This window comes from Myxococcus faecalis, from assembly GCF_050039385.1.
Classification (GTDB): Bacteria; Myxococcota; Myxococcia; order Myxococcales; family Myxococcaceae; genus Myxococcus; species Myxococcus fulvus.
Map to the genome: position 1 here is coordinate 2,984,967 of NZ_CP144336.1, position 57,671 is coordinate 3,042,637.

Annotated in this window: 36 protein-coding genes (2 of these 36 cut by a window edge); 18 read left to right on the plus strand and 18 right to left on the minus strand. The window is 70.1% G+C overall.

All coding sequences use genetic code 11. The features are described from left to right. The 5 genes from VZQ01_RS11765 to glmU form a co-directional block, all read right to left on the minus strand. Window positions 1–1,791 carry the 5' portion of an alkaline phosphatase D family protein gene (locus VZQ01_RS11765; RefSeq protein WP_267697724.1) on the minus strand. Its footprint begins 372 nt before the window's first position, so 1,791 of the gene's 2,163 nt are visible here — the first part of the coding sequence; it begins with the start codon at window positions 1,789–1,791; its stop codon lies beyond the left edge, outside the window. 229 nt (window positions 1,792–2,020) lie between these two features. After that, the gene (recA, locus tag VZQ01_RS11770) at window positions 2,021–3,109 is read right to left on the minus strand and encodes a recombinase RecA (protein WP_141325914.1); all 1,089 of its coding nucleotides are present in this window, start codon (window positions 3,107–3,109) and stop codon (window positions 2,021–2,023) included. Window positions 3,110–3,221: 112 nt separating this feature from the next. Next, window positions 3,222–4,049 (minus strand): hypothetical protein, encoded by an 828-nt coding sequence (locus VZQ01_RS11775; RefSeq protein WP_267697725.1) that lies wholly within the window; start codon window positions 4,047–4,049, stop codon window positions 3,222–3,224. Between the two features lie 173 nt (window positions 4,050–4,222). Then, a complete protein-coding gene (gene glmS, locus VZQ01_RS11780) occupies window positions 4,223–6,058 on the minus strand; it encodes a glutamine--fructose-6-phosphate transaminase (isomerizing) (protein ID WP_223784849.1) in 1,836 nt (611 codons plus the stop codon). A 109-nt stretch (window positions 6,059–6,167) separates the two neighbouring features. Next, a complete protein-coding gene (gene glmU / locus VZQ01_RS11785) occupies window positions 6,168–7,577 on the minus strand; it encodes a bifunctional UDP-N-acetylglucosamine diphosphorylase/glucosamine-1-phosphate N-acetyltransferase GlmU (RefSeq protein WP_426748954.1) in 1,410 nt (469 codons plus the stop codon). 458 nt (window positions 7,578–8,035) lie between these two features. On the opposite strand from glmU, the gene ggt reads away from it, so the two are divergent. The 3 genes from ggt to VZQ01_RS11800 all read left to right on the plus strand — a co-directional run bounded on the left by ggt (window position 8,036) and on the right by VZQ01_RS11800 (window position 12,836). Beyond that, window positions 8,036–9,832, plus strand: coding sequence for a gamma-glutamyltransferase (ggt, locus tag VZQ01_RS11790; RefSeq protein WP_426747855.1), 1,797 nt, complete (start codon window positions 8,036–8,038; stop codon window positions 9,830–9,832). 4 nt (window positions 9,833–9,836) lie between these two features. Then, window positions 9,837–10,619, plus strand: coding sequence for a TatD family hydrolase (locus VZQ01_RS11795; RefSeq protein ID WP_426747856.1), 783 nt, complete (start codon window positions 9,837–9,839; stop codon window positions 10,617–10,619). Window positions 10,620–10,940: 321 nt separating this feature from the next. After that, window positions 10,941–12,836 carry a M3 family metallopeptidase gene (locus VZQ01_RS11800; RefSeq protein WP_426748955.1) on the plus strand — a complete coding sequence of 632 codons (1,896 nt, stop codon included), beginning with the start codon at window positions 10,941–10,943 and terminating at the stop codon, window positions 12,834–12,836. Window positions 12,837–12,948: 112 nt separating this feature from the next. Here VZQ01_RS11800 and VZQ01_RS11805 read toward each other — a convergent pair whose 3' ends face one another. Beyond that, window positions 12,949–13,227, minus strand: a complete 279-nt coding sequence (locus VZQ01_RS11805) for a hypothetical protein (RefSeq protein WP_046711478.1) — start codon at window positions 13,225–13,227, stop codon at window positions 12,949–12,951. Between the two features lie 285 nt (window positions 13,228–13,512). Here VZQ01_RS11805 and VZQ01_RS11810 point away from each other — a divergent pair, with 285 nt between their 5' ends. The 4 genes from VZQ01_RS11810 to VZQ01_RS11825 all read left to right on the plus strand — a co-directional run bounded on the left by VZQ01_RS11810 (window position 13,513) and on the right by VZQ01_RS11825 (window position 16,817). After that, window positions 13,513–13,758, plus strand: a complete 246-nt coding sequence (locus tag VZQ01_RS11810; protein WP_141325909.1) for a hypothetical protein — start codon at window positions 13,513–13,515, stop codon at window positions 13,756–13,758. Window positions 13,759–13,905: 147 nt separating this feature from the next. Beyond that, window positions 13,906–14,283, plus strand: coding sequence for a response regulator (locus tag VZQ01_RS11815; protein ID WP_046711476.1), 378 nt, complete (start codon window positions 13,906–13,908; stop codon window positions 14,281–14,283). Between the two features lie 63 nt (window positions 14,284–14,346). Then, the gene (locus tag VZQ01_RS11820; RefSeq protein ID WP_046711475.1) at window positions 14,347–15,165 is read left to right on the plus strand and encodes an ABC transporter ATP-binding protein; all 819 of its coding nucleotides are present in this window, start codon (window positions 14,347–14,349) and stop codon (window positions 15,163–15,165) included. After that, the gene (locus tag VZQ01_RS11825; protein ID WP_426747857.1) at window positions 15,162–16,817 is read left to right on the plus strand and encodes a hypothetical protein; all 1,656 of its coding nucleotides are present in this window, start codon (window positions 15,162–15,164) and stop codon (window positions 16,815–16,817) included. The genes VZQ01_RS11820 and VZQ01_RS11825 overlap by 4 nt, the downstream gene beginning before the upstream one ends. A 309-nt stretch (window positions 16,818–17,126) precedes the next feature. On the opposite strand, the gene VZQ01_RS11830 is transcribed toward VZQ01_RS11825, so the two are convergent. Further along, complete coding sequence (locus tag VZQ01_RS11830; protein ID WP_426747858.1) at window positions 17,127–18,368, minus strand: vWA domain-containing protein; 1,242 nt, start codon at window positions 18,366–18,368, stop codon at window positions 17,127–17,129. A 253-nt stretch (window positions 18,369–18,621) separates the two neighbouring features. Between VZQ01_RS11830 and VZQ01_RS11835 the strand changes: the two genes are divergently transcribed. Continuing rightward, entirely contained in the window at window positions 18,622–19,326 is a 705-nt protein-coding gene (locus VZQ01_RS11835; protein WP_267697732.1) for a hypothetical protein, read from the plus strand. Between the two features lie 97 nt (window positions 19,327–19,423). Here VZQ01_RS11835 and VZQ01_RS11840 read toward each other — a convergent pair whose 3' ends face one another. Beyond that, window positions 19,424–20,119, minus strand: a complete 696-nt coding sequence (locus VZQ01_RS11840; protein WP_223784842.1) for a pirin family protein — start codon at window positions 20,117–20,119, stop codon at window positions 19,424–19,426. 161 nt (window positions 20,120–20,280) lie between these two features. Further along, window positions 20,281–20,829: a YceI family protein gene (locus VZQ01_RS11845; protein ID WP_223746399.1), complete on the minus strand. Its 549-nt coding sequence runs from the start codon at window positions 20,827–20,829 to the stop codon at window positions 20,281–20,283. A gap of 257 nt (window positions 20,830–21,086) precedes the next feature. On the opposite strand from VZQ01_RS11845, the gene VZQ01_RS11850 reads away from it, so the two are divergent. The 6 genes from VZQ01_RS11850 to VZQ01_RS11875 all read left to right on the plus strand — a co-directional run bounded on the left by VZQ01_RS11850 (window position 21,087) and on the right by VZQ01_RS11875 (window position 28,693). After that, window positions 21,087–21,467 carry a peptide chain release factor family protein gene (locus VZQ01_RS11850; RefSeq protein WP_223746398.1) on the plus strand — a complete coding sequence of 127 codons (381 nt, stop codon included), beginning with the start codon at window positions 21,087–21,089 and terminating at the stop codon, window positions 21,465–21,467. A gap of 208 nt (window positions 21,468–21,675) precedes the next feature. Beyond that, window positions 21,676–25,920, plus strand: a complete 4,245-nt coding sequence (locus VZQ01_RS11855; protein ID WP_426747859.1) for a pilus assembly protein — start codon at window positions 21,676–21,678, stop codon at window positions 25,918–25,920. Continuing rightward, complete coding sequence (locus tag VZQ01_RS11860; protein ID WP_426747860.1) at window positions 25,917–26,495, plus strand: type IV pilus modification PilV family protein; 579 nt, start codon at window positions 25,917–25,919, stop codon at window positions 26,493–26,495. The genes VZQ01_RS11855 and VZQ01_RS11860 overlap by 4 nt, the downstream gene beginning before the upstream one ends. After that, window positions 26,492–27,565 carry a PilW family protein gene (locus VZQ01_RS11865; protein WP_223746395.1) on the plus strand — a complete coding sequence of 358 codons (1,074 nt, stop codon included), beginning with the start codon at window positions 26,492–26,494 and terminating at the stop codon, window positions 27,563–27,565. The genes VZQ01_RS11860 and VZQ01_RS11865 overlap by 4 nt, the downstream gene beginning before the upstream one ends. 14 nt (window positions 27,566–27,579) lie before the next feature. Then, window positions 27,580–28,179: a hypothetical protein gene (locus tag VZQ01_RS11870; protein WP_223746394.1), complete on the plus strand. Its 600-nt coding sequence runs from the start codon at window positions 27,580–27,582 to the stop codon at window positions 28,177–28,179. A gap of 91 nt (window positions 28,180–28,270) precedes the next feature. Then, a complete protein-coding gene (locus VZQ01_RS11875; protein ID WP_141325897.1) occupies window positions 28,271–28,693 on the plus strand; it encodes an HD domain-containing protein in 423 nt (140 codons plus the stop codon). Window positions 28,694–28,798: 105 nt separating this feature from the next. Here VZQ01_RS11875 and acnA read toward each other — a convergent pair whose 3' ends face one another. From acnA to VZQ01_RS11900, 5 genes are all read right to left on the minus strand, one after another. Beyond that, entirely contained in the window at window positions 28,799–31,534 is a 2,736-nt protein-coding gene (gene acnA, locus VZQ01_RS11880; protein WP_426747861.1) for an aconitate hydratase AcnA, read from the minus strand. A gap of 214 nt (window positions 31,535–31,748) precedes the next feature. Then, window positions 31,749–32,996: a phospholipase D-like domain-containing protein gene (locus VZQ01_RS11885; RefSeq protein ID WP_370640318.1), complete on the minus strand. Its 1,248-nt coding sequence runs from the start codon at window positions 32,994–32,996 to the stop codon at window positions 31,749–31,751. Between the two features lie 138 nt (window positions 32,997–33,134). Then, a complete protein-coding gene (locus tag VZQ01_RS11890) occupies window positions 33,135–34,736 on the minus strand; it encodes an FHA domain-containing protein (RefSeq protein WP_223746391.1) in 1,602 nt (533 codons plus the stop codon). A gap of 6 nt (window positions 34,737–34,742) precedes the next feature. Beyond that, a complete protein-coding gene (locus VZQ01_RS11895; protein ID WP_141332140.1) occupies window positions 34,743–35,672 on the minus strand; it encodes a helix-turn-helix transcriptional regulator in 930 nt (309 codons plus the stop codon). Then, window positions 35,669–36,697, minus strand: a complete 1,029-nt coding sequence (locus tag VZQ01_RS11900; RefSeq protein WP_223746390.1) for a helix-turn-helix transcriptional regulator — start codon at window positions 36,695–36,697, stop codon at window positions 35,669–35,671. Before VZQ01_RS11900 ends, VZQ01_RS11895 begins: the two co-directional genes overlap by 4 nt. Window positions 36,698–36,943: 246 nt before the next feature. Here VZQ01_RS11900 and VZQ01_RS11905 point away from each other — a divergent pair, with 246 nt between their 5' ends. Further along, entirely contained in the window at window positions 36,944–37,408 is a 465-nt protein-coding gene (locus tag VZQ01_RS11905) for a hypothetical protein (protein WP_141332142.1), read from the plus strand. Between the two features lie 10 nt (window positions 37,409–37,418). Here VZQ01_RS11905 and proB read toward each other — a convergent pair whose 3' ends face one another. After that, window positions 37,419–38,546 carry a glutamate 5-kinase gene (gene proB / locus VZQ01_RS11910; RefSeq protein WP_223746389.1) on the minus strand — a complete coding sequence of 376 codons (1,128 nt, stop codon included), beginning with the start codon at window positions 38,544–38,546 and terminating at the stop codon, window positions 37,419–37,421. Window positions 38,547–38,709: 163 nt separating this feature from the next. Between proB and hflX the strand changes: the two genes are divergently transcribed. Then, window positions 38,710–40,362 carry a GTPase HflX gene (hflX, locus tag VZQ01_RS11915; protein ID WP_141332144.1) on the plus strand — a complete coding sequence of 551 codons (1,653 nt, stop codon included), beginning with the start codon at window positions 38,710–38,712 and terminating at the stop codon, window positions 40,360–40,362. A 51-nt stretch (window positions 40,363–40,413) separates the two neighbouring features. Next, complete coding sequence (locus tag VZQ01_RS11920) at window positions 40,414–40,854, plus strand: hypothetical protein (protein WP_046711455.1); 441 nt, start codon at window positions 40,414–40,416, stop codon at window positions 40,852–40,854. Window positions 40,855–41,011: 157 nt separating this feature from the next. On the opposite strand, the gene VZQ01_RS11925 is transcribed toward VZQ01_RS11920, so the two are convergent. Next, a complete protein-coding gene (locus VZQ01_RS11925; protein WP_426747863.1) occupies window positions 41,012–44,950 on the minus strand; it encodes a non-ribosomal peptide synthetase in 3,939 nt (1,312 codons plus the stop codon). Between the two features lie 121 nt (window positions 44,951–45,071). Beyond that, window positions 45,072–48,092: an amino acid adenylation domain-containing protein gene (locus VZQ01_RS11930; protein WP_408891686.1), complete on the minus strand. Its 3,021-nt coding sequence runs from the start codon at window positions 48,090–48,092 to the stop codon at window positions 45,072–45,074. A gap of 365 nt (window positions 48,093–48,457) precedes the next feature. On the opposite strand from VZQ01_RS11930, the gene VZQ01_RS11935 reads away from it, so the two are divergent. Continuing rightward, window positions 48,458–52,177 carry a type I polyketide synthase gene (locus tag VZQ01_RS11935; RefSeq protein WP_426747864.1) on the plus strand — a complete coding sequence of 1,240 codons (3,720 nt, stop codon included), beginning with the start codon at window positions 48,458–48,460 and terminating at the stop codon, window positions 52,175–52,177. Here VZQ01_RS11935 and VZQ01_RS11940 read toward each other — a convergent pair. Further along, window positions 52,174–57,671: the 3' end of a non-ribosomal peptide synthetase gene (locus VZQ01_RS11940; protein WP_426747865.1), read on the minus strand. 9,103 nt of this gene lie beyond the right edge of the window; 5,498 of the gene's 14,601 nt are visible here — the last part of the coding sequence; the start codon falls outside the window, past its right edge; the stop codon is at window positions 52,174–52,176. The two genes, VZQ01_RS11935 and VZQ01_RS11940, sit on opposite strands and share 4 nt — an antisense overlap.

A 57,671-nucleotide genomic window follows, 5' to 3' on the forward strand; every position in this document is an offset into this window, starting at 1 on the left:
CGCGTGGATGTCGCCGGAGATGAACATCGCGTTCTTCACCTGGTTCTGCGCGATGAACTCCAGCAGCTCCTTCTTCTTCGCGGGGAAGCCGTCCCACTGGTCCGCGTTGAAGTAGAAGACCTGGCGCAGCGTCGGGTCCGGGATGTCCGTCTTCGCCGACAGGTCGAACACCATGGACGTCATCGACACGGAGCTGACGACAATCTTCCAGGTGTTCGCCGCCTTCAGCTGGTTCTGCAGCCACGCCTGCTGCGTCGCGCCCAGCGCGTCCTCGCTCAGCCCGGCCGAGGTGGCGTAGCGCAGGGCGGAGAACAAGTCGTAGATGGGCTTCACCACGATGTAGCGCGAGCCCTGGATGTTGAAGAGCGAGCCCTTGCCCAGGTGCACGTACGCGAGCCCTCGCAGCGTGCCCGCCGTGGAGAGCAGCGGAATCGCGGGCTGCCCCGCAGCCTCGCGCGCCGCGTTCACCGCCGTCAGCACCTGGTTGGCGTAGAAGAGCGACACGTTCCCGGACACCCACGTCTGGGCCTTCACCGTGGCCGCGTCCTGGGTGAGGCCCGCCGCCACCGCCTGCTGCACGTACGCGCCCTGGAGCACCGCCTTCTGCGTCGCGTGCTCCGGCAGGTCCAGGCTCGTGTACGCGAACGTCTCCGACTGGAGCAGCGCCTGCACCGGCGCCGGCAGCGTCGGCAGCGCCAACCCCAGCACCGACGCCTCCACCGCCACCTTGCCCGGGTACGCGTCCTCGGGGATGAGGTGGTCCGGGCGGTAGGTGCGGTAGTCGGACACCGCCAGCTTCAGGTGCTTGCCGAAGTCGAAGTCCCGGTAGACGCGCGTGTTCGGGAACACCGGCGCGCTCGCCACGTCGATGGCGCCCTCCGCCGAGGCCGTGTTGTCCAGCGGGATGTACTCGAAGAAGGCGCGCTCCGAGTTGCGCTTGCGCTCAATCTGGTTCTCCGCCGCGCGCCCGTCCAGGTACGTCGCGTTGGAGCCCCAGCTGTCGTCGGAGAACTCGTGGTCGTCCCAGATGATGATGAACGGGTAGCGCTCGTGCACCTGCTGGATGAGCTTGTCGGTGCGCAGCGTCTTGTAGAGGTCGCGGTAGTTCGACAGCGCGTTGGCCGCGTAATACGTCGACTCACCCGAGCCCAGCTGCAGCGCCTTGTCCGGCTCGCTGAACACCACGCGCCGCTCGGTGTTGCCCGACTGGAAGGACTTGTCCCCCGTCGTCTCGTAGACGTAGTCGCCGAGGAACACGATGAAGTCCAGGTCCTCGTCCAGCTCCAGCAGCCGCTGCCACGCGTTGTAGTACCGGCCGATGTAGTCCTGGCAGCTGGCGAAGGCGAACTTCACCGCCACGTCCGCCCCGGCCGCCGGCGCCGTGCGGGTGCGGCCCGTCGCCGTCGTGTACTCCGTCCCGTTCTTCGTCAGCACGAAGCGGTAGTAGTACGTGGTGCGCGCCGCCAGCTTCGTCACCTTGACCTTGAGCGCGTGGTCGTTCGCCGCCAGCGCGGTGAAGTCGCCCCGGAACACGAAGTCGCTGAACTCCGCGCGGGTGGACACCTCCAGCCGCACCGGGGCGTCCGCGCCCGCGTTGTCCGGGTCCAACGCGCGCACCCACAGGATGACGCTGTCCGGCCTCGGGTCTCCCGAGCAGACCGACTGCGGGAAGTACTTCGCATCGGCGGTGGGCTTCTTCGTGTCGTCATCATCCGAGCACCCGAATGAGGTACTCGCCGCGACGGCGACCACGGCCTGAAGGAAGCTGCGACGATTCAGACGGTCGAACAAGGTGACACTCCCAGGGGCAAGCGCTAGCGAAACGAAACGCCCGGGAGTCTACGGCCCTCGTCCATCACTCCGGCAACATCCCCGCCACACGCCGGACACAACGCGTCGTGTCAGCACTCGGCGCCCGGGGCCACCCGTGCGCCCCGCATGCGTGGGGCCGACAACGACGACGGGGCCGCCCCCACGAAGGAGGACGACCCCGTCTGTCGAAGTTCCGCGAGGGAAGGCGTTACTTCACGGCCTTCACGCGCTGACGCTTCTCGCTGGCACCCTCGGCGGGGGCCTCCTCTGCGGGGGCCGCGGAGAGGGGCGCGCCCTTCGCGATGCCGTACTTCTCCAGCACGCGGGTCTCGATGTCGCGCGCCACCTCCGGGTGCTCCCGCAGGTAGTCCTTCGCGTTCTCCCGGCCCTGGCCGATGCGCTCGCCGTTGAACGAGAACCAGCTGCCGCTCTTCTCCACGATGTTGTCGTTGGAGGCCAGGTCGATGAGGTCGCCCTCACGGGAGATGCCCGTGCCGTACATGATGTCGAACTCGACCTCCTTGAACGGAGGCGCCACCTTGTTCTTCACCACCTTCACGCGGGTGCGGCTGCCCACCACGTTCTCGCCATTCTTGATGGCGCCGATGCGGCGGATGTCCAGGCGCTGCGACGCGTAGAACTTCAGCGCGTTGCCGCCCGTGGTCGTCTCGGGGTTGCCGAACATGACGCCGATCTTCATGCGGATCTGGTTGATGAAGATGACGCACGTCTGGCTCTTGGCGATGGTGCCCGTGAGCTTGCGCAAAGCCTGGCTCATCAGACGGGCCTGCACACCCATGTGCGCGTCGCCCATCTCGCCCTCGAGCTCCGCCTTGGGAACGAGCGCGGCCACCGAGTCCACCACCAGCACGTCGATGGCGCCCGAGCGCACCAGCATCTCCGCGATTTCCAGCGCCTGCTCACCGGTGTCCGGCTGGCTCAGGAGCAGGTCGTCGGTGCGCACGCCCAGCTTGCGCGCGTAGCCCACGTCCAGCGCGTGCTCGGCGTCCACGTAGCCGCAGATGCCGCCGCGCTTCTGCGCCTCGGCGACGATGTGCAGACACAGCGTCGTCTTGCCGGAGGACTCCGGTCCGAAGATCTCGATGATGCGGCCCTTGGGCACGCCGCCCACGCCCAGGGCGATATCCAGCGAAATCGAGCCCGTCGAAATGGCCTGCACGTCCCGCATCAGCGGCTCGTCGTTGCCGAGCCGCATGATGGACCCCTTACCGAACTGGCGCTCCACCGCGGACATCGCCAGCTCGATCGCCTTTTCCTTCTCCTGATTCACGGCCATTTCTCTTGGCTCCTTGTATTGGCGAGCCACCCCGGCTCACCTGAACGCGCTTTTAGTACGCGATGGGTAGACCCTAGTCCACCCCTCTGACATCCGTGTTGAATCCTGCCGGTCAGCTCTCGCGGAGGGCAGCCAGGAGGACGGCCACCGCGCCTGCCACACCTGCCCACAGCCCCCCGGCATGCCCCGCCGAGCCGAGGGCCAGCAGCAGCCCGTAGCCCGACACGAGGGCCAGCAATCCCAGGCCCAGGCGGTACACGGGAGTCCGGGGCGGGGCAAGCCACAAGGCCAGCATGGCCAGCACGCACAGGCCCACCTGCAAGGTCACCGTGCCCTCGACCACGCCGGGACGCAGGAACTCCTCCACCATCTGGGCGAAGAGGCCGCCGCCCAGCACCAGGGCGGGGACCTCCGGGCCGAAGTCGAGCGCGCCGGGGCGGCCCTGGGGGCGCGAGGCGTGGTTGGCGCGCAGGTGCTTGAGGTCCTCGGGCTGGACCTCCAGGGCGTAGGGGAAGCCCAGGGACAGGAGCGCCTCCACGGCCACGGCGCGGCACGAGCGCCCCCGGGCGTCCACCAGTCCCTCCAGCCGGCCGCTGTCGAGCAGCCGGTGCAGGGTGTCCGCCACCTGACGCTCCCCGCCGCCCTGGGCGAGCTGGGCGAGGACCTCGTTGAGCCGGGAGGCGGCCTCGGGGCGCTCCGCCTCGGGCGCGGCCACGGCCTGCTCCACCCGGACGAGGACGGGCAGGGGCAGCTCCACCGGAGGCGTGGGCCGGACCAGGTGCGCCGGGGCGGGCGCGGCCCAGGAGGAGAGGTCCGTCAGGCCCTGGGTCCCGGCCTCGGCGCCAGGGGGCGTCCAGGGCGCCAGGTCCCCCAGACGCTCCTCGCCGGGCTCCTGCTCGGTCTGGTGCAGGGGAGGCTGGGTGCGCGTGGCGTCCGACACCCGGTGACTGTATCCACGCAAGCGGGTGGGCATCAAAGCGCGAGGCGCCCGCGACTTCCTCCGGGCGACAGCATGCCGGCCCAGCGGGGAGGCCCGAGCCCCGGAACGACAGGAGCCCGGGCCCCCATCAGGGGAACCCGGGCTCCGCGTGCATCAGGAGGCGCGAGCGACGGCTACTCCACCGTCACGCTCTTGGCCAGGTTGCGCGGCTGGTCCACGTCGTTCCCGCGCATCTCCGCCACGTGGTACGCGAGGAGCTGCAGCGGAATCGTGGCCACCACCGGCGCCAGCAGCGCGCACGCCGCCGGAATCCGGATGACGTGGTCCGCCAGGCCGTCCACCTGCTTGTCGTCCTCGTCGATGACGGCGATGACCTTGCCGCCGCGCGCGCGGACCTCCTCCACGTTGCCGATGATCTTCTCGTAGGCCACGTGCGGCTGCTTCGGCGCGATGACCACCACCGGCATCTTCTCGTCGATGAGGGCGATGGGGCCGTGCTTCATCTCGCCACCCGCGTAGCCCTCCGCGTGGATGTACGAAATCTCCTTCAGCTTCAGCGCGCCCTCGAGCGCCACCGGGTGCATGGGGCCACGGCCGAGGAAGAGGAAGTCCTGCGCGTTCATGAACTCACGCGCTACGCGCTTCACGGCCGGCTCGCACTTGAGCACGTCCTCGATCATCTTCGGGATCTCGGTCAGGTGCGTCAGGTGCTCCTGCGCCGCCTGCACCGACAACGTCCCACGCATGCGGCCCAGCTTCACCGCCAGCAGGTAGAGCGCCACCAGCTGCGTGGTGAACGCCTTGGTGGACGCGACGCCAATCTCCGGGCCCGCGTTCGTCAGGACGGAGAACTCCGCCTCGCGCGTCATCGCGCTGCCAATGACGTTGCAGATGGCCATCGCCGTGGCCCCGCGCGCCTTGGCCTCCTTGAACGCCGCCAGCGTGTCCGCCGTCTCACCCGACTGGCTGATGGCGATGGCCAGGTGCGTGCCCTCGACGATGGGGTCGCGGTAGCGGAACTCGCTCGCCAGCTCCACCTCGACCGGCAGCCGCGCCAGCGTCTCAATCATGTGCTTGCCGGCCACGCCCGAGTGCCACGACGTGCCGCACGCGAGAATCGTGATCTTCGTGAGCGAGCGCACCTTCTCGGGCGTCAGGTTCCAGCCCTCGAAGTGGACGTCGCCCTCGGACAGGAGCATCCGGCCGCGCAGCGTGTCCGCGACCGCGCGGGGCTGCTCCCAGATCTCCTTGTGCATGAAGTGCTTGTGGCCGCCCTTCTCCGCCATCATCGGCGTCCAGTCGATGCGGCGGGTGGCGCGGTTCACCGGCTGACCCTGGCGGTTGAAGATGTCCACCTTGGCGGCGGTGACGATGGCCAGGTCACCCTCCTCCATGTAGACGATGTCGCGCGTGTGCTCGAGCACCGCGGGCACGTCGCTGGCGATGAAGTTCTGGCCCTCGCTCAGGCCCAGCACCATGGGCGACGCGTTCTTCGTCGCGACGATGCGGTTGGGGTCCGTCGCGCTCACCACCGCCAGCGCGTACGTGCCCTTCACCTGCTCAATCGCGCCGCGCACCGCGTCCGGCAGGTCCTTGCCCTTCTCCAGCTCGTCCGAGATGAGGTGGGCGAAGACCTCCGTGTCCGTCTCCGAGGAGAAGACATGGCCCCTGGCGCGCAGCTGCTCCTTGAGCGCCAGGTGGTTCTCGATGATGCCGTTGTGCACCACCGCGACGTTCTTGTACGTGTGGGGGTGCGCGTTCTCGTCCGAGGGACGCCCGTGCGTGGCCCAGCGCGTGTGACCGATGCCGATGTTCCCCTTCGGCTGGTCCGCCACCACGCGGTTCTCCAGGTTGCGCAGCTTGCCCGTGGCGCGCACCACGTTGAGCTCGTTGCGGTTCACCACCGCCACGCCCGCCGAGTCATATCCCCGGTACTCGAGCTTCTTCAGCCCGGAAACGAGGATGGGAGCCGATTCCTTGTCACCGACGTAACCAACAATCCCGCACATGTTCTGACCTCTCTCTCACGCCCACGCCCGCCGGAGCAAACCGAGGGATACCCGTACATCTCCGGGAGCGGCTGACCGGCCGCCCCCCAAGCAAGAGCCACGCCCTGCCTCAACCACCCTTGGCCGCGCGGCGCGCCTTCTTCGCGGCCACCCAGCCTTCCTTCGTCACCTGTGGCGCACGTGACACAGCGAGGCTCCCAGGAGGCACGTTTTTCGTCACCGTGGTGCCCGCCCCGACATAGGCCCCGTCACCCACCTGCACCGGCGCCACCAGCTGCGTATCGGAGCCGATGAAGACCCCGTCGCCCAGCTGCGTCAGGCTCTTGTTCACCCCGTCATAATTACAGGTGATGGTGCCCGCGCCGATGTTGCAGCCCGCGCCAATCCGGGCGTCCCCCAGATAAGTCAGGTGGTTGGCCTTGCTGCCCTTGCCGATCTGCGCCTTCTTCGTCTCCACGAAGTTGCCCAGATGCACGTCCTCTGCCAGCTCCGTCCCCGGGCGCAGGCGGGCGAACGGGCCGATGACGTTCCGCACTCCCACCTTCGCCTCCTCCAGCACGGAGTAGGGCTTGAGCACGGAGCCGTCCGCCACCGTGGAGGCGCTCACCACGCAGCCGGGGCCAATCACCACGCCCTCGCCGATGACGCTGCCCGCGGTCAGCGACACCCCCGGGCCCACCTCGGAGTCCGAGCCCACCACCACGTCCTCCTCGATGAAGGTGGTGTCCGGGTCGTGCAGCGTGACGCCCGCGCGCATGTGCGCGTCGTTGATGCGCCGCTGGAGCACCTTGGCCCGCGCCGCCAGCTCCACCTTGTCATTCACCCCCGCCGTCTCGGTGGCGTCCGCCACGACGGTGCCCACCGGGCCCTGCCTCGCGGCCAGCTCCACCAGGTCCGTGAGGTAGTACTCGCCCTGCGCGTTGTTCGGCTTGATTTCGGCCAGCGCCTTCCAGAGGAAGGCCGCGTCGACGGAGTAGATGCCCGCGTTGCACTCCTTCACCGCGCGCTGCTCGGGGCTGGCGTCCTTCTGCTCCACCACCCGCGTCACCCGGCCCCCCTCGCGCAGCACGCGCCCGTAGCCGGTGGGGTCCTCCAGGACCGTCGTCACCATCGCCAGCACGCCGCCCGCCGCGTCGTGCGCGGCCAGCAGCGACGCCAGGGTCTCCTTGCGCAGCAACGGCACGTCCCCGTAGAGGATGAGCACGCGCCCGGAGAACCCCTTCAGGGCCTCCTCCGCGGAGCGCACCGCGTCCGCCGTCCCCCGCTGCTCACGCTGGAGCGCGAAGGTGAGGGGCGCCTGGGGAAACAGGGCGCGCACCTCCTTCTCCACGCTCTCCGCTTGATGGCCCACCACCGGCACCACCGACGTGGCACCGAGTTCGAGCGCTCGCTTGAGGGGATACGCGCACAGGGGCTTTCCGAGGATGGCGTGAAGGACCTTGGCCTTCTTCGACTTCATCCGCGTGCCCTTGCCCGCACACAGCACCACCGCCGACAGAGCTGTCATGCGGCGGAGGATTAGGGACCGGGATTCGAGTCGTCAACCGGGCGAAGCTCCGAAGTCTCCGAGGTGTTGTCGGGTCGGGGCTTTGCCTGCACGGCGACACACAGCGCGTTGCTCTTCACCGTGATTCCAAAGCTGGGCTTGAGGAAGAGGGTGACCCGGCCGGAGGGCGGAACAGACCCGGGTCGGGGCTGTTTGTCTGGGATGACCGGTGCGCTCATGTGCTCCCCCACTCGCGGCTCATGATGGGGGAAGGATGCTCCCTCTGGAGGAACAATCCAAGAGGAAAAATGTTGCCGAGTTGAAATCATGGTCCGGTGCGGACAGTTCGTGCATACCGGGAGAGGTGTAGTCGCTCAGGCGCCCCCGAGTCCCGGCCCCAAGGTGTGGGTGAGTGTCCGCCGGGTAACACATCCCCTGCGACGAATGCCAGCCACAAGGTATTGATTGCGCCCCGAGGAGGGGTGGATTCCGTGAACGACACGAGCTTCGAGAAGCAGGCCCCGCGCACGCGCGCGAAGGTGCTGGAGGCGGCGGCGCTGGTGGTGCTGATGCTGGTGGCGGGCGTGGCCCAGGCGGCGCGGCCGTACCGGGGTGGCGCGGTGGCCACGGCGTACCCGCCCGCGAGCGAGGCGGCGCTGAAGATGCTCGAGCGCGGCGGCAACGCGGTGGACGCGGCGGTGGCGGCGGCCTTCGTGGCGGCCGTCGTGGGGCCCTACCACTCGGGCGTGGGCGGCGGCGGCTTCGCGCTGGTGCACGACGCGAAGACGGGCACCACGCGGGTGCTGGACTTCCGCGAGGTGGCGCCCAAGGCGGCCACGCGCGACATGTTCGTCAAGGACGGCAAGGTGGTGCCGGGGCTGTCCACCGACGGCGTCTTGAGCGTCGCGGTGCCGGGCGCGGTGGCGGGCTACCTGGAGCTTTTGGAGAAGCACGGCACCCTGCCGCGCGCCGTGGTGCTGGCGCCAGCCATCGAGGCGGCGAAGAAGGGCCTGTGGGTGACGCCCCGCTACCGCGCGCTGGCGGAAGGCCGGCTGGAGTGCCTCCGCAAGGACCCGGAGGCCCGCCGCATCTTCCTGACCAAGAACGAGCAGGGCGAGGCCATCATCCCGCCGGTGGGCCACCTGGTGCGCCAGCCTGATTTGGCGCGCACGCTGACGGCCGTGTCGAAGAGCGGCGCCAAGGGCTTCTACGCGGGCAGCGTGGCCAAGGGCATCGTGGACACGGTGAAGGCGGGCGGCGGCATCGTCACGCTGGAGGACCTGTCGTCGTACAAGACGCGCGAGCGTCAGGCGCTGGAGGGCAGCTACCGCGGCCACCGCATCCTCACCATGCCGCCGCCGAGCGCGGGCGGGGTGGCGGTGCTCCAGGTGCTGGGCGCCATGGAGCAGCTCAGGCCCCAGGGCTTCACCTGGCGGGAGCCGGACAGCGTGCACCTGTACGTGGAGGCGCTGCGGCGCGCGTACGTGGACCGGGCCAAGTACCTGGGCGACCCGGACTTCGCGGACGTGCCCACCCAGCGGCTCATCTCGAAGGGACACATCGCGGACCTGGCGGGCTCCATCGACCCGAAGAAGGCCACCTCCAGCCTGGCGCTGCTGCCGCAGGCGGCGGGCACGCAGCAGGGCTCCACGCTGACGGACAAGCCCACCACGCTGACGCCGGAGCCGGAGCGCAAGAACACCACGCACATCTCCATCGTCGACAAGCAGGGCAACGCGGTGGCGCTCACCACCACGGTGAACTACAGCTTCGGCTCGTGCGTGGTGGCCAAGGGCACCGGCGTGCTGCTCAACGACGAGATGGACGACTTCGCGGCCCAGCCCGGCGTGCCCAACGCGTACGGCCTCGTCACCGGCGAGCCCAATGCCGTCCACCCGGGCAAGGTGCCCCAGTCCTCCATGTCCCCCACGCTGGTGTTCTCCAAGGAGGACCCGAAGAAGGTGATGCTCGCGGTGGGCAGCCCCGGCGGCTCCACCATCCCCACCACCGTCATCCAGGTCATCAGCAACGTGGTGGACGGCGGCATGGACGTGGTGCGCGCGGTGAACGAGGGCCGGGTGCATCACCAGTACCTGCCGGACGAGCTGTGGGTGGACCGCTGGGGGCTGGAGCCCGCCACGCTGTCGGCGCTGGAGGCCAAGGGCCACAAGGTGCGCCGCGTGGAGCAGTGGGGCGACGCGGAGGCCGTCTTCGTCGACCCCAAGACGGGGCTGCGCTTCGCCGCGAGCGACCCTCGCAACGAAGGTGTCTCCCTGGGACAGGATTGACGCCGTGGCCGAGCCCCTCCCCATCTTCGACGCGCACCTGCACCCCGAGAGCCTGAGCGACCAGGACCTGGAGTCGATGCGCTTCTTCGGGGTGGAGCGGGCGCTCGTCGTCGCGCACCACTTCCCGGAGCCCACGTCCAAGGCGCTGCTGCGCCACTTCGACGACATCGTCGAGCGGCAGCTCCCCCGGCTGGAGAAGCTGGGCATCCGCGCGTACGCCGCGCTGGGCGTCCACCCGCGCTGCATCCCCCGGCGCGGGCTGTCGGAGGTCCTCTCCACGCTGCCCGACTACTTCCAGGGCGGCCGCGTCGTCGCGCTCGGCGAGACGGGGCTGCACGCCGGCGGCGAGGAGGAGGAGGAGGCCTTCCTCGAGCAGCTCGCCCTGGCGCGCCGCCTCAAGCTGCGCGTCGTGGTGCACACGCCTCTGGCCGACAAGGAGCGACACACGCGCCGCATCCTCACGCTGCTGCGCCAGTCCGGCGTGCTGCCCTCGCGCGTGCTGGTGGACCACGCCAGCGCGCGCACCGTGCGCACCATCCTGGAGGTGGGCCACTGGGCCGGGCTGACGCTGCACCCCGAGGCGCTCGTCGCCGAGCGCGCCGTCATCCTCGTGCGCAGGCTCGGCAGCGAGCGGCTGGTGCTCAACTCCGACGCCGGCGACGGCGCGGGCGACATCCTGGGCCTCGCCCGCGTCACCAACCTCCTGTCCAAGGCCCGCCTGTCCGAGCGCCTCGTGCGCCGCGTCACCCGCGACAACGCCGCCCGCTTCTTCCAGCTCACCCCCTGAGCCACCCTCGCCGACCCCTTTTTCAGGCCCGCACGGGTAGGCCCCGCGACTCCGCTTTCACTGAAATTTTGCAACAAACTGGACTCCCATCCGTCCTCTTTGCGAAAGCGGGTACGGGTTAGCCCCCAGGTGGCGCGCTCCGCTTCCACACTTGCCGGTTCGGGAGGGCCTTTGCGTTTCAGGTTCGTCATCGTCGTCACGCTGCTGCTGGCGGGCTGTACGGGCCCGTCCCGGCAGGGCCCTGTCCGCGCGGGCGACGCACGAGGCGCGCTGCTGGTGCCGGACGCGGGGCGACTGCTGGCCGTGAGCCCCTCGCGGTTCATGGAGGCGTGTCGGCGCGACATCCAGACGGCGCGCGCGGCGGTGGCGAAGCTGACGGCGCCGTCCACGCGAGCGGCGCCCGAGGTGGAGGTGCTCACCACGTACGACGACGCGATGGCGCTGCTGGACGACGTCGTGGGGCGCTCGGGCATCGGCGCCAACGTGCATCCGGACGCGGCCTTCCGCGCCGCCGCCGAGCGGTGTGAGCAGGCGGTGGAGCGGGTGCGCACGGACATCGCGCTGGACCGGCGCGTCTACGACGTGCTGTCGGGGCTGACGCTCGCGGGGCAGGACGCGGTGACGCGGCACTGGATGGCGCGGGTGCTGCGCGGCTTCAAGCGCGCGGGGGTGGACCGCGACGAGGCCACGCGCGAGCGCGTGCGGCAGCTGCAGGAGGAGCTCATCCTGCTGGGCCAGGAGTTCAGCCGGCACATCCACGAGGACGTGCGGCACCTGGACGTGGCGCCCTCGGCGCTCGCGGGCCTGCCGGAGGACTACGTGCGCGCGCACCCGCCGGGCCCGGACGGGCGGGTGCGGCTGCGCACGGACACGTCGGACCTGGGCCCCTTCATGACGTACGCGCGCGACACGGCCACGCGCGAGGCGCTGTGGCGGCTGGGCCGGCGCCGGGGCCACCCGCGCAACCTGGTGACGCTCGCGCGCATGCTCCAGGCGCGCCACGCGCTGGCGACGCTTTTGGGCTACCCGACGTGGGCGGCGTACGCGGCCGAGGACAAGATGGTGAAGCGCCAGGACGTGGCGGCGGACTTCATCGAGTCGCTGTCCACCACCGTCACCGGGCGCGTGCGCGAGGAGTACGACGCGCTGCTCGAGAGGAAGCGCCGCGACGAGCCCGAGGCCACGCGCGTGGAGCCCTGGGAGCAGGCCTTCCTGGAGGACCGGGTGCGCGCCGAGCGCTTCCGCTTCGACTCGCGCGAGCTGCGGCCCTACTTCGAATACACGCGCGTGAAGGAGGGCGTGCTGGACCTCACCGCGCGCCTCTTCGGGCTCACCTACCGGCGCGTGGTCGACGCGCCCGTGTGGCACCCGGACGTGGAGGTCTACGACGTCCTCGAGGGCCCCGTGCGCCTGGGCCGCTTCTACCTGGACATGCACCCGCGCCCGGGCAAGTACACCCACGCGGCGCAGTGGGACCTGGCCGTGGGCCGCGCGGGCAAGGCGCTGCCCGAGGGCGTGCTCACGTGCAACTTCCCCCGCCCCGGCGCGCGCCCGGCGCTCCTGCAGCACTCCGAGGTGCGCACCTTCTTCCACGAGTTCGGCCACCTGCTGCACCACCTCCTGGGCGGCCGCACGCGCTGGGCGGGGCTGTCCGGCACGCGCACGGAGGTGGACTTCGTGGAGGCGCCCGCCCAGGTGCTGGAGGAGTGGGCGTGGAGCGTGGAGACCCTGCAGCGCTTCGCCCGGCACATCGACACGGACGCGCCGCTGCCCGAGGACCTCATCACGCGCATGCGCCGCGCGGACTCCTTCGGCAAGGGGCTGTGGGTGCGCCAGCAGCTCTTCTACGCCGCGGTCAGCCTCCACCTGCACGACGGGGACCCCGCCGGCCGCGACTCCACCGCGCGCGTGCTGGCGCTCCAGGAGCGCTACCTGCCCTTCCGCGCCGTGGACGGCACCTACGCCCACCTGGCCTTCACCCAGCTCGACGGGGACTACTCGGCGCTCTACTACACGTACCTCTGGTCGCTCGTCATCGCGCGGGACCTGCTCACCCCGTTCGAGGCGCACGGGCTGATGGACGTGGAGACGGCCCGGAGGTACCGCGACAAGGTGCTGGCGCCCGGGGGCTCCGAGGACGCCGCGGACCTGGTGCGCGACTTCCTGGGACGGGGCTACGACTTCGGGGCCTACTCGCGTTGGCTGGAGGGCCGCTGACGCGTCACGCCGGCGGCTGTAAATTCAAAGGGCCCCGCGATGTGAATCGCGAGGCCCCTTGTGTTGTGAATCCGTCAAACCGGCTCCGCCGCGCTCACGAGGAGCGTGGGAGTCAGTGCACCGCGGGTGCGGACGGAGCCACTTCGGGCTGGAGGGTGATGGCCTGCGCCTCCGGATCCAACCGGACCTGCACGGGCACGCCCTGGTAGCGGTACTGGGCCAGCGAGTCCGCCGCCCCGTCGAGCAGGAGCTGGTAGCGCTCCTCCAGCTCCACCGCGATGAGCAACATGGTCTCACCCGCGTCCGCCACGCCCGGGCGGTACACCTGGCACCGCTGGAACCGCGCCCAGCGACCGTTCTGCATCTTCACCAGCTCGCCGTCGTAAGCCATGCGCAGCTCCTTTGCGTCCAATGCGACGTGGGCAATGTAGGGATCAATTAACTTCCTGTCATCCCCCCTCTTGAAAATTCGTTAAGCGCCTTTGATATCCGTGGGTTACGCGACAGTCAGGGGGGGCGGGCGAGCGAGGTCCGCGGTGACTGCTCAAAAATGTAAATTTGCTGGGCCGTCAATCAGGTTAAGGGGCCTGGCGGCGCCCGGTCTGGAGGCCCGCGCGGCGCCCGGGCCCCGTGGGGGCGGTGGCGCGGGGCGTCGGGGTCTCCTAGATTTAGAGGAATGAGGTTGCCAGGGCTGTTCCGCAAGGAGCGAACCACCATCAAGAACGCCGATGCCCAGGACCACGCCGAGAAGTTGTTGGCGGAGTCCTTGAGGCTCCTGAGCCAGGTGTGCACCAAGGTCGCGGACGCCATCGAGTCCCAGCGACTGTCTCGCCAGGGCTACGCGCACAACACGTACCTGCGCCGCACGGACACCGCCCAGGCGCCCGGCGACGCGGACGTGACGAAGAAGACGCACGAGTGACGCGGGTCCCGAGGATGGCTGTATCCCGAGGGTGGTTGGCTGTTGAAAAGTCGCGTGCCCCCTTCCGGAATCCCGCAGCCGTTCCCATCTTGCGGCCCATAGAATCCCGCGGTTAGAGACGCCGCAGCTCCCCTCTGAGGCCCTGCCATGTCCCACATCCTGGTCGTCGATGACGACGCGAGTCACCGCACGCTCATCTGCGATGCCCTCGAGGAGATGGGTTACCAAACCGCCCAGGCCGCCAATGGCCGGGAGGCGTTGGATCATCTCGAGGGCGACATGCCCGCCGCCGTGCTGCTGGACCTGCGAATGCCGGTGATGAGCGGCTGGGGGTTGCTCGACGCGCTGAAGAAGATGCCGCGCGCTCGGGGACTGCCCATCATCATCATCTCGGGCTACGGCTTCGAGTGGGAGGCGGAGCTGGTGGGCGCCGCCGGCTACATCTCCAAGCCGGTGGACCTGGACAAGGTCCGCCAGACGGTGCAGCAGATCGTCGGCATGCCGGAGATGACGTTCGTGCACTGACGCCTCCGGGCCCCGGGTGGGGTTGTCGGCGGGGTGCCGGCTCGGGTGAGATGGCGCCACTTCATGACGCCCTCCCCTTCCGATGAACTGGCCGTCGACGCGCGCGGACTCGTCAAGCGCTTCGGTTCCTTCACCGCGCTCAACGGCCTGGACCTCCAGATTCCGAAGGGGGCCTTCTACGCGTACCTGGGCCCCAACGGCGCGGGCAAGTCCACCAGCATCGCGCTCCTGACGGGCGTGTATGGCCCCGACGCGGGCAGCATCCGCATGCTGGGCGTGGACGCGGTGCACAAGCCCATGGAGGTCAAGCGCCGGGTGGGCGTGGTGCCCGAGGAGCTGAGCCTCTTCGAGCGGCTCACCGGCCGGCAGTACCTGACGTTCTGCGCGCGCATGTACGGCCTGGACGGTGACGAGGCGGCCTCGCGCGCGGCGGAGCTGCTGGAGCTGACGGAGCTGACGTACAAGGCGGGCGCGCTCGTCGCCGAGTACTCCAAGGGGATGCGGCGCAGGCTCGCCATCGCCGCGGCGTTGATCCACGCGCCGGAGCTGGTGCTGCTCGACGAGCCCTTCGAGGGCATCGACGTGCTGGCCGCGGGCGTCATCCGGGAGCTGTTGCGCGAGCTGTCGCGTCGCGGGGTGACGCTGCTGCTCACCACGCACGTGCTGGAGATCGCGGAGCGGCTGGCCACGCACGCGGGCATCATCCAGGGCGGGCGGATGCTGGACCAGGGGACGGTGTCGTCGCTGCTCGGACGCTACGACTGTCCATCGTTGGAGGCGGTGTTCGAGAAGCTCATCGCGGTGCCGGCCTCGCGCAACGCGCGCCTGTCCTTCTACGGTGAGGCGCCCGCGCCCGTCGTCGCGCTGCGGGAGCCGGCATGAGCCGCCCCGCCGTCCCGGGCTTCTTCCGGCACCTCTTGTTGTTGTGGGGGCTGCGCTTCGACATCGGGCTGAACCAGGGGCCGGGCAAGAGCCGGCTCCTGGCGGTGGGCGCGTTCCTCGCGTCCAGCGCGCCGGGTGTGTTCTTCGGCCTGTTCTTCTTCGGGCTGATGCGGCTGGGCCCGGTGGCCCGGAGCGACGTGTGGCCGTACTTCATCCTCAACCTGCTGTGCTTCGTCACCTTCTCCGTCTGGGTGACGTGGCCGCTGTTGTCCGCGGGCGTGGATGACCACTCGGAGCTGAGCCGGTACGCGGCCTTCCCCATCTCGCCATTCCGGCTGCTCATCGCCTCCACGGTGGCCAGCCTCTTCGAGCCGCGCGCGCTGGTGTTCTACGCGCCGCTCACCGGCGCGGCGCTGGGCTTCGCGTCGGTCAACCGGCTGTGGGCGCCGTGGCTCGCGGTGGTGCTGTACGTCTTGTTCGCGCTCCTGTGCGCCGCGTGGAGCCGGGTGGCGCTGTACGCCGTCATCAACGTGCTGCGCGAGAAGCGCAGCGCGGAGATCATGGGCGGCGGCCTGCTGGCCTTCCTGGTGGCCGCGTCGTTCATCCCGCCCATCGACACGTCGTGGCTGACGGCGGTGGGCACCGAGGGCGTGGACGCGCTGGACATGAGCCTCATCATCAACGCGGCGGTGGCGCTGGGCCGCGTGCCGCCAGGCTTCTTCGGAGATGGCCTGGGGCAGCTCGCGTGGTTCCGTCCGCGCGTGGCGATGGCGGAGGCGGTGGGCCTGTTGTTCTTCGCCGCGCTGGGCATGGGCGTGGCGTACGCGCTGCTCATGCGCTTCCACCGGCAGGCCGGGCGCGCGGGGCCGCAGTCGAAGGACTCGCAGGATGGGAACCCGTTCGCGCGCACGCGCACGCGCTTCTCCACGCTGGTGACGCGCGAGGCGCTGGACCTGTGGAGAAACCCGCGCGCGAGGCTGCTCGCGTCGGTGCCCTTCATCCTGGCCATCCTGCTGAAGCTGCTGTCCGGGCGGGACCTGTTCGTGTTCCTGCTGGGGGCTTCCGCGGACACGTGGTTGATGGGCGGCTTGTGCATCTATGGCGCGGTGGTGATTGCGTCCACGTTCTCGCAGAACACATTCGCCTATGACGGGCAGGGCTTCGCGGCGTTCCTCGCGGCGCCGCTGAACCTGGAGGAGGTGCTGCACGCGAAGAACCGGGTGCAGGCGGCGGCCGCGCTCGGGATGGCGGTGCTGGTGGCGCTGTTCTACCGGGTGTACTTCGGCTTCGGCACGTGGGTGGACATCGCGTGCGCGCTCGCCGCGGTGGTGGGCGTGCTGCCCATCCTGATGGCCGCGGGCAACTTCCTGTCGCTCTACTTCCCGGTGAAGTTCCACGCGAACCTCAAGCGGCGCGACAAGGTGCCCCTGACGGCGTCGATGCTCGGCATCGTCGCGGCCAGCATCGGGTGCATGCCCTTCGGCTGGACGCTGAAGCTCGCCGGCAAGGACGGGCCCACCTGGCAGTCCGCGATGATGATCGCGCTGTGCGCGGGCCTCTACCTGGCCATCTACCGGGCCTCGCTCCCGCTGGCGCTGCGCCTCTTGGACCGGCGGCGCGAGGCCATCCTCCAGGCGGTGACGCGCGAGTAGCTCGTCGCGCCGACGAGCCCCGCGACGCGAGCAGACTCCACGCAAGGAGCGGGTCCTTTTCCGGACGCATCGCACCGGGCGGCGTCGCAAGCATCGGCCTTGCGAGGGGCAGCCCGTCTCGTGCGGCACCACATCAAGTAGCGTCGCCACGCCGCGCCGACACGCATGCGCCTCTGGCGCCGGAGCCCCCCGCTCCGGCCGCCCAGCGACCTCAGTACGTCACGCCGTGCCGCGCGGCCTGCGCCTTGACGCCCTTCATCACGTTGGCGTCGAAGGCGTCCTCCTTCTCGGAGCGGCCGCCCAGCGACCTCAGTACGTCACGCCGTGCCGCGCGGCCTGCGCCTTGACGCCCCTCATCACGTTGGCGTCGAAGGCGTCCTCCTTCTCGGAGCGGTTCTTCGCGAGCCACGCCTCGCGCTCCGCGGCCAGCTTGGAGGCCTTCGCCTCCAGCACCTTCTTCTCCTCGCCCAGCTGCTTCACCTTCGCCGCGCGCGCCTTGTCATCCAGGCCCTTGAGTTCATCGGGCAGCTCGTCGGCGCTCACCCGAGCGAGCGCCCCCGGCGCGACCACCAGGTCCACCGCGCCCTCCACCGCGACGGGCGCGCTGCTCGGAGCGGCGGCGCCGGACGAGCCCTTGTCCGCCGTCTTGCGCATGTAGCTGATGCGCTCCGACGCGGCCTCCGGCGCCAGCTCCGCCATCGCCTTGGCCCGCTCCTTGTTCTTCGCCTGGACCGCCGCCTTGCCGGTGTAGAGCGTCTTGGAGGCCAGCTCCGAATTCACCTTCGCCAGCTCCGCGTCATAGGGCGTGGTCACCGCCACCATGCCGCCGGACTGGTCGATGGAGTCGTAGGTGCCGTCCGTCAGCTTCGCCACGAACTTCCACGACTTCTGCGTCTCGGCATCCAGGCCGCACCGCACCGTGTTCACCACGATGTGCTTGTCGCGCGCCCGCTGCGCCCAGTGATTGAAGTCCCAGTCGTCGTTGCGCGCCGCGGGAGGCGCGTCCCCCACCAGGAAGATGGCCTTCATCACCGTGCGGTCCTGGCTCCACGACAGCTTCGACACCGCCTCACCCAACCCGCGCCCCACGTGCTCGGGCGTGTCTCCTCCACCGCCCGCCTGGAAGCGACGCAGGTTCGCGAACACCGTGTCCAGGTCGTCGCTCAGGTCGAAGCGCTTCGTCACGTAGTCATCGCCGACGTCCCGGTACGCCACCAGGCCGACCTTCAGGTGCGGCGTGGGCCGACCCTGCGCGATGCGCGAGGCGATGGAGTAGATCTTCTGCTTGGCCCCCTCCAACAGGCCGCTCATCGAGCCCGTCGTATCCAGCACGAACACCACCTCGATTTCGGGCCGGGCCGCATTCACCTCGACCTTGTCGGGGACCTTGGGCGCCACGACGTCCTGGACCTTGGGCGCCACGTCGCCCTGCGGCAGGGCAGGCGTGGTGACCGCGGCCCTCGGCAGCGACTCGGCCAGCGCGGGGGTGGAGGACAGGGTGAGGGCGAGCGCGGCCGACAGCACGGCCCGCGACAGGGACGAAAGGTCCATGGCGAACTCCGGAGGAAGGGTCTGCGTGGAAAAAGGGGTGGCTGCGCGCGCGTTCCCCTCCATGAACGGACCAGCCCGTCCAAAGGTCTACGCCCCCCACATTTCGCCGAGGAATGCCCCTGAATCCCGGACGTTGGGATGTCCTGCTTCCTTCACGCCGCCGATGTCGCTCCGCGCACGCTGTCCATCCGGGCGGCTTGCTCCACGGGGGGCGGCGGTTTCATGCTGAGCCGTTCCCGGGAGAACCACGCCCATGATGCCCGTCCTCCGCCGAAGCCTCTTCCTCCTCGGCTGTCTGCTCGTCGCCTCGTGCAACAGCAACTCGCCCTACTACCGGCTCCAGTTCACCATGCCCTGGGCCGTGAGCCTCGAGCCCGGCCAGTCCACCCAGTTCGAGGTGACGCTCAACCGCGTGGGCGACCAGCCCGGGGAGCTCCGCGTGAACATGGAGTCCGCGCCCGAGGGCATCACCATGGCGCCCGAAATCATCGTCCCCGAGGGCGAGGGCATCACCACCCAGATGGTCACCGTCAGCGTCGCGCAGGACATCGCCGTCACCGGCGCCCAGCGCACGCTGCTCCTGGCGAACGACTCCGGCAAGGACCTGGTCTCCGGCGCCGAGCTCTACGTCGTGGTCCTCCCGGCCACCACCAGTCAGCCCGACTTCTCCATCGCCCTCGCGCAGCGGCAGCTCACCCTGTTCGTCGGACAGTCGGAGCTCACGCCCGTGCAGCTCACGCGCGCCGAGGGCTTCACCGGCCCGCTGACGCTCACCCTGGAGTCCGACTCGCGGCGCATCACCGCCCAGCCCGTCGTCGTCCCCGGTGACCAGGCATCCGCCAACATCCTCATCGCCACCACGACGAGCGTCGCCCGCATCCCCGTGGCCGTCACCGTGGTCGCCACCGCCGAGGACGGGCGCACGGCCAGGACCAGCCTCACGCTCGACATGCGCTGAAGTCCCAGGACGCACGAGGGCCGGGGAGCAGGGACCTTCATCCAGGTCCTCGCCACCCGGCCCGGGTGCGACTCGCGAACGCCCGGCGCTCGCGCGCTCAGGCCATGTCGAACAGCAGCGCCTCCACCGGCGTGTCGGCGGTGAGCACCAGCTTGTCCTCGGACGACACCGCCACGCCGTCACCCGCCTTCACCTTCACACCGTTCAGCGTGCCCGAGCCCCGCGCCACCTGCACCCAGGCGTGACGCCCCGGCGAGAGCGCGTACTCGGCGGACTCGCCCTTGCCCAGCAGCGTGCCGTGCAGCAGCAGGTCCTGGTGCACCGTCAGCGAGCCCTCCCGCCCATCCGGCGACGCCACCACCCGGAAGCGCCCCTGACGCTCCTTCGCGTCGAACGCCTTCTGCTCGTAGCCCGGCTTCAGGCCCTTCTCCTTCGGGAGGATCCAGATCTGCAGCATGTGCAGCGGCTCCGAGAAGTTGTTCATCTCGCTGTGCACCACGCCCGTCCCCGCGCTCATCCGCTGCACCTCACCCGGCTGGATGACCGCCTGGGTGCCCATGCTGTCGCGGTGCTCCACCTTCCCGCCCAGCACGTAGGTGATGATCTCCATGTCCCGGTGCGGGTGCATGCCGAACCCGCGCTGCGGCGCCACGGTGTCCTCGTTGATGACCCTCAACGTGCGGAACCCCATGAAGTCCGCGTCGTAGTAGTCCGCGAACGAGAACGTGTGATGCGTGTCCAGCCAGCCGTGGTTGGCATGGCCCCTCTCCTCTGCATTCCGGACGTAGATCATCGCCTGCCTCCCTTTCCCTTCGAGTTGCAACTCAGATGCATCAACCTCGCCCCGCGTTGCGGGGCGCGACAGGAGCCCGCCACCCACCAGGCCCGAGGCTCCGACCAACAGCCCGCCCGTCACGGACCTGCGGGACAGCGGGCGCCCCGCCGCATGCCACTTCACGCCGCCTGCTCCGCCGCCACCGCCACCGCCTGCACGTCCAGGGTGATATCGACACGCTCACCCACCAGGAGCCCGCCTGCCTCCAGCGCCTGGTTCCACGAGAGCCCGAACTCCTTGCGCTCGATGCTGGTGCTCGCCTGGAAGGCCAGTCGCTCGTTGCCCCACGGGTCCTTCACCTTGCCCAGGAACTCCGTGTCCAGCGTCACCTCGCGCGTGACGTCGCGAATCGTCAGGTCGCCCACCACGCGGTAGTGCCCCTTGCCCGCGTCCTGCACGCGCTTGCTGCGGAAGATGAGCTTGGGGAACGCCGCCGCGTCGAAGAAGTCCGGCGAGCGCAGGTGGTTGTCACGCTGCTCCACGCCCGTGTCGATGCTCGCCGCTTCAATCTTCACCTCCGCCGAGCCCTGCGACAGGTCGTCCCCGTTCACCACCACCTTCCCCTCGAACTTCGTGAACCGGCCGTGCACCTTCGCCACCACCATGTGGCGAACCATGAAGCCGACCGTCGTGTGCGCCGCGTCCAACTGCCAGGTCTTGAGGGCCATGTCCGTGTCTCCTTGGGTTACCGCGTCTGACCACCCATAGAGCAACCGTCAGGCCAACACATAACCCACTGGAATCACTCCAGACCCAAGCTTGAGTCGGCGCAAGTCATCTCAAATTGATACAGCCACCCTCTCACCCCGAGAGCCTGCCCGGCCGCCTGGAGGACGGAGGCAGGCCGGGTGGGAGCGGGAGCGCGAGGGCGCCGAGTCAGTCGGTGCAAGACACCGGCGTCGAGGGCTACCTTTCGAGAGACGCCATGACCACCACGACCTCACCCACCCGCCGACAAGCCGCGCGAGAGGCCCTCGCGCTCGACGACGAGGCCCTGCTGAAGACGTGCGAGGTGGATTACTTCATCGCCTCCGGTCCCGGCGGGCAGCACCGCAACACCACCGCCAGCGGCGTGCGCCTCACGCACGCGGCCACCGAGCTGTCCGTCTCCGCCACCGAGCGGCGCAGCCAGACGCAGAACAAGGGCGTGGCCCTGGAGCGACTGCGCGAGGGCCTGAAGGCGCTCACCATCGTCCCCAAGGTGCGCCGCCCCACGCGCCCCTCCGCCGGTGCGAAGCGACGCAGACTCGAAGGAAAGAAGCGCACGTCGGAGAAGAAGTCCCTGCGGGGCAAGGGCGACTGGTAGCTCGGGATTCCCGGGCGCCTGGCTACGCAAGCCGTTGCGGAGTCGCAAAGTTTTCATAGCCGTTCGTCCCCCGAGCATTCAGGGCTGAGGAGAAGTTTCCAGCACTCCACTGGGAGCAAGCGGGCGTCGGAGACGGGCACAGGGTGTGCAGTCGGGTGGCCAGGCTGACCCTGTCCCGGGTCGGCTCACCCCCCGGTGGGAGCACCCCATGAGCCCTCGGCCCCCCTCCTCGCTGCTGCGTCGCGCGCTGCTCGCGATGTGCGTCCTGCTGGCGCTCCCCGCGTCCGCGGCGGACCTCGTCACCTTCAGTCGCGGCTCGCTCATCATCCCCGAGAACGCGACCTTCCAGCAGGGCTGCGGCTCGCTGTCCGCGTACGGTCTGGTGTGGCGAATCCTCCAGGCGAACCAGCCGGGCGGCTTCAACGCCAACAACCCGGTGACGGTGTATCTGGCCATCAACGACCAGAAGACGTCCCCCAACCGGTGCGTGCCCACCAACCGTCACACCGCGCCGGCGCCCGCCAATGACGACCGGTGGAACGACGGCTGCGACTTCACCATCACCAACACCAAGGAGAACGAGCAGCCCGTGGTGCCGGTGAACTACGGGGTCCCCTTCCCCGCGAGCGGCGTCTATCCCAACGCCGCCATCGAGAACTTCACCACCACCGCGACCCAGGCCCGGCCCTACTTCACGGCGGTGACGCTGAACCACACCGTCGCCAACCCGCGCTTCACCACCGCGCGCTACTCGGGCGGCGCCTTCATCATCGCCGCCGAGGACGCGAAGAACGCCATCGACTTCATCCGCTCGGGCTCCGGTGATTTGTCCCCGGAGAAGTTCCGCACCACCTGCGCCCGGGGCTGCGCCACCTTCACCAACAACAGCGGCTGCCACCACGTGCGCATGCACCAGGCCACCATCGAGTTCACCGCGCCGGTGGCCCGCCGCATCAACCGCGTCCCGCCCAAGATTGCCCTGCTGGATTTGTCGGACGGCTTCAACAGCGCCGGCGACCCGCTGGTGAAGGGCGGCATGCTGGACGACTACCTGCGCAACGCCGGCCTGGACTTCCCGGGCGCGGGCGGCTGCCCCGAGGGCACGACGTCCGGCTGCACGCTCAACGGCAAGAAGCCCGGCCTCATCTACGACGCGCTCCACGCCAACGCGGACCTGGTCTCCACCGCCACCTTCAAGAACGGCCTGCTCAACGCGGTGGACCCCGTCACCAAGAAGCCCCGCTACAAGGTGTTCTGGGCGCCCCACTGGGAAATCGGGAACATCACCCGCCGCGAGTACGTGCCCAACGGCGACGGCGCCACCACCCAGCGCGAGAACGCCCTCAACAACGTGGAGTACTTCACCAACCAGCGCGGCAACGGCCTGTTCGCCGAGTGCGCGAGCATCTGGTCCTACGAGGCGACGCTCAAGCCGGACCGCACGCCCGTGCTCTCCTCGCGCTTCCAGGCCGAGTCCGGCTTTCAAATCAACCAGCTCAGCGGCGGCAGGAGCTGGGACGGCCGCAACTGCACGGACCCGGACTACATGGCGCAGGCGGAGCGCAACCGCGGCCAGTGCGTCATCTACCCCAACGCCGGGGACCCGTTCTCCCAGATGGGAGACTTCCGCTTCAACAACGTGGTGGGCCACACGGAGAACTACCGCGCGACGTACAAGGACGGCGTGCGGCGGCTCGCGGTGAGCTGGTACGGCCACAAGGACGAGCACGTCTACGACAACGCCACCCACGTCGGCCAGGACGCCCGGCGCGGTCACGACTTCTTCACCTTCAACCAGAAGGACAACGACCCGAAGAAGGCGACCGTCGTCTACCTCGCCGGCCACGACTTCAAGTCGAGCGTCCCCGGCACGCGCATCGTGCTCAACACGCTGCTCAACCTGGGCTCGGAGCCCTTGAGCAACGAGCGCGCCCTGTCCGCGCCCGTGGCCTTCGAGGACCCCAACGGCAGTGACGGCGACGGCTCGCGCGCGCTGGTGATGGCGGCCACGTACGACGCGGTGAGGGGCTACCCGCCCGGCGCGGACACGTTCCTGCCGACGCAGGGCTCCCACTGGGTGTTCCCCTACTACCCGGGCCACCTGCGCGCCCACTCGCTCATCGGCGGCAACGCGCTCGCCACCGGCGAGAGCGCGCTGGACGAGGCCACCCTGTGGGACGCGGACACCGTCATGCCCCACCCGCGCGAGCGCAACCTGTTCACCTACTTCGGTGGCCAGGTGAAGGAGAACCCGTCCCTGGGCACCGGCCTGCGCGCGCCGCGCGGTGTGCTCCAGGTGGGCTGGAAGCCGCAGAACGTGGCCGGCACCGCCATCAACGCCAACTACGGCTCGGGCCCCAACCCCCACTGCGTGGACGTGCTCAAGCTGGGCGAGGTCAAGAACCCCGACGACACCTCGCGCTTCGACTTCGTCACCACGCCCACCGGCGACGGCGTGTGTGATTTGCAGCAGGCGGTGCAGTTCACCGAGCAGCTCGCGGGCACCGACTTCGGCCAGAGCACCGCCGCCATCAACAAGGCGAAGCTGGCCAACGACTTCAACGCGGTGGCGCAGATGCTCCAGCGCGTGCGCGGCTTCTGCTACGCCACCTCCACCGGCAACGACGGCTCGGGCAGCCCCGTGCTCGAGCCCTCCGACAGCCAGTGCAACAACGAGGACGCGGAGAACCGCGCGCGCCTGGGCGGCTTCGTGCACTCCTCGCCCGCGGTGGTGAAGCCCAGCGGGTACATCCCGGACAAGGTCGCGCCCCGGCCCACCGTGGCCTACGCCGCGGGCCTGGACGGTCAGCTCCACGCCTTCTACGTGTCCGGCGGCGCGCGCTACGCGGGCCCCGCGGAGAGCCTGTCCTTCCCCAACGTCAGCCCCGCGGACACGGCCTTCCCCAAGAACTGGAGCGCCAGCTTCCAGAGCGGCTCCACGCCCCCGCCGGGCACGGAGCTGTGGAGCTTCCTGCCCGCCACCCAGCTGCCGTGGCTGCGCAGCAACGCGGCGGCCGTCAACAGCGCGCCGGTGGTGCTGGACGTCTTCGCGGACTTCGTGGGCAGCGGCAAGCGCGAGTGGCACACGGTGCTGGTGGCCAACGCGGGCCAGAAGGGGCGGGACCTGTTCGCGCTCGACATCACCAACCCGCTCAGGCCCGTGCTGCTGTGGCACCTGGTGGGCAGCCACTTCCAGGCGGGCAGCTTCCCTCCGCACGCGCCGGTGGAGCTGGCGGACCGTGACACGGGCGGGACCCAGTGGGCGTGGAAGTGGCGCGAGGAGACGGCCCACTTCGTCATGGCGCCCCTGGACGACCCGGGCCGCCACCCCACGGGCCTCTACAACTACACGGAGATGGGCGGCACGCGGGGCCTGTCGGTGGGCGTGGTGCGCCAGGGCCTGGAGCCCACGTACACCGTCTTCGTCGGCTCCAGCAGCTCGGGCGCGCAGGGCTCGCCCACCTTCGGCATGCAGGTGTTCGCCATCGACATCGCCACCGGCCAGAAGCTGTGGCAGTGGGAGCGCGGCTACACCCAGGCCTGGGTGGACAACACGCCGCCCCACGCGCCCACCGTCCTGACGGACACCGGCGGCGCGGCGCGCGTGTACACCGGCGACATGGAGGGCAAGCTGTGGGAGCTGGACGGCGCCACCGGGCAGAACGTCAACGTGGCGCGCGCCAACCCGCCGTGCGCCACGCCGTGCAAGTTCACCGGGCTGGACGCGCAGTCCGTCACCGGTGACCGCCGGCCGCTCTCCACCAACGTGGCGCTGGCGCGCCTGCCCCAGAACATCACCGCGGGCAGCGCCCTGAAGGACTACGAGGGGGAGCTGGTGGCCCTGGTGGGCACGGGCGGCGTGGACTGGGTGCCGGCCGACGACGCGGGCCAGCTGCACCTGGCGCTGCTGGGCACCTCGCGCCGGCTGCCGCTGGGCACCGCGGGCCTCAAGCTGGACGGCACCAACATCAGCGCCTCGGAAGCCAAGGGGCTGGCCACCCAGCAGGGCATCCTCCAGGAGCCCACGCCCTTCCCGCTGACGTTCGGCGCTCCGCAGCACGTGTACGGCACCATCACCGTCGCGGGGCGCACCGCGTACTTCTCCACCGCGAACGGGAAGATCGGCTCCGACCTGATGTCCGTCGAGGGCAACATCAGCGGCAAGACGTGGGCGCTGGACCTGGGCAACACGGCGACGTCGGGGACGGGGGCCGTCAGCAGCCTGTCCTCCATGACGGTGGCCAACTTCGGCGGCGTGGCGGTGTTCCAGCAGGGCAGCGGCGCGTCGTCCCAGAGCCACGTCATCGGCCTGGGCGTGAGCAAGATTGCCCGCCACACGGTGAACGACCCGGCGGGGGCGAACACCCCCGAGGCGAAGGAGCAGATGCGCGTCAACGGCCAGAACGGCTTCGTCTTCCGGCTGCTCAACTGGAGCCAGAGGTTCTTCGAATGAGCTCGCAACGTCTCGCCGCGCGCCGCGGCGCAAGTCTCGTCGAGGTGCTCGTGTCCATGGGCGTGCTGGCCCTGGCCGCCGCGGGCGCGGTGGGAGGCATGGTGTTCGCCTCCCGCGACGTCCATGACGGGCAGCTCTTGCAGGCCAAGCGGATGATGCTCGACGCCAGCATGCAGCGGCTGCGGCTAGCCTCGAAGTCGAGGCTCCTCGTCGACGCGGTGGAGCGCCCCGCCACCTTCCCCACGGAGCTGGCCCCGGGCGCGGCGCCGTGGAAGGCGGACGTGAGCACGCACGTGCCGGGGGACCCCTCCTCCGGCGCCTACTTCAAGCTGTCCGCCGACGGCACGGTGGAGCCCCTGGCGGGCATCCCCGCCGGCACGCCGTGCAACGCCCCCGCGCTGCCGGACGGCACGTACTGCCGGGAGATGCTGGTGACGAAGGGGCTGCCCAGGGAGCCCGCCGTCCCCGGAGTCCTCCCCCCGGGCGCCCAGCCGGTGACGGTCTGGGCCCGCATCGTGCGCAAGGGCGACACGGCCGCCCGCGCGCAGGCGCACAGCGAGGTGTTCGTCCAATGAAGACGCGAGGCATGACGCTGCTGGAGACGATGGTGGCGCTGGCGCTCACCAGCATCATCATCGCGGCCGCCGCGGCGCTGATGGTGGCCGGCAGCCGCGTGGTCCACAACACGGAGCACACGACGGACAGCCACGACTCGGCGCGCCTGGCGGGCGAGGCCATCATGAGCCTGGTGCGCCAGGCGGGCGCGGGCGCGCCCAACGGCATCTGGGTGCGCCGCAACGGCGTCCCGGTGCGCACCAGCGCCTTCTTCGGACGCGACGGCACCACCGGCGCGGGCACCTCCGGCAACGTCACCACGGCCGACGGCAGCGACGACCTGTGGCTGGTCGTGCCGGACCGCGACTACCTGGGCGAGCCCTGCGTCACCCCGGGCGCCGCCGTGTCCGTGGTGCGCCCCGGCACCGGCGAGCTCGAGGTCAACTGCACCCAGAGCCTCAAGGCCCCGCAGCTCCACCTGGTCAGCAACATGACCTCCGCGGCGCTCATCTCCGAGCTGAACATCGTCCCGTCCACGCCGGGCGTGCCGGGCCGGGTGAACTACGCCGAGTCCGGCACGCCGGGCTTCTCCAACGCCCCGGAGAAGGGCGGCTTCCAGAAGGGGGATTTGGTGTACCCGGTGCGGCTGGTGCACTTCTTCATCGGCCCGCATCCGGTCTCCAGGCGCCCGTCGCTCCTGCGCACCGAGGGCCGGCTGGTGGCGGACGCGCTGGGCCGCCCCTTCTCCGACATGGCCGGGGCGACGCCCTTCGTCGTGCAGGAGAACGTGGAGGACTTCCAGGTGGCCTTCGGGTTCGACACCACGGGCATGGATGACCCGGCGCAGTACACCTGGAGGCACGGCCAGGGCGCCGACCATCAGTCGGGGCTGCGCACGCTGCGCATCAGCGTGGTGGCCACCGGCCGCAACCCGCGCCGCAACAGCCAGAGCTCCGCGGTGCTGGCGGACGACAAGCCCGTCACCGTGGAGAACAACGTCCGGGCGCCCACGGTGGCCGCGGACGGCTACTACCGCAGCCTCTTCACCCGTCGCATGGAGCTGCCCAACCTGGCGGCCGCCAACCTGTGAGCCCGAGGATTCCCATGCGCACCCCTCCCTCCCCTCGCGGGGCCACGCTGCTGGTGGTGGTCCTGCTCGTCACCGTGCTGCTGGGCCTGGTGGCCAGCCTGATGATGTACGCGGGCGGCGAGCGCATCCGCGCCGTGGCCAGCAGCCGCGCCAGCCAGCGCCAGAGCTGCGCGGACAGCGGCCTGCAGCTCGCGCGCAGCTACTTCGGGCGCAACTACCCCAGCTGGAACACCTACCTGTCCCAGCCTGCCGTCTATGACCCGGTGCGCTCCAGCTTCAACCCGAACCCGGCCAACCCCGCCGACCCGACCCTGCGCTCCAACCACCCGGAGCTCTTCGCGGACGTGGACGGCGACGGCAAGCCCGACGTCTACATCTACATCCGCGACAACGAGGACGAGTTCGCGCCACTGACGGTCGACTGGCGGCGGGACAACGACCAGGTGGCGCTGGTGGGCGCCATCTGCATCTCCGAGACGCTGCGCCCCCGCCGCGCGGACGGTGCCCAGACGCCCACCCAGCTCGCGCTCGAGGGCCTGCTCAGCTACAACGGCGGAGGCGGCACCAACTGCGCCCAGGGCACCGCGGGCTCGGGCTCCGGCAACTGCAACTGACGACGCGTCGCGCGAGGGGGCCCCACCCACGCGCGACGCCCCGGCCTCCCGCGGCGACATCCTGGGCCTCCCGTCACGGAGGACACCTGGAATGCGCACGCTCGAAGACGCGATTGCCCTCGCGGTGGAGGCGCACCGCGGGCAGCGGGACAAGGCCGGACAGCCCTACATCCTGCACCCGCTGCGGCTGATGCTGAAGCTGGAGACGGAGGAGGAGCGCACCGTCGCCATCCTCCACGACGTGGTGGAGGACACGCCCTGGACGATTGAGCGCCTGCGCGAGCAGGGCTACGCGGAGCCCGTCCTGCGCGCGCTGGAGGGCCTCACCCGCCGCCAGGAGGAGTCCTACGAGGCCTTCATCGAGCGGCTGCGCCCGGACCCGCTGGCGCGCCGGGTGAAGCTGGCGGACCTGGAGGACAACATGGACGTGCGCCGCCTCACCCAGGTGACGGCGAAGGACCTGGACCGGCTGGCGCGCTACCGCGCCGCCTGGGCGCGCCTGAAGCAGCTCTGAAGACACCACGGCCCGGAGCGCCGCAGCGGGCACTCCGGGCCGTCGTGTGAGCCGGCACCCCGCCGAGGAAAGCGGGGCCCGTCTCGTCTTCGTCTTCGCGGCGCGCTACGCCTTCGCCAGCTGGCGCAGCACGTACTGCAGGATGCCGCCGTGGCGGTAGTAGTCGAGCTCGTTGGGCGTGTCGATGCGGCACACCACCGTGAAGCTCTTCTCGCCGCCCTCGCCCGTGGCCTTCACGGTGAGCTTCTTCTGCGGCGCCAGGTCCTGCGCGACTCCGGTGATTTCGAACGCCTCGTGGCCGGTGAGGCCGAGCGACTGCGCGTCCTGGCCCGCCTCGAACTGCAGGGGCAGCACGCCCATGCCGACGAGGTTGGAGCGGTGGATGCGCTCGAAGCTCTTGGCGATGACGGCCTTCACGCCGAGCAGCTGCGTGCCCTTGGCGGCCCAGTCACGGCTGGAGCCCGTGCCGTACTCGGCGCCGGCCAGCACCACCAGCGGCGTGCCGTCCGCCTGGTACTTCATGGACGCGTCGTAGATGCTCATCCGCTCGCGGGTGGGGATGTGGACGGTGACGCCCCCCTCCACGCCGGGCACCAGCAGGTTCTTCAGGCGGATGTTGGCGAAGGTGCCGCGCACCATCACCTCGTGGTTGCCGCGGCGCGCGCCGTAGGAGTTGAAGTCCTTGGGCTCCACGCCCTCGGCCATCAGGTACTTGGCCGCCGGGCTCGTCTTGGCGATGTTGCCCGCGGGCGAGATGTGGTCCGTCGTCACGGAGTCACCCAGCAGCGCCAGCACGCGCGCGCCCTTGATGTCCTGCGTGGCCTTGGGCTCCTTCGGCAGGTTCTCGAAGAAGGGCGGCTTGCGCACGTAGGTGGACTTCTCATCCCACTGGAACGTGGAGCCCTTGCCCACGGGCAGCTGCTGCCAGAGCGCGTCGCCCTCCATGGCGTTGGCGTACTGGCTGCGGAACTGCTCGGGCTTCACCGACGCGCGGATGACCGCCTTGATTTCGTCGTTGGTGGGCCAGATGTCCTTGAGGAACACCTCGCGGCCGTTCGGGTCCGTGCCCAAGGGCTGCGTGTCCAAATCCAACCCCACCTCGCCCGCCAGCGCGTACGCCACCACGAGCGGGGGGCTCGCCAGGTAGTTCATGCGCACGTGCGGGTTGATGCGGCCCTCGAAGTTGCGGTTGCCGGAGAGCACCGCGGCCACCACGAGGTCGCCCTCGACGACGGCGTTGGCGACGGGCTCCGTCAGCGGACCCGAGTTGCCGATGCAGGTGGTGCAGCCGTAGCCCACCACGTGGAAGCCCACGGCCTCCAGGTACGGCAGCAGGCCGGAGTCACGCAGGTACTCGGTGACGACGCGGCTGCCCGGCGCCAGGCTGGTCTTCACCCAGGGCTTGGGGTTGAGGCCCCGCTCCACGGCCTTCTTGGCCAGGATGCCCGCGCCCACCAGCACCGCCGGGTTGGACGTGTTGGTGCAGGACGTAATCGACGCGATGACCACCGCGCCGTGGCCCAGCTGGTAGCTCTGGCGGCCCTGCTTCACGGTGACGCTCTGGGCCAGCCGCTCCGCGGGGACCTCGGCCGCGGGGGCCGCCTTGGCCTTGCCGCCACCCTCGTCATCCTCGCCCTTGCTCTTGCCGGCGGAGAGCATCTCCACGAGCGACTTCTCGTAGCCGGACTTCATGTCCTTGAGGGGCACGCGGTCCTGCGGGCGCTTGGGGCCGGCGAGGCTGGGCACCACGGTGGACAGGTCCAGCTCCAGCGTGTCGCTGAAGACGGGGTCCTTCGCGTCGGCGGCGAGCCACAGGCCCTGCTCCTTCGCGTACGCCTCCGTGAGGGCCACGACGGCCTCGGGGCGGCCGGTGAAGCGCAGGTAGTTGAGGCTCTCCTCGTCCACCGGGAAGAAGCCGATGGTGGCGCCGTACTCGGGCGCCATGTTGGCGATGGTCGCGCGGTCCGGCAGGGACAGGCCCTTGAGGCCGCTGCCGTAGAACTCCACGAACTTGCCGACCACGCCCTTCTTGCGGAGCATCTGCGTGACGGTGAGGACCAGGTCCGTCGCCGTGGCGCCCGCGGGCAGCTGGCCGGTGAGCTTGAAGCCCACCACCTGGGGGATGAGCATGGTAATCGGCTGGCCGAGCAGCGCGGCCTCCGCCTCGATGCCGCCCACGCCCCAGCCCACCACGCCCAGGCCGTTGATCATCGTGGTGTGGCTGTCGGTGCCCACCAGCGTGTCCGGGTACACGGTGCTGCCCTGGCGGAACGTCACCTGCGCCAGGAACTCCAGGTTCACCTGGTGGCAGATGCCGATGTCCGGCGGGACGACGCCAAAGCCCTTGAACGCGCTCTGGCCCCAGCGCAGGAAGGCGTAGCGCTCGCGGTTGCGCTCGAACTCCAGCTCCGCGTTCTCCTTGAAGGCCGCCGTCGTCGCGAAGGAGTCGATCTGCACCGAGTGGTCGATGACCAGGTCGGCGGGGTTGCGCGGGTTGATCTTCGACGGGTCGCCGCCCATGGAGGCGAGCGCCTCACGCATGGCGGCCAGGTCCACGACGGCGGGGACGCCGGTGAAGTCCTGCAGCAGCACGCGCGCGGGGTGGAAGGAGATCTCCACGTCCGGGGTGGCCTTGGGGTCCCACGCGAGCATCTTCTCCACGTGCTCGCGCTTGACGACGCGCCCGTCCTCGTTGCGCAGCAGGTTCTCCAGCAGCACCTTCAGCGAGAAGGGCAGGCGGTCCACCGACGGGTGGGCCTTGGCCAGCTTGCTCAGGCTGAAGTAGTCATAGGTGGCCGAGCCCACCTGGAGCTTGGACTTCGTGCCGAAACTGTCGGTCATGTGCGGTGCCCTTCCGTGCGCAGGATGTGGGGACTTCTAGGCTCGCCTTTGACGCGTTGCAAAGGGTTCCTGCACACGCATCCGGCGATGGACGGTTGACCCAGCAAGGGTCCAGCCCCGCTCATCGGAACCATGCGTCCCGCTGGGGGAATGTCGTCCGCGACACCTCTTGCGTCACGGCGGGGCAGCCCCAGGACAACCCCGGGGCGGGCCCTCAGAGCACCTTGCGCAGGGCGTACAGGGCGCGCTCCAGCAGCTTGCGCCACAGGGGCCGGCGGCGGAACTCCGCCAGCGTCACCTCGCGGCAGTCGCCACAGTCCGTCCGGAAGGACTCCTCCAACTGCCGGCCCAGGCGCGGGTCGGCGAAGACGGCGTTGACCTCGTGGTTGAAGGCCAGGCTCAGCCGCTCCAGGTTGAACGAGCCCAGGGTGCCCCAGGCCCCGTCCACGACGGCCGTCTTCGCGTGGAGCACGCCGCGCTGCCACTCGAAGATGCGCACGCCCGCGCCCAGCAGCTTCTCGTAGAAGGCGCGGGTGACGAACTCGAGGAGGGGGTGGTCCGAGCGGGCGTTGAGCAAGAGGCTCACCTCCACGCCCCGCCGGGCCGCGTCGCGCAGCGCGGCGACGAGCCGCCGGTCCGGCACGAAGTAGGCCGCGGCGATGAGCACGCTCTTGCGCGAGCGCTGGATGGCGTGCAGGTAGGCCCGGTGGATGCTGCGGCGGCTGGACAGCACCGCCAGCCCCACCTGGCCCCGCGCGCCCCCGCCCCGCCGGCGCCGCAGCCGCCCCAGGCCCGTGGCCCAGCGGTGGAAGCGGTCCTGGAACATCATCCGCCACGTGGCGAGGAAGCGGCGCTCCAGCGCGTGCACCGCGGGCCCTTCGATGCGCAGCACGTCATCGCGCCAGCCGCCGCCCTCCCCCGCCGGCGCCCAGTGCGCGGAGATGTTGACGCCCCCGGTGAAGGCCACCTCCCCGTCGACGATGAGGATCTTGCGGTGGTCCCGGCGCAGCAGGTGGCGCCAGCCGCGCGACAGGTTGAAGGGCTTGAAGGGGCGGATGTCCACGCCGCGCTGGCGCAGGGTGTCGAAGTACGACTTGCGGCTGGTCCACGAGCCCACCGCGTCGTAGAGCACCTTCACGTGCACGCCCCGCTCGGCCGCCTCCGCGAGCGCCTGGCCGAACAGCTCACCGACGGCGTCGGTGATGAACATGTACGTCTCCAGGCGGATGTAGCGCCGCGCCCGGCGGATGGCGTCCAGCATCGCCGGATAGGCCTCCACGCCGTCGCGGAGCAGCTCGCACGCGTTGCCCCGGACCACCGAGTGGCCGCGCGGCAGGTAGTAGCGCGCCAGCAGGAGGCTGGAGACACCAGGGCTCCAGACGGGCGCCTGCTCCGGCAGGGGGCCCTGAGAACAGCCGGCCTCGGGCGGCTCCTCACCCGAGACACCCGTCCTCTCGCTCATGACCTCCAGGTCGCGCATGGCGACCTTACGGTGAGGACGGCCCCTCGCGCCGGCAACCCGACGGGCCCCGCGGACGGCCCCTCGGGGTGATGCACCGTCCTGTGCAGGACGGTGCATCCCGGCGAAAACCCGCGACGACTACAGCCCGTACTCGGCGCGCTTGTTCTCGGCGCGCGTGGCACACGGCTGGTCGTACTCGGGGAAGTACTGCTTCACGTGGTCCAGGGTGGCGGCGGCGCCCTTGTAGTTGCCCTGGTTGTAGTACTTCTCCACCTCGAGCAGGAGCTTGGCGCAGGTGCGGTCCAGCTCCTGCTGCGCGGTCTGCATGCGCTCGCGGGCCTCGTAGTAGAGGTCCGGCTTGGGCTCCGGGTGGGCCTCCAGCATCAGCCACGCCTCGCGGAAGCCCTTCCAGGCCTCGTAGCGGTTGCGCGCGCCGATGTCCGGCGTGTCGCTGTTCTTGCGGCCGCGCTTGTAGGACTCGCTGGCCTGGCGCACCAGCTCCTCGGGGAGCAGGTCCGGCAGGAGCGCGCGCTCCACCCACACGTTCCAGATGCGCCAGGGGTCCTCACCCGGCGGGTTCTTCGTGTTGTCGAAGACGATGCGGTTGGGCTCGCCCTTCTTCAGGTGCTGGGCGGGAATCATCAGCTCCAGGGAGCGGTCCTGGCTGGCCAGCGTGTCCGGGGGCACCTTGCCCACGTCCACGCCGTTGACGCTCACCATCACCTCGTCCTTGGAGATGCCCTGCGCCTGGTAGTGGAGGATGACCACCGCGCGGGTGGCGGCGGTGTACTCCCACTCGAAGATCTTCATGTCCGGGCGGTTCCACGTCACGTCCGGCCCCAGGCCGAACGAGTCGCGGATGGGCTGCCCGGTGAGCATCGCGGGCTCCTCGCCCACGGGGCCCGTGTCCACGCCGCTGAGCACCAGCCAGTACAGGAGGCCGAAGATGCCCAGCACCAGCACCACGGCGCCGCCGATGATGCCGCCGCGCACCATGTTGGTGGCGTCCGCCCAGAACAGCTTCGCGCTGGCGACCAGGCCCGGCGACTCGCGGCGGATGCGGGCGCGCTCGGCGGCGGACAGGCCGCTGGCGGCGCCCGCGTTGGAGGTCGGCCTGGAGCGCACGGGCGCTGAAGCCCCCGTGCCGGGACGGGCGCGCGCGGGGGCGGAGGACGCGGCGCGCTCGATGGCCGCGGGGGCCTCCGCCGACGCCGACGCGGGCAGCGCGGCGCGCGCGCCACTCTGGCCGGCCGGACGCAGGGCCCGGAGGTTGTTGCGCGTGGCGCCCTGGCGCATCTCCGCCAGGGACTGCTCGTCGGCGCCCTCGGGGGCCAGGGCCACGCCCTTGTTGCGCTGACGCTTGAGCGCGTCCACGGACACGATGCGCGTGCTGTTCGCGCCGTCCTCGGCGCCAGCGGGAATCTCCTCCTCGCCGGTGGCGGCGTCGGCCGTCATCAGCGTGAAGACGAACGTCACCGGCCCCAGGGTCAGCTTGTCGCCGTCCTCCAGGGCCTGCGTCTGCACGGAGGTGCCATTGAGCAAGGTGCCATTGGCGCTGCCCTGGTCCTCGACGCTGTAGGCGTCACCGTCGAGGAACAGGCGGCAGTGGCGGCGGGAGACACCTGGGTCGTACAGCACGACGTCGCATTCGGACGTACGACCGATGAGCACGGAGTCCTGGTCGAAGACGAACTCCTTGCCGGCGTCTTTTCCCTCGGAGATCGTCAGCTGGAAAGGCATGGGGCTCTACAATCCTATCGAGGCTCGCGCCGCTCGGGCAACGGCGGCTCGCGCGGAGACGGGTTCCATCACCTCCGCCTCGCCCCCGAAGGACAGCACCCACTGCGTGAGCCAGCGCTCGCTGTCGCCGGCCACCAGGACCTCCACGCCCCCGTCAGCGAGCGGGCGGGCGTCCTGGCCGAAGCGCTCCTTCACGTAGGGCGCCGCCACGGGCGAGAAGCGCACGCGGACGGACGCCTCGGAGCGGCTCCGGGCGGGATTGGGGACATCCGCCCGGGCATCGGGCGGGGGGAGGAAGGGGGTGTCGGTGACGGCCAGGTCCTCCATCCGGTCCAGCCGGAACAGTCGGGCGTCCTGCCGGGTGTGGCAGAAGCCCTGCAGATACCACTGCCCCCGGTGACTGAGCAGCTCGTACGGGCGCACCCTGCGGGGCTCGGCGGGGCGTCCGGGGCTGGCATATCCGAAGGTGACTTCTCGCCGCTCGAGAATCGCACGGGTGAGCGGCCCCAGGGCCTGGGGCGCCTCGGCGGAGGCGTCGATCTTCCGGTACATCTCCCGGTAGCGCTCGCGCACCTGGGGCGGCAGCACGCGCTCCAGCTTCTGCAGGGCGCTCTGCAGCGCGTCCCCGGAGGCCGGCCGGAGCAGCTCCGCCGCGGCGGCCAGGGCCGCGGCCTCCCCCGCCGTCAGCCGGGGCGGCGCGAACAGGCGCTGGTCCAGGTCCACGTAGACGCGGTCGTTGTCCACGTAGATGTCGATGTAGTCGTCCGGGTTGAAGGGCGGCCGGCCCACGCACGTGAGCAGGTCCAGCTCCTCCAGCAGGTCCTCCCGGCTGACGTTGAGGGCGCGCGCGAGCGCCTCCACCGTGACGCCGGGGTTCTTGGACACGTAGGGGACGAGGAACAGCAGGCGGCGGAGCCGCTCGTGGACGTTGCTCATGCGCTCACCTTGTCTTCCTGCGCGTCCGCGTGGCGGTTGGCCACGCGCGCGGCCATCTCCCGCAGGCGGGCACAGGCGCTCTCGGGTCCCTCCACCACGCAGTCCGCCCCCAGCGACAGGCAGAAGCGCACCAGGCCATCCAGGAAGCTCACCTTGAGGTGGGCCCGGGTGATGCCCCCTTCGGCCACCTGCTCCAGCACGGCGCCGGGGAACAGGCCCGAGGCGCGCGAGGCCAGCGCGCCCGACAGCCGCAGCACCACCTCCTGCGGCTCGTGGAAGCGGTGCTGCCACGGGAAGTACGCCACGTGGTTGTCGAGCGAGAAGTCCTCCGGCACCTGGAAGTCCGGGGTGCGCGGGCGCGCGGTGTTCACCTTCAGCTCGCGCACGCGGTGGACATGGAAGGTGCGCAGGCCGCCGCGCAACTGGCAGTGGCCCACCAGCGTCCACACGCCGCGCCGGAGCGCCAGGCCATACGGGTCCACGCGGCGCTGGGTGGCGTGGGGGTGCTTGGGGCTGGCGTAGGAAATCTCCACCCACTTGCGCGCGGCGCACGCGTCCCAGAGCTGCTCCAGGCGGGCGGAGATCTCCTTCTCCTGTCCCTCCTGCACCGCGCCCAGCTCCATGCGGACCCTGGGCGTGGGCAGCGACTGGCCGGCGAAGAAGCCAATCTTGCGCAGGGCGTGCGCCAGGTCATCGCGGCCGGGGAAGGCGCCGGACGTGAGCGCGGCGGAGCCGGCGGCGTAGAGCACGGCCAGCTCCTCCTTGGTGAGGTCCGCCTCCGGGAGGTAGTAGGCGTCGCGGTCGACGATGTAGCCGTCGCGGCGCTCGTCGTCTCCCTGGACGTAGGTGAGCGGGAAGCCCAGCTCCACCAGCTCCGCCTTGTCGCGCTCGAACTTGCGCTCGGCGGCGTCGTCCGAGCCTCCGTAATCAGCGGGGAAGTGCTCGCGCAGCTCGGCCCAGGAGATGGGCTCGCGCGCGTCGAGCAAGAGGGCCACGAGGTCGAGGATGCGTTCGGTGCGGTCCATTCGGGAAGGTCGGCGACGATGCCGGGCGGACCCCAGGGGGTCAAGGAAGGGGCACGTGACAGGAGGAAAACAACGGCCCGGCCCGCGCGCGTCCAGGCTGATAGCCACCCAGGACTGAACAGGCAAGCAGGTAATTAATTGTGTGATGGTTGCAACACAGGTGGGAAGGTTGAACCCGCCAAGGAGGGCTCGCACTATGGGCGCGACTTGGGATATTCCTGCGCCAGCTTCAGAAGGGACCTCTCCATGAACCGCACCTTCCGTGACGTGGTCGCCGGGCTGGCACTGCTGGTGGGGTTGTTCTGCGGGATGATGCCTGCCTCCGCTGAAGCCGAGCCCCTCTATTTCGCCGTGGAGGTCTGGCGCGACGGGCGGCTGGTGGCCCAGCCCAAGCTGCTCGGAGAGACGGGCCGCACGCTGCGCGCCGAGCGCCGTCGCCCGGGCGCCGCCACGGCGGACTACCGACTGGTGCTGATGCCGCGCGCCGAGGGCGAGTCCTTCCTCCTCCAGCTGGACCTGCTGCTGCCGGAGGCCAAGGGCCACTCGGAGCTGGCGCTGCTCCACGGCCAGCAGCGCAAGCTGCAGCTCGGCCGCGTGCCGGGCGAGCTGGAAGTGTCGCTGCTCCTGATGAAGGTGGACTCGCCCGAGTTCCGAGCCCTCATGCAGCTGGGCACCGACGGCGGCAAGAGCGGCACCTCCTGCTCCATCTGATCCACGCCGGCTACAGCACCGCCAGGTCGTCGCGGTGCACGGCCTCATCCAGGTAGCGGTACCCCAACACGGACTCGATGTCCGACGTGCGCCGTCCGGCGATGCGCCGCAGCTCGTCCGCGCCGTAGGACGCCAGCCCCCGCGCGAACACCTCGCCGGACGCGTCCGCCAGGTCCACCGGGTCGCCCCGGTCGAAGTCGCCCGTCACCTGCTTCACGCCGCTGGGCAGGAGGCTGCGCTTGCCGTGGACGATGGCCTCGCGCGCGCCGGCATCCACGGTGAGTGTGCCCAGGGGCCGCAGCGCATGGGCAATCCACGCGGCGCGGGAGCCCCGGCGCGCGCCGGTGGGCTCGAAGAGGGTGCCCATGGGCTCACCCTCCAGCACGGCGCGCAGCCGGCCGGGCAAGGCGCCCGAGGTGATGACGCCCCGGATGCCCTGCTCGGCGGCGCTCGCGGCGGCGCGGACCTTGGTCGCCATGCCGCCGGTGCCCACGCCGCTGGAGGTGCCCCCCGCGAGCGCGAGGACGTCGGAGGTGACCTCCTCCACGGTGTCCAGCAGGCGCGCGCCCGCGTCGCGGCGGGGGTCCGCGGTGAACAGGCCCTCCACGTCGGAGAGCAGCACCAGCGCGTCGGCCTCCACCACGCCGGCCACCAGGCCCGCCAGCGTGTCGTTGTCACCGAACTTCAGCTCGTCCACGGAGACAGTGTCGTTCTCGTTGATGACGGGCACCACGGACGCGGACAACAGGCGCTCCAGGGTGTGCTTCACGTTGAGGTAGCGCCGCCGGTCCCGCATGTCCTCGTGGGTGAGCAGCACCTGGGCCACCGCCTGTCCCTGGGCGCCGAAGACGTCCTCGTACGCCTGCATCAGCCGGCTCTGTCCCACCGCGGCGCACGCCTGCTTGCCCGGGATGTCGCGAGGGCGCGAGCCCAGGCCCAGCCGCTCCATGCCCAGGGCGATGGCGCCGCTGGACACCACCACCAGCTCGCGGCCCTGGGCCGCCCACAGCAGGTCCTCCCCCAGCGCCACGAAGTGCTCGCGGTTGAAGCGGCCGGTGGCGTGCGTGAGGGCGTTGGTGCCGATCTTCACCACCACGCGCTTCGCGGCGCGCAGGGCGTTACGTCCCGAGTGAGTCACGTCCGCGAGCGTAGGACGGAAAAGGAAACAGGGCGCAAGGGCCGTGTGTTCACTACGGTTCCGGCAACCCGGGCCGGAGGGGCGTGTCAGCCACATCGTTGGGGCGCCGTATAAAGTGCCGGGAAGGACGGGGTCAGCCGGCTTCCGTCAGGAGAGCAAGCGTTTGAAGGAAATCTACGGCAACACCCTGGGCCTCAAGGCGAACGAGCAACACCGGCTGCGGAACACCTTCCGCCGGCGCGTGTCGCCTCACGAAATCGTGTCGCCCGAGCTCGCCCGCCACCTCACCGAGCTGTCCCACGAGACGAACCGACAGGTGGGCGTGCTCATCAACCGCAAGGGGGAAATCGAGCACGTGGTGGTGGGCAATGCCCACAAGCTGGAGCTGCCGGACATCGGCCGCGCGCGTGCGGGCCAGGTGCGTCTGCGTGGCCTGCGGCTGGTGCACACGCACCTCAAGAGCGAGCCGCTCACCAAGGACGACCTGACGGACCTGGCGCTGTTGCGCCTGGACTGCGTGGCCGCGGTGGGCGTGGGACAGGAGGGGCTGCCGGGCGTGCTGCACTACGCCCACCTCGTGCCGGAGAACGGCACGGGTGAGTTCTGGCAGGTCACCACCCTGCCCTCCGTGCACCTGGAGCAGCCGGACCTCATCGACACGCTGGACGCGCTGGAGGAGGAGTTCAACCGCAAGGCGGCGGCGCGCGCGGTGAGTGGGCGGGAGAAGGCCATCCTCGTGGCGGTGTGCCTGGACGGCAACCGGGCGCAGGCGGAGGCGAGCCTCGCGGAGCTCAGGGAGCTGGCGCGCACCGCGGGCGTGGAGGTGGTGGACAGCGTGCTCCAGGTGAAGCGCGAGGCGGACCCTCGCTACCTCATCGGGCGGGGCAAGCTGGAGGACCTGAACCTGCGCTCGATGCAGTCCATGGTGGACCTGCTCATCTTCGACAAGGACCTCACCCCCTCGCAGGGGCGCCACATCGGCGAGGCCACCAGCCTCAAGGTCCTGGACCGCACCCAGCTCATCCTCGACATCTTCGCGCAGCGCGCGCAGAGCGCCGAGGGCAAGCTCCAGGTGGAGCTGGCGCAGCTGAAGTACCGGCTGCCGCGGTTGGTGCAGAGCGATGACTCGCTCAGCCGGCTCGCGGGCGGCATCGGCGGGCGCGGCCCCGGTGAGACGAAGCTGGAAATCGACCGACGCCGGGTACGCGAGCGAATCACGCATCTGGAGAAGCGCATCGACACGATTGGCCGGGAGCGCAGCGTGCGGCGGGCGCAGCGAAACCGCCGCGAGCTGCCGGTCATCTCCATCGTCGGGTACACCAACGCGGGCAAGTCCACGCTGCTCAACGCGATCACGAACGCGCAGGTGCTGGCGGAGAACAAGCTGTTCGCCACGCTGGACCCGACGAGCCGCAGGCTGCGCTTCCCGCAGGAGCGCGAGGTCATCATCACCGACACGGTGGGCTTCATCCGGGACCTGCCCAAGGACCTGGTGGCGGCCTTCCGCGCGACGCTGGAGGAGCTGTACGACGCGAGCCTCCTGTTGCACGTGGTGGACGCGGGCGACCCGGCGCGCGACGACCAGGTGGAGGCGGTGGAGAAGATCCTGTCGTCGCTGGGGTTGATGGAGAAGCCCCGGTTGATGGTGTGGAACAAGGCGGACCTGCTCTCTGCGGAGGAGGTGGAGTCGCTGCTTCGCTCGCGGGGCGGGGTGGCCATCAGCGCCCAGACGCGCGACGGGCTGCAGACCCTCCTGGCGAAGGCGGACACCACGCTGTTCGCAGAAGGGGCGTCCGAGTCGATGGGCATCGTCTGACGCGGCGTGCGGGTTGCGAGGTGGCATGGCTCCCCCTAGAGTCGGGGGGCCGTGTCCATCTCCCTCGCGTCCACCTTGTCGTCGGTCCTGCTCGCCCAGGCGGTGCCGGACTACACCCGTCCCGTCTCCTCCATGTCTCCGAAGTACTTCGAGATTTTGGAGCAGAACAGCCACATCATCTACCCGCTGGTGGCGGTGCTGACGCTGGTGCTCATCGCCGCGGGCATCCTCCAGGCGTGGAGGACGCAGGACCTGGACGGCCTGCAGAAGAGCGAGTTCAAGAAGGCCATCGTCAACGAGCTGCGCAGCAACATCACCGGACTGCCGGGTGACGTGCTGGCGAAGGCCGTGGGGCTGGACCGACTGAAGACCCACCGTTTGCTGGAGCAGATGCAGCAGGACGGCATGGTGGTGAGCCACACCAACTCGCAGCGCCTGACGGTCTGGCGCATCCGTGGCGCCGCCCCCGAGGCGAGCGCCCGGCGCTACTGAGGTCGTCTGTGAACGAGGGGGGAAGCATGCAGTTCACGATTGCTCACTGCGACTACCCCAGCTCCGGGGAGATGTTCCTCTACTTCAGCCTCTTCCTTGTCATCACTCTCGGTCCGTTGCTCGTGTGGTGGCTGCGTCGCGGCGCCAGGCGCTCCGGCTACGGACTGTCTTCGACCTCGTCCAGGTAGCCCCGAAGGACTGACGCCACCTGTCCCACGTCGGGGGCGCGCAGGATGGAGTAGTGGTCTCCTGCAATCGCGTGCACGGTGAGCGCGCCTGTCGCCACCTGCTCCCAGCCGTGAACACGGCGCGTGCCCGTCGCTTCGATGGAGACGACAGGCCCTGAGTAGGGCCGAGGCACGTAACTCCACGCGGCCAACAGGTTCACCTCGAAGACGCGGCGCAGGGCACTGAGTGACGGTGTGACGCCACTCCCCTGCTCTCGAGCGTGAGCGTCCAGGATGCGCAGCAGTGCCTCGGGTGTCTCGGCGCTCTGGGCCGCTTCGCCATGTCCCATCGCGCGTAGCAGGTCGAGGTGGAACAGCTCGCCGAAGCGCTGCGCCTCGTCGTGCCCTGGCGCGGCGCCGTCTCCATCGTACGGGCGCACGAAGCCGTCGATGAGCGCGAGCACCTCCACTCGCTCTCCTCGCCCCTCGAGCTGGTGCGCCATCTCCCACGCGATGCTGGCGCCCATCGACCAGCCTCCGAGCCGATAGGGCCCGTGCGGCTGCACGTCTCGCATCGCCGCGAGGTAGAGGCTCGCCATCTCGGGGATGCTCTCGCAGGGCGGCGCTTCACTATCGAGCCCGCGTGACTCGAGCCCGTGGAACGGCTGCTCCGGCCCCAAGTGCTTCGCGAGCTCCGCGTAGCTCAGCACCGTGCCGCCCACGGGATGCACACAGAAGAAGGGCCGACGTCCACGTCCCTCGGTCAGTCGCACCAGCGGCGTCCAGGACGACGACTCACGTCGCAGCACCGAGGCCACGTGCTCCACCGTCGCGCGCTGAAAGAGCGCGGCCACCGGCAAGCTCCTGCCTACCGCGCCGCGAATGCGCGCGAGCAGCCGGATGGCCATCAGCGAGTGACCACCCAGCGCGAAGAAGTCCTCCGTCACGCCCACGGGACGGACTCCCAGCACCTCTTCCCACACGCCCACCAGCGTGCGCTCCAGTGCGTCGCGAGGCTCCTGATGTCCCTCACGTGTCGCGCGCTGGAGCGACCCCAGAGCGGGCAGCGCCTTGCGGTCCACCTTGCCCGTGGGAGCCAGCGGCAGCGCGTCCAGGCGCACGAGCACACTCGGCACCAGATACTCCGGCAACCGTGCTTCGAGGCGCTCGCGCAGCACCTCCACGTCACACGGCGCCTCGTGCACCACGTAGCCCACCAGTCGCTTCTCGCCGCCCTCTTCCTGCCTCGCCACCACCACCGCGTCCCTCACGCCCGGCAGCGCCTTCAGCGCCACCTCCACCTCGCCCAGCTCCACGCGGAAGCCACGCACCTTCACCTGTCCGTCCACGCGCCCCAGGAACTCCAGGTTCCCGTCGCCGAGCCACCGCGCCTTGTCGCCCGTGCGATACAGCCGCGCCCCCGGCACCTCGCTCATCGCATCCGGGATGAAGCGCTCCGCGGTCAGCTCCGCCCTGCCCCAGTACCCGTGCGCGAGGCTCGCGCCGCCGACGTAAACCTCCCCCACCACGCCCACGGGGCTCGGCGCGCCCCGCTCATCCAGCACGTACACCTTCACGTTGGAGATGGGCGTCCCCACGGGAGGCAACGCGGGCCAGGTCGACGGCGGGCCACGCGCCCTCCAGGCCGTGACGACGTGCGCCTCCGACGGGCCATACTGGTTCTCCAGCACGCAGCCCGGCAGTCGCTCGAAGAAGGACACCAGCGCGGGCGTCACCTGCAACTGCTCACCCGCCGTCACCACCTCGCGCAGGGGCGGCAGCTTCGCTTCATGCTGCGCCACCTCGCACAGCGCCTGGAGCGCCACGAAGGGCAGATACAAGCGCCCCACTCCATGCGCCACCATGCGCCCGAGCAGCGCCACCGGGTCCTTGCGCTCCGCCTCCCCCACCAGCAACACCGTGCCGCCCAGACACCACGTGCCGAACAGCTCCTGGAACGACACATCGAAGTTCAGCGACGCGAACTGCAGCGTCGTCGCACCCGGGTCCACGGTGCGCGCGAGCAGCCACCGCAGCATGTTCCCCACCGCGCGATGGGACATGAGGATGCCCTTGGGACGCCCCGTGCTCCCCGACGTGTAGACGAAGTAGCAGGGCGTCTCGGGAGACAGAGACAGCGCTGGAGCCTGTCCGGGCCTCGTCCGGATTCGCGAGGCCTCATCCTCCAGGCGCACCCGCCTCGTCCCCGGATGCTCGGGAAGCGCGCGTCCGAGCTCTCCCTGCACCAGCACCACCGGCGCGCCCGTGTCCTCCAGCATCTGCGCCAGCCGCTGTGCCGGATAGCTCGGGTCCAGGGGAAGGAACGCCGCGCCTGCCTTCAGCGTGGCCAGCACCGCCACCGGCATCTCCAAATCACCGCGCTCCAGGCACAGGCCCACCGTGCTCCCAGGCGTCACCCCCAACGCGAGCAGGTGATGCGCGAGCTGGTTCGCGCGCTGCTCCAGCTCGGCGTAGGTCAGCGAGGCCACGCCATCCGTCACCGCCACGGCGTCAGGCGAGCGCGCCACCTGGGCCTCGACCCACGCGTGCATCAGCCCCGCGACAGCGTCCGGGGTCTCGCGCCCGCTCCACTCGCGCAGCAGCTCCCGCCGCTCCGACTCCGCGAGCAAGGGCGCATCACCGACGCGCACGCTCGGGTCGGCCACCAGCCCCTCCAACAACGTGACGTAGTGCCCCGCCATCCTCCGCGCCGTCGCCGCGTCGAACAGCGCGGTGTTGTACTCCCAGAAGCCCACCCACCCCTCGGGCGTCTCGCGCAGGAAGCAGATGAGGTCGAACTTCGACATGCCGGAGTCGAAGGACACCTCCTGCTCCACCAACCCCGGCAACGACGGCAGCGAGCGCGGCCCCTGGATGACGAACATCACCTGGAACAGCGGCGAGCGACTCAAGTCACGCGGCGGGCGCAGCGCCTCCACCAGCGTCTCGAACGGGACGTCTTGTCGCGCATAGGCGCCCAGACATACCTGCCGCACCCGGCCCAGGAGCGAACGGAAGGACTCCTCCGGGTCCACGTCCACACGGGGCGCGAGCGTGTTGACGAAGAACCCGGTGAGGTTCTCCAGCTCGCGCCGGTTGCGTCCCGAGATGGGCGTCCCCACCACCACGTCCCGCTGTCCGCTGTAGCGCGACATCAACACCTGGAAGCACGCGAGCAGCAGCATGAACGGCGTCACGCTCTCGGCGCGCCCCAGGGCCTTCACCGCCTGGGAGAGCGATGGAGACAGCGGCACCGCCACGGTGGCGCCCAGGAAGGTCTGCACGGGAGGTCGGGGCCGGTCCAGGGGAAGCTCCAGCGAGGGAGAGGCTCCCGTCAGCAGCTCCGTCCACCACGCGAGCTGCTCATCCAGCAGCTCCCCCTTCAGCCAGTCGCGCTGCCACACCGCGTGGTCCGCGTACTGGATGGGCAGCGCGGGCAACACGGGCGCGCGCCCTTCGGTGTGGGCCGCGTAAAGCTCCCGCAGGTCGCGCTCCAGCACGCCCAGCGACCACCCATCGCAGGAGACATGGTGCAGCATCAGGAGGAACACATGGTCGTCTTCCGCCACGCGCAGCAGCCGGGCGCGCAGCATCGGCCCCGTGCCCAGGTCGAACGGGCGCCGCGTCTCCGCCTCCGCTTCGCGCCGTGCCTCGGCCTCGTCGGCGACCTGCGTCACCCGCAGCGTCACCTCGACGTCGGGCAGGATGTGCTGCACCGGCCGCCCCGCCTCCTCGCCGAACGTGGTGCGCAAGGACTCGTGCCGTCGCACCAGGTCCGACAACGCGCGCTCCAGCGCCGGGACATCCAGGCGCCCCTGGAGCCGCGCGAAGAAGGGCACGTTGTAGGAGAAGCCTCCCGCGTCCACCTGAGAGAGGAACCACAGGCGCTGCTGGGCGAAGGACAGCGGAGGGGCCGTGTCCCTCGACACGGGCACCAGAGGAGGGAGCCCCCGCCCCCTCCCAACCACTCGCTTCGGCTCGGGCGCGGCCATGGCTGCACCTCCGCCGACACTTATAGCGCCAAGCGACGTGCGGGTTCGAGCAACGGCCTCAGCCCGCCGCCTTCCACCGCTGCTTGGGGCGCCAGGACATCATCCCCGGGCTGCCGCGCACCTTGTCCAGGTAGAAGCCGAGCAGCTCGGGGTTGAAGGTGGGCTCCTGAATCCCCGAGCCGGCCAGGTGCTGGCGCACATGGGTGCAATCCCAGACGTAGTTGTCCTGGTACAGCTCCACCATCGCCTGTCCCCCACTCAAGGGGTCCCTGAAGATGCTCAGCAACGGGAAGATGGGCGCCTCGGGGTCCGTGTCCCACAGGGAGACCCATTCCTTGAACGGCACCACCGGCAGGGGACGTCCCAGGGACTTTCCCACCCGCTCGAAGAACTCCAGGAGCGTCAGGTCGTGCTCCGGGGCGGGCGCGACGTGGAACTTCTTGCCCAGCCCCTTCGGGTCGCGGGCAATCACGGCAATCGCCGACGTCATGTAGTCCACCGTGGTCAACCCCTCGTGCAGTCCCCGCAGGTCCGGGACGGCATCCAGGATGAGGCAGGTGCTGACCAGCCGTCCCCACCACTGGTAGCTGGCGAAGGCGCCCGTGCGGCTGTGCAACGTCGCGTAGCCCAGACGGAACGTCATCAAGGGCAGGCCCTGCGACTGCGCGAGGTCGGCGATCTTCTCCATCACCCACTTGCTGCTCGCGTAGCCGATGTCGGAGATGACGGCGGGGAGGTTCTGGTCGATGTCGTCCGTCTCCCGCATCACCTTCTTGCCGGTGAGCCGGTTGCCCCAGCTGTGGATGGAGAGCGTCGAGAACAGCATCAGCGCCTTGACCCGCTGATGGCCGGCGAAGGCAATCACCTGCCGCACGCCCTCGACGTTGTCGCGCTTCATCTGGGAGTAGGGCTCGATGAAGTTCACCGCGCCAGCCGAGTGGTAGATGACGTCCACCGACGCGGACAGCTGGCGGTAGTCCTCCTCGGACATCCCGAAGCGGGGCGCGGCGATGTCTCCGGCATGGACCCGCACCCGCTCCCAGTCACGCTCGCTCAGCGGCACCTGATAGTGGTCGACCACCTGTCGCAGCCGCGCGCGTCCCAGCGCGTCGCTGACATCGCGCACCAGACAATGGACGTCGGCGTCGTTGCGCGAGAGCAACTCCGACAGCAGGTGGACGCCCACGAAGCCCGTGGCCCCCGTGAGCAGGATGTGCCGCGGCCGCGCGAGCCGCCCGGGGTCGAAGCCCGAGGAGAAGTCCGTGCCGGGCAGGAGCCAGACATCCTCCCGGAGCGCGCGCAGGGGCTCCGGGTCATGCATCGCGCCCCCGTGCGCGGCTCGCGGCTCCAGCGCCGAGGCGAGCTTCCGAACGGTCCTGTGCTCGTAGACATCACGAATGTAGGCCTTCAGCCCGAGACGACGGGAGACGCTGGCGGCGAGCGTGGAGGCCAGCAACGAGTGCCCTCCCACCTCGAAGAAGCTGTCGTCCGCCGTGAACCCGGAGTGGCCGAGGACCTCCGTCCAGGCGCTGGCGAGGCTCTTCTCCAGTTCGCCGGAGAACGCCTCCTCGCCCTGCGTCCGCACCGTGGAGGTCCGCAGCATCTCCCGCAGGGCCTGCTTGTCCGTCTTGCCATTGGCGGTGGTGGGGAGCGAGGCCAGACAGAGGTACTGGCCAGGCAGCATGAAGTCGGGCAGCTCCACGCGCAGCGCCGCCCTCAGGCTCGCGATGAGCGTCGAGGTGGGGACCTGGGTGTCACGCGGCGAGACGAACGCCACCAGTCGCTTGTTGGAGGGACCCGCGGAGTCATCGACCAGTACCGCGGCGGCCTTGAGCGCCGGGCCGCGCATGAGGACGGACTCCACCTCGCCCATCTCCACGCGATTGCCGCGAATCTTGATCTGCTCATCCTGTCGCCCGAGGAACTGGATGCTCCCATCCGGCAGCCCACGCGCCAGGTCCCCCGTGCGATAGACGCGGCCACCGAGCGAAGGCGGCGTGACGAAGCGCTCGGCCGTCAGCACGGCATCTCCGAGATAGCCGCGCCCCAGGCAGTCACCCGCGATGCACAACTCCCCCGCCTCCCCCCAAGGCACCACCTCCAGTCGCTCATCCAGGATGAAGACCTCGGCGCCGGCGACGGGCGTCCCGATGGAGGCGGGCCGGTTCAGGCGCCTGCTCTCCACCACCCGGTGGGTGACGAAGATGGTGGTCTCCGTCGGTCCGTAATAGTCCACCAGGGTGTAGGAGAGTCCCTCGGTCTCCACCGGATGGAGCTTCTCGCCCCCGGTGAAGAGGTAGCGCAGGGCCAGCTTCTGGTGTGCGGACCTTCCGACGAAGTCTGGCACCATCACCGTCGGGAGGAAGGCGTGGGTGATGCCGTGCTCGGCGTAGAACGCCAGCAAGGCCCCCACGTCCAGACGGATGTCGTCCGTGAGCACGTGGATGCAAGCCCCCGCCGCCAGGGCGGAGCCCACCTCCCATTGCGAGACATCGAAGGCCACGCTGGCCATCAACAGCGTGTGACTGCCAGGCCCCATGTCGAACCGGGCGTTGTGCCACCGCACCAGCTTCGCCAGGGAGTGGTGCTCGATGACCACGCCCTTCGGCTGCCCCGTGGTCCCCGACGTGAAGATGGCATAGGCCGCGTCATGCCCCTGGATGTCCACTTCACGGAAGGCCTTCACGGGCGCCTGGCGCAGCAGCTCATCGAGGGATTGCACCTCCCAGCCCGGCAACGTCATGGTCGAGGACGTGGTGGAGAGCACGAGGGGCGCATCACATTGGCTGGCAATGGCTTGCTTGCGGCGGTCCGGGAAGGCCTTGTCGATGGGCACGTACGCCGCGCCCGCCTTCATGACGGCCAGGAAAGCGACGATGAGGCTCTCCGAGTGCTCGGTCACCACGGGCACCAAGGAGCCCCTGGCGACACCTCGCGCCTGGAGATGGGCCGCGACCTTGCTGCTCCTCGCGTCCAGCTCCGCATAGGAGAGGCGCTCACGGAGCCCCACCACCGCGGGGGCACTGGGATTGAGGGCACACTGACGACGAAAGCCGTCGAGCACGGATTTGTTCGACACGAGAGGCCTCCATGGACAGAGAAGGAGCCAGCAATGGAAGACACAACCGCTGGCCCACACAACAATCACACAACAACCGCGCCTCATTCCACCCGAGCCCTCGGACGCAAACCCATCGCGGCATACCCAGTCCCGCAAGCCCTCTCGGGCTGAAAGACAGTTCATCCAACACCCCGCACCTCCCTGCGCCTGCGGGCCAAGCACGACCCGCGACACAACGCGGGTCTGGAACCTGGGCGACCTCGTCGGAACGGGTGCGCCGCTCCCGCGCGGGATGGCAAGCGGGGGCACATCCCCTCGGGACTCCACTGGAAATATCGTGGTGCGGGCTCAACTCGCGGAGCGGGGCATGCTCTATTTCAGGGATGAGTGAGCATGCGTCCGCCATCGCCATCATCGGGTTGTCGCTCCGCTTTCCGGGCGCCTCTGACGCGCGGAGCTTCTGGTCCAACCTCATCTCGGGTGTCGACAGCGTCACGGTGCTGGACGCCGAGCAGCGGGCGAGGGCCGGCCATCCCTCGGAAGAGGGGTGGGTCGCGGCGGCGGGTGTCATCGAGGGCGCGGACCTCTTCGATGCGCGCTTCTTCGGCTACGCACCGCGCGAGGCCGAGCAGTTGGACCCGCAGCAGCGGCTCTTCATGGAGTGTTGCTGGGAGGCGCTCGAGGCCGCGGGCTACACCGCTCGCGCCCGGCCCCTGCACGTGGGCGTCTACGGCGGTGCGTCCCTCAGCAGCTATCTGCTGACGAACGTCCTGCCCAACATGGAGCGCCGCTCCAGCGACTGGACGGAGAGCGTCCTCGGCACGCACAGCGACTTCCTGGCGACGCGCGTGGCCTACAAGCTCAACCTCACCGGCCCCGCGATGACGGTGCAGACGGCGTGCTCCACATCGCTGACCGCCGTGCACCTCGCGTGTCAGTCGCTGCTCGCGGGCGAGTGCACGCTCGCGCTCGCCGGTGGCGCGGCCGTGCGCTCGCCGCAGTTGAGCGCCTACCCCACGCAGGAGGGTGGCATCTCCTCGCCCGACGGACACTGCCGCGCCTTCGATGCCCAGGCCGCTGGCACCGTGCCGGGCAACGGCGTGGGCGTGGTGCTGCTCAAGCGCCTGGAGGACGCGCTCGCGGATGGCAACCCCATTCGCGCGGTCATCCTCGGCTCGGCCGCCAACAACGACGGCAGCGGCAAGGCGGGGTTCACCGCGCCCTCCGTCTCCGGACAGGTCACCGCCATCGGTGATGCGCTGGCGCTCGCGGGCGTCGAGCCGGGCTCCATCTCCTATGTCGAAGCGCATGGCACGGGCACGCCACTGGGTGACCCGGTGGAGGTCACCGCCCTCAAGCAGGTCTTCGAGGGCGTGGCGCTGGGCTCCATCGGCCTGGGCTCGGTGAAGAGCAACCTGGGCCACCTCGACTCGGCGGCCGGCGTGGCGGGACTCATCAAGACCGTGCTGGCGCTGGAGCACCGCCAGCTCCCTCCCACGGTCCACTTCCGTCGGCCCAATCCGCTCCTGGGCCTCGACGACAGTCCCTTCTACGTCGTGGCCGAGCCGCGTCCGTGGAGCTCCAGCGGGCCGCGCCGCGCGGGCGTGAGCTCGTTCGGAATGGGCGGCACCAACGTGCACGTGGTGCTCGAGGAGGCCCCTGTCAGTCCCGCGTCACCTGCGTCCCGCGGGACGGAGCTGCTGCTGCTCTCCGCTCGCTCCGACGCCGCGCTGGAGCGGATGACCACCGCGCTGGCCGAGCACCTGGAGCACACCCAGGACGCGCTCGCGGACATCGCACACACGCTCCAGGTCGGACGTCACCGCTTCGAGCACCGGAGCTTCGTCACCGCGAGCACCGCGAAGGACGCGGCCGCGCGCCTGCGCGACCCGGGACAACGTCCACGCACGAGCCACGACCCGGCGGAGAAGCGTGGCGCGGTCTTCTTGTTCCCCGGCGCGGGCTCCCAGCGGGTGAACATGGGCGCGGAGCTGCTCGACGAACCCGTCTTCCGACAGGCCATCGACCGCTGCGCGGCGCTGCTCCGAGGTCCTCTCGGCGCCGACGTGCGCGACGTGATGTTCGCCCCCGCCGAGCGCTACGACACCGCGGCGCGAGAGCTGTCACGCCCCCTCTGGACCCAGGCCGCGCTGTTCACCTGCGACTGGGCGCTCGCGCAGCTGTGGCTCGCCCGAGGCGTCCAGCCCGAGGCGCTGCTCGGCCACTCCCTCGGCGAGTACGTGGCGGCGTGTGTGGCGGGCGTCTTCACGCTGGAGGAGGCACTGGAGCTCGTCACCGCGCGCGGAAGAATCATGGAGCAGCTCCCGCCCGGTGGGATGACGGCGGTCCTCGCGCCCGTGGCCCAGGTGGAGGCCCTGCTCCATCCACGACTGTCCGTGGCCGCGCTGAACACGCCCTCCGATTGTGTCATCGCCGGCGCACTGGAGGCGCTCGACGCCCTCGAGTCGGAGCTCGGCGCGCGAGGCATCGAGGCCCGACGGCTCCGGCTGGGACAGGCCGCGCACTCGTTCATGTTGGAGCCGCACCTGCCGGACTTCGCGCGCGTCGTGTCCCGCATCAAGCCGCGCGCGCCCAAGCTCCCCATCGTCTCCAGCCTCACCGGAGACTGGCTCACCGAGCGCGAGGCCGTCACCGTCGACTACTGGTGCCGGCATCTGCGAGAGACGGTGCGCTTCTCGGAGGCCCTGCACCTGCTGCTCTCGGGCAAGGAGCGAGCCTTCATCGAGGTCGGCCCCGGAACGGCCCTGTCCTCGCTCACCCGACGCCACCCGAGCCGCTCCGCCCAGCCCGTGGTCTCCACGCTGCCGTACACCTCCGAGGAGCCGACGCATCCGCTCGCGTCACTCGGCGAGGCGTGGCTCGCGGGCATCACCATCGACTGGGAGCGCTTCCGAGCGGGCGAACAGCGGCGGCGTGTCACCCTCCCCGGCTACAGCTTCGACCGCGAGCGGTACTGGATTGAACCCGTCACGGCCACTCCGCGCTCCGTGGGGCCCCGTGAAGAACCCAGGCCCGCGCCACCACGGCCCGAGGGTTCGCGCGCCGCGCCACCTCGCGACGACACGGAGGCCACGCTGCTGGAGTGCTTCCGCCTCACGTTCCACCTCGACAACATCGGCATCCACGATGACTTCTTCGCGCTGGGTGGCGACTCCCTGCTCGCCTTGCGCCTGAGCGCCCGCATCCAGGAGCGCCTCGGCGCGAAGCTGCCCTTGAAGGCCGTGCTGGAAGCCTCCACCGTCGCCCGACTCGCCGAGCGCATCAGCGGTGCTCGCCCGACACCGAAGACGAGCCCCGACTGTGTCGTCCAGCTTCAGACCGGCACGTCCTCGAAGGCCCCCCTGTTCTTCGTGCATGCCGCGGGCGGACAGGTGCTCTTCTATCGGGAGCTGGCCCGACAGCTCGCGCCCGACCGGTCCGTGTACGGATTCTCCGCCGTGGGCCTCGAGAGCGACGAGCCCTGCCTCACCACCGTGGAGCAGATGGCGGCGCACTATGTCGCCGCGCTCCGAGTCATCCGACCGACAGGCCCCTACCTGCTCATCGGCGCCTCACTGGGCGGCACCATCGTCTACGAGATGGCGCGGCGCCTGTCGGCCGAAGGCGAGGCCGTGCCCCTGTGCGCGCTCCTGGACACGCCGCCTCCTGGCTCCTTCTCCACCGAGCTCGCCGACCGGATATCCCTGCTCGCCTTCCGCGCGGGGGAGATGTTCGACCCCGCCGCGAAGTGGCCCGAGGACCTCCCCGTGGAGGAGCAGTTCCGCAGGCTCCAGGAGGAGGCGGAGCGCCAAGGTCTCGCGCCGCCCTTCGCCACCGTCGAGGACGCGCGTCGGCAGCTCGACGTGCTGCGAGCGAACTCCCGGGCCCTGAGCCTCTACACGCCACCGCGCTGGGAGGGAGGAGAGGTCCAGTACTTCCGCGCCCGACGTCCGCCCCCGGGGTTCCCTCCACACCCCGAGCTGGGCTGGCTGGACCTGGGCGCGGCGACGCGCGTGGACATCACTCCTGGCGACCACTACACGATGCTCCAGGCACCTCACGTCGAGGTGCTCGGAGCGAAGCTGGCGCGGCTGCTGCCCTAATCCGAGCCCGGCCGCTGACGCCGCTGGCGCGCGAGCCGCTGGAGTCCCTCGCGCCGGTTCTCCGCCGTCGACGGAGACTTCGGCGCCTCCTGCGTCGGGGACAGGTGCTCGGCCAGCGCTCGCACGGAGGGGAACTGGAGCAGGGACACCAACGGCACCTTGCGCGACAGCTCCGCCTCCACCTTCACCTGGAGCGTCTGCAACAGCAGCGAGTTGCCACCCAGGTCGAAGAAGTTGTCTCCCGCGCCCACGCGGTCCAGCCCCAGCACCTCCGCGATGAGTCGCGCGAGCACGGCCTCCAGTCCCTCCCGGGGCGCCACGTAGCCGCCACTGAGCTCCGGGCGACTCGACTCCGGCGCGGGGAGCGCCTTCCAGTCCGGCTTCCCGTTCGGCGTGAGGGGCAGCTCGCGCAACAGCACGAAGGCTGACGGAATCAGCGCCTCCGGGAGCGTGCGCTTCATCCACGCTCGCAGCACGTCCACCGTCAGCGTGACGTCCTCCTCGGGCACCACGTAGGCCACCAGTCGCATGTCCCCCGGAGTGTCCGCGCGGCCCATGACGACGGACGACCGCACTCCCGGGCACGTCGCGAGCGCCGCGTTCGCCTCGCCCGGCTCGATGCGCACGCCACGCACCTTCACCTGGGTATCGGCTCGACGCAGGTACTCGAGCCGTCCGTCCTCCAGCATGCGCACCACGTCGCCCGTGCGGTACAGGCGGCCTCCGTCCGCGTACGGGTCCGGGACGAAGCGCTCCGCCGTCAGGTCGGGTCGGCCCAGGTAGCCTCGCGCGAGCCCCATCCCTCCGAGATACAGCTCACCCCAGACACCGGGCGGCACCAGGTGCCCCGCCTCGTCCATCACCCTCACGACCACGTTGTGCAACGGCCGGCCAATCGTGAGCCGGGCGCCCGCGAAGCACTCACCCCAGGTGCCGCACACCGTCCCTTCCGTGGGGCCATAGCCGTTGACGAAGCGACGCCCGGGGCTCCAGCGCGCCACCAACTCCGCGTTGCACGCCTCGCCCGCGGAGAGCAGGACCCGAAGCGCGGGCAACTCCACCACCGGGGACACCGCGAGCACGGAGGGCGGGAGGATCGTCACCGTGATTCGCTCCCGCGCGAGGAGCTCCGTCAACGGGCTGCCGGGTGACATCTGCTCGCGACGCGCCAGGCACAACGTCGCCCCGTTCAACAACGTGGGGATGAGCTCCGCCACCGAGCCATCGAAGCTCACGGGCGCGAACTGCAACACGCGGTCTCCTGGCCCCAGCCCTCCGAGCACCGTGGGGAAGGACCGCGCCAGATTCGCCGCGCCGCGGTGCTCCAGGAGCGTGCCCTTCGGGCGGCCCGTGCTGCCGGACGTGTAGATGACATACGCGAGGTTTCGCGCCGTGACCTCGGGCGCCACCTCGCCCGCGCGGCCCTCCGGCACCACCACCCGGTCCAACAACACAGTGTCTCCCGAGTAGTCGAGCCGCGAAGCCTCTTCCGAGCGGGACACCAGCAGCCGCACTCCGGAGTCGTTCAGCAGGTAAGCGAGCCGCTCCGTCGGATGGTCGGGGTCCAGCGGCAGGTAGGCGCCTCCCGCCTTGAGGATGGCGAGCATCGCCACCACCCACTCGAAGCCCGGCCGCAGACACAGGCCCACCACCATGTCGGGCCGCACACCCCGCTCGCGCAGCAACACCGCCAACGCCTGGGAGCGCAGGTCGAGCTCCGCGTAGGACAGCCGCTGTCCGTCCATCTCCACCGCGACGCCGTCGGGCGTGCGCGCGGCCTGGGCAGAGAAGAGGCGATGCAGGCACTCGCCTTCGGAGGGTTCCGCGTGGCCTTGCTGGGTGAGCAGCTCACCGTGCGCGGCCCCGGACAGGAGCGGGAGGTCCCACAGGCGCGTCCGCGGCGCCTCCACCGCGGCCTCCATCAACCGGACCAGGTGCTCGGAGAAGCGGGCCATGGTCGAGACGTCGTACAGGTCCGCGCCGAACTCGAGGAGGCCGTCGATTCCATCGGCCGTCTCCCGCAGGCCCAGCGACAGGTCCACCTTCGCGGCCTTCAGTCCCAGGTCCAGGGGACGCTGCGTGAGTCCCTGCAGGGACAGGTCTCCGGACGGCGTGTTCAGCAGGTGGAACACCACCTGGACCACGGGCGCGCGGCTCATGTCCCGCTTCGGGCTCAGCGCCTCCACCAGCTTCTCGAACGGCGTCTCCTGGTGGCTGAACGCACCGAGCACGGACTCCTTCACGCGCCCCAACAGCTCCAGGAACGTCAGCGCCCCCGTCGCCTCCGTGCGCAGCACCAGCGTGTTCACGAAGAAGCCGATGAGTCCTTCCACCTCCTTCACCGTGCGGCCCGACACCGGCGAGCCCACGACCACGTCCCACTGTCCGGTGTAGCGCGCAAGCAGCACCTGGAACCCCGCCAGCAGCGTCATGAAGAGCGTCGTGCCCTCCTTCTGGCTCAAGCGCTTCAACTTCTCGCTCAGCTCCCGCGAGAACCGCACCGGGACGCTCGCGCCCCGGTAGCTCTGCACCGGCGGCCTCGGGCGGTCCGTCGGGACCTCCAGGTACTCCGGCGCTCCCGACAGCCGCGTCTTCCACCACGACAGCTGCTCGTCCAGCACCTCACCCTTCAACCACTCACGCTGCCAGACCGCGTAGTCGGCGTACTGCACCGGCAGCTCCGGCAGCGTCGCGGACTCCCCCCTCACGTATGCGCCATAGAGCGTCTCCAGCTCCTTCGCGAGCACACTCATGGACCAGGCGTCGGACACGATGTGGTGCACCACCAGCACCAGCACGTGCTCCCGCTCGCTCAGCTTCAACAGCGTCACGCGCAGCAGCGGGCCCGTGACGAGGTCGAACGGACGACGGCTGTCCTCCGCGCCCAGACGCAGGGCTTCCTGCTCGCGGGCCTCAAGCGTCAGCCCACTCAGGTCCACCACCGGCAGCACCAGCGCCGCGGAGGCGTGGATGTGCTGCACCGCCCCCCGTGCCTCCTGCTGGAAGGTGGTTCGCAGCGACTCGTGACGCTGGATGAGCGTGTTGAAGGCGCGCTCCAGCGCCGCGACGTCGAGGTCTCCCTCCAAACGCATCCCGAAGGCGATGTTGTAGAGCGAGCCCCCGGGCTCCAGGCGGTCCAGGAACCACAGGCGCTGCTGCGCGAAGGACTGCGGCATCCCCTCGACCCGCGTCACGGGGACGAGCTCCGGCCGCCCCGTCCCGCCTCCGCCGCGCACCAGCGACTCCAGCTTCGCGGCGAGGGCGGACACCGTGGGCGCCTCGAAGAGCAGGCGCACCGGCACGTCGCGCCCCAGCACCTTGCGCAAGCGCGAGGCCACCTGCATCACCAGCAACGAGTGTCCACCGCGCTCGAAGAAATTGTCCTCGGCGCTGATTCGCTTCACGTCCAGCAGAGGCACCCACGTCTCGATAACCAGTTCCTCCATCGCGGTCCTCGGCGCGATGAAGCCCTCCGTCATCTGACGCGACTCCCGAATCCTGGGGCGCTCGGCCTGGATGCGAGACGCGGGCTGCTTCACGGACACCTCGCGATGCCCCGGCATCGAAAGCTCGCTCAGCTTCGTCTCCGGCACTTCGACCGCGGCCTCCAGGATTGCCTGGAAGTGGTCCGCCATGCGCTCGATGGCCGCGCGGTCGAACAGGTCCGTATTGAAGACCCAGTACCCCGCCAGCCCCTCCGCGTCCTCGCGCATCGCCAGGGCGAGGTCGAACTTGGCCACCTGCGAGCCCAGGTCCAACGGTCGCTGCGTGAGCCCCGGCAAGGACAGCTCACCCACGGGCGCCGTCTGGAGCGCGAAGGACACCTGCACCAACGGCGAGCGGCGCAGGTCGCGACTCAACTGCAACGCATCCACCAGCTTCTCGAACGGGACCTCCTGGTGACCGAACGCGCCGAGCACCGACTCCCTCACCCGTCCCAGCATCTCCCGGAACGTCAGCCCTCCGGCCGCCTCCGTCCTCACCACCAGCGTGTTCACGAAGAAGCCGATGAGTCCCTCCACCTCCTTCACCGTGCGCCCCGACACCGGCGAGCCCACCACCACGTCCCACTGTCCGCTGTAGCGCGCCAGCAGCACCTGGAAGCCCGCCAGCAGCGTCATGTACAGCGTCGCGCCCTCCTGTCGGCTCAGGTGCTTCAGCTTCTCGCTCAAGGCCGGAGAGAGTCGCGCCGGCACGGCGGCGCCGCGGAAGCTCTGTACCGCGGGCCTCGGACGGTCCGTCGAGACCTCCAGGTACTCGGGGGCTCCCGTCAGCCGCTCCTTCCACCACGACAGCTGCTCCTCCAGCGCCTCGCCCTCCAGTCGCCCCCGCTGCCAGACCGCGTAGTCCGCGTACTGCACCGGCAGCTCCGGCAGCGTCGCGGCCTCGCCTCTCACGTCCGCGCCGTAGAGCGCCTCCAGCTCCTTCGTGAGCACGCCCATCGACCAGCCGTCGGCCACGATGTGGTGCACCACCAGCACCAGCACGTGCTCGTGCTCGCCCAGCTTCAGCAGCGTCACTCGCAGCAACGGCCCCGTGACGAGGTCGAACGGACGCTGCTCCTCCTGGGTCCCCAGTCGCAGCGCTTCTCGTGCTCGCTCTTCCGGGGGCAGGCCCGTCAGGTCCACCCGGGACACCTGGATGGAGGCGGCGGGGTCGATGTGCTGCACCGCGCCCTGCTCGGTCTGGCGGATGGTGGTCCGAAGAGACTCGTGGCGCCGGACCAGTTCCTGGAACGAGCGCTCCAACGCTCCGACCTCGAGCGCACCCTCCAGCGTCAGCGCCAGGGCGATGTTGTAGAGCGGGCTGTTCGGCTCCAGTCGGTCGAGGAACCACAGGCGTTGCTGGGCGAAGGAGAGCGGCGGGGCTTCGTCTCGTGTCGACTGGACGAGCACCGGGCTTCGAGGCGTCGTGCCCCCTCGGACCCATCCCTCCAGGCTCTCCGCGAGCGAGGACACGGTGGGGGACTCGAACAGCATCCGCACCGGGACCTCGACCCCCAGCGCCTCGCGCAGACGGGACGCCGCCTGCATCACCAGCAACGAGTGTCCACCCTTCTCGAAGAAGTGGTCCTCGGCGCCGATGCGCCCCACGCCCAGCAGGGGCTCCCAGACCTCCGCGACCCGCGCCTCCATCGCCGTCCTCGGCGCGATGAAGCCTTCCGCCTGGGAGCCCTGCGCCTTGCCCCGGGCGGAGATGCGCGCGCCCGTGACCTTCCGTGACGGCTCGCGATGGCCCGGCATCGGGAGCGCATTCAGCTTCGCCTCCGGCACCTCCGCCGCCACGTCCAGCAAGCGCAGGAGGTGCGCCGTCATCCGCTCCACGGTCGCCGTCTTGAACAGGTCCGTGTTGAACTCCCAGGCGCCGACCAGTCCCTCCTCGTCCTCCCGCAGGGCCAGGGCGAGGTCGAACTTGGCGGTCCTCGTTCCCAGGTCCAGCGTGCGCGCGGTGAGCCCCGGCAAGGACAGCTCACCCACGGGCGCCGTCTGGAGCG

Coding starts and splice junctions, on each gene's coding strand:
- VZQ01_RS11840 (WP_223784842.1), bottom strand. CDS start 20,119: ATGATCTACGTCCGGAATGCAGAGGAGAGGGGCCATGCCAACCACGGC.
- VZQ01_RS11825 (WP_426747857.1), top strand. CDS start 15,162: ATGAGCCGCCCCGCCGTCCCGGGCTTCTTCCGGCACCTCTTGTTGTTG.
- VZQ01_RS11835 (WP_267697732.1), top strand. CDS start 18,622: ATGATGCCCGTCCTCCGCCGAAGCCTCTTCCTCCTCGGCTGTCTGCTC.
- VZQ01_RS11900 (WP_223746390.1), bottom strand. CDS start 36,697: ATGGACCGCACCGAACGCATCCTCGACCTCGTGGCCCTCTTGCTCGAC.
- acnA (WP_426747861.1), bottom strand. CDS start 31,534: ATGACCGACAGTTTCGGCACGAAGTCCAAGCTCCAGGTGGGCTCGGCC.
- VZQ01_RS11870 (WP_223746394.1), top strand. CDS start 27,580: ATGCGCACCCCTCCCTCCCCTCGCGGGGCCACGCTGCTGGTGGTGGTC.
- VZQ01_RS11890 (WP_223746391.1), bottom strand. CDS start 34,736: ATGCCTTTCCAGCTGACGATCTCCGAGGGAAAAGACGCCGGCAAGGAG.
- VZQ01_RS11935 (WP_426747864.1), top strand. CDS start 48,458: ATGAGTGAGCATGCGTCCGCCATCGCCATCATCGGGTTGTCGCTCCGC.
- VZQ01_RS11895 (WP_141332140.1), bottom strand. CDS start 35,672: ATGAGCAACGTCCACGAGCGGCTCCGCCGCCTGCTGTTCCTCGTCCCC.
- VZQ01_RS11845 (WP_223746399.1), bottom strand. CDS start 20,829: ATGGCCCTCAAGACCTGGCAGTTGGACGCGGCGCACACGACGGTCGGC.
- glmS (WP_223784849.1), bottom strand. CDS start 6,058: ATGTGCGGGATTGTTGGTTACGTCGGTGACAAGGAATCGGCTCCCATC.
- VZQ01_RS11815 (WP_046711476.1), top strand. CDS start 13,906: ATGTCCCACATCCTGGTCGTCGATGACGACGCGAGTCACCGCACGCTC.
- VZQ01_RS11865 (WP_223746395.1), top strand. CDS start 26,492: ATGAAGACGCGAGGCATGACGCTGCTGGAGACGATGGTGGCGCTGGCG.
- VZQ01_RS11800 (WP_426748955.1), top strand. CDS start 10,941: ATGGAGGCGTGTCGGCGCGACATCCAGACGGCGCGCGCGGCGGTGGCG.
- VZQ01_RS11905 (WP_141332142.1), top strand. CDS start 36,944: ATGAACCGCACCTTCCGTGACGTGGTCGCCGGGCTGGCACTGCTGGTG.
- VZQ01_RS11830 (WP_426747858.1), bottom strand. CDS start 18,368: ATGGACCTTTCGTCCCTGTCGCGGGCCGTGCTGTCGGCCGCGCTCGCC.
- VZQ01_RS11885 (WP_370640318.1), bottom strand. CDS start 32,996: ATGAGCGAGAGGACGGGTGTCTCGGGTGAGGAGCCGCCCGAGGCCGGC.
- VZQ01_RS11820 (WP_046711475.1), top strand. CDS start 14,347: ATGACGCCCTCCCCTTCCGATGAACTGGCCGTCGACGCGCGCGGACTC.
- VZQ01_RS11860 (WP_426747860.1), top strand. CDS start 25,917: ATGAGCTCGCAACGTCTCGCCGCGCGCCGCGGCGCAAGTCTCGTCGAG.
- VZQ01_RS11850 (WP_223746398.1), top strand. CDS start 21,087: ATGACCACCACGACCTCACCCACCCGCCGACAAGCCGCGCGAGAGGCC.
- VZQ01_RS11875 (WP_141325897.1), top strand. CDS start 28,271: ATGCGCACGCTCGAAGACGCGATTGCCCTCGCGGTGGAGGCGCACCGC.
- VZQ01_RS11805 (WP_046711478.1), bottom strand. CDS start 13,227: ATGGCTTACGACGGCGAGCTGGTGAAGATGCAGAACGGTCGCTGGGCG.
- VZQ01_RS11810 (WP_141325909.1), top strand. CDS start 13,513: ATGAGGTTGCCAGGGCTGTTCCGCAAGGAGCGAACCACCATCAAGAAC.
- recA (WP_141325914.1), bottom strand. CDS start 3,109: ATGGCCGTGAATCAGGAGAAGGAAAAGGCGATCGAGCTGGCGATGTCC.
- VZQ01_RS11855 (WP_426747859.1), top strand. CDS start 21,676: ATGAGCCCTCGGCCCCCCTCCTCGCTGCTGCGTCGCGCGCTGCTCGCG.